Here is a 57,671-nt window from a genome sequence, read left to right on the forward strand (position 1 = left end):
CGACGTGGACTACGTCATCGAGAGCGACCAGCAAAACACGGAGCTGATGTCCGTGATTCTCAAGCCGCCGTTTCCCGGCGGAGTGGAGCTTCTGGGTCCCAGCGATCTGCACAGCACGATCGTGCTGCCCGCCGGATTGGAGCGCTCCCGCATTAAAGGGGTGCTGCCCTATACCGACTCGATCCAATCGGCGAACGACCGAATCGTGATCGAACACGATTGGCAACGAATCAATCCCGACTCCCCTCCGGCGGTCTCGATCCTCTGGCGCGCCCTGGCCTGGAGGATCGAGCGTTACACCATCGATGTCGAACCGCTGGACACCGGATCGGTCAATGTTGAGATCATCGGCGAACTGCTTGTGGGTCCGCACCCCTCAAACACGCTGCTGCTGCGTCTGCCCGAGTCACGCCGACCCGGCGATTGCTTCCGCGCCGAGGTAAACGGCCGTGCGGCGCAGATTCAGGTCAGCGCCAACGCCGGCAACGAGTTTCTGGTCCAGTTGCCTAGCACGCCGCAATCGGGCGAGCGTATGACCCTGCGCGCCTGGGGCTGCATCGAGGCCGACGAGGTCTGGGGCGTGGGGCCGCCGATGTCCGCCACGATCCCGCTGGGCGTTTTCCTCATCGAGTTGCGCGAACAGGCCGCGCAAGTACAAGTCCGCGTACGACCTGGGCCGGGGATCGATGCGTCCCAGATCAGTATCGACTCATCGGGCATTCTCGATCCGACCCTCGATCCGCAAACCGGAATCTGGTCCGCCGCAATCGAGGCCCCGCCCGCAGCTCTGGACGATCTATTACGATTGAGTTTTCCGCGCAGCCTGCTCAACGTCAGCGAGGCGCGGGTAGACCTCGACGCCGAAAATGATGGCAGCGCGATTTGGAGCGTGAGTCTGTTGGCTTCGCCCGATCGCGCTGGATCGCGGCCCACGCGGATCGATCTGCCGCGAATGCGCGGCGCCGAGAACAGTCCGGTCGACCCGGCCGATTGCATTGCCAAGGCCAACGTCGGGATCGCAAGACTCACCGCGGAGGGCGACGAGCTGCACGTCGAGCTGGGCCAACCGCTGCCCATGGACGACTCCATTGATCTCAAAGTCTCCTGCCCGGTGTTGATCGCGTTTTTACGCCATTCTCTGAGCGACGCCGCGCTGTTTTTGCCGGTGGAGCCATTCCCGCTAAGAATGCAGCTGGACAAGGGGATCACCGCCTCGATCAGCGTGCCCGCGGGCCTGACGCCCAAGGGCTTTACCCAGAACGGCCCGCGCCCGGTGGCGCGCGAGGGCGATCGTGATCGGCTGGTTCAATTCCCCGCGCTTTACGGAACACGGCTTGCGCTGTACGTGCCGCTGGACAAGGTCGGGTCGGCCCATGTGGACGCCGATTGGCGCAGAAAACAGCGCCGGACGACCCTGATCGGCTCCATCGCGGCGATCGTGGCGCTGTTTCTGCTGGGCGTATTGCTTTTCCCCGGAACGCGCGATCGCATCAAACCGCTGCTCCAGGGCTGGCCCTGGCGCACGCTGATCGTAATCACCGCGGCAGCTTTGCTCGTAGCCTGGATCGGATTGAACAACGAAACGATGCTCGGCGCGTTCGGCGCCCTGCTGCTGCTCGGCGGCTTGTTCCGGCTGGCGTTCGGACTGTACACGCGACGCCGCGCGCGCAAGGCTGCAAATCGACCAACCCCGCCCTCCGGCAATGGATCGTCACAGAAATAAACCCGGAATCTCGCGTCGCAACCTGCTGATCGGCGGGGGCGTTCTGGCCTCGGGCGCGACGTTGCTGGCCGGTGATGTGCTCTACGAACACTTTGCAATTGCGGTCGAGCAGGTGCGGCTCGAGCTGCCGCATCTGCGCAATCAAGTGCGGGTCGCACTGTTGACCGACATGCACTTCCGCGAAGCGGACCCCGAACGGGTGGCGAAGATCGTCGAATTGACCAACGGCCTAAATCCGGACCTGGTGCTGCTCGGCGGCGACTACACCGAGTCCGAGCAAGGCCGCGAACCGCTGCTGGAGCTGGTCGACGCGCTGAATCCGCCGCTGGGCTGCCTGGCCGTGATGGGCAACTGGGAGCACTGGGTGGGCTACAGCGCAAAGCAGCTGGGTACGGACCTGCGCGAGGTGGGAGCGAAGCTGCTGGTCAATCAGGCGCACGACCTGGCCGACGCCGGAATCTGGATCATCGGCACGGACGATCCCGCCTTGGGCCTGGACGACCTCAAGGGTCTGGCCCCGTTTCCCGACAACCGCTGCCGCCTGGTGCTGGCCCACGCCCCGGTTATCCTGCGTGCGCTGCGCTCGCGCGGGATGTCCGCCGAACTGGTGCTTTGCGGGCACACCCACGGCGGCCAAATTAAGCCGCCGTTGTTCAAACCGCCGTTCCTGCCGTTCGGCGCGGACGGCTATGTATCCGGGCTCTATTGCGAGAAGACCGCGACGATGTACGTCAGCCGCGGCATCGGCACGAGCATCATGCCCTTGCGCATCAATTGTCCGGCCGAGATCACTTTGCTGACGCTCTCGCCTGTCAGCGCCTAATATTTGGGTCTGCGGCTTGCTTTACAGTCGACCCGCCCCCTCGTAGAATTCGGTCAACAAACAATCCCGACACAAGGATAAGCAGCTATGTGCGGCGTACTAGGAATCGTCGGTTCCCAACCGGTTGTCGACCGCCTGATCGCAGGAGCGAGCAGGTTGCAGAACCGCGGCGAGCAATCAACGCGGGTCGTGACTTTCGACGGCAACTATTTCCACGACCACGGCGGATTGGGACCGGCCTCGCTGCTGTTCTTCCAGCGCGACAGCTCCGATTTGGTGGGCAACAGCGGTATCGCGCACACGCGCTACTCCACCAGCGGCAAGTCCAACAAGCAGATGCTGCTGCGCAACATCCAGCCGGTATTCTCCGAACGTCCGGGCATGGCCACCTGCTCCAACGGCGATCTGGTCAACCTGGTCTCGATCACCAACAAACTTAAAAAGCGCGGCTTCAGCTTCCAGACCGAGGTCGACGCCAAGGTAATCCAATACTCGCTGGTCGACCGCTTCAACAAGAACAAACTACACAACGCCGATAATCGCGAGCAGTACGTTCAGCGCCTGTTTAAAAGCGTCGAGGAAGTTCAGGAAACCCTGGTCGGGGCTTACTCCTGCCTGAGCCTGACCGATCGCGGCCTGCTGGCGTTCAAGGACGTCAACGGCATCCGTCCGCTGTGCATGGCCTGCCGCTACGATTACTCGGGAAGGCCGATCGAGTGGGCCTTTGCCTCCGAGACCTCGGTCTTCAACTATTTCGGCGACTATCACCAGATCCAGGAGATCAAGGCCGGCGAGGCGGTGTTCGTCGAGATCGATACGCTCAAGGTCCACCGCATCGAGTCCGCGCGGGCCAAGCCCGCGTTCTGCTTCTTCGAGTACGTCTACTTCTCCCGGCCTGACAGCCGCTACAACGGCCATGTGGTCGAGGTGGTGCGTCAGCGGCTGGGCGAGGTGCTGGCCCGCGAGAACAGCGAGCTGCGCGAGCGGCTGGACACGGTGGTCGGCCTACCGGGAACCGCGATCTCCACCGGCCACAGCTTCGCCCGAGCCATGGGTCTGCCGATCAAGCGCGCGATCATCAAGGTCGACAACAAGCGCTCGTTCCAGGAGACCTCGATCGAGAAACGCCGCCGGGCCATCGACGACAAGTTCATCTTCATCCGCGACTTCATCGAAGGTAGATCGCTGGCGGTCGTCGACGACAGCAACGTGCGCGGCACGACCGGGCGCAAGATCGTCGCCCGCTTGTTCGACCTGGGCGCGCGCGAGGTGCACATGTTCTACTACTCGCCGCCGATCATCGGGCCTTGCTACTACGGAATCGACACTCCGGACGAAACGCAGTTGATCGCATCAGGAAAAACCATCGAACAGGTACGAGCGGAAATGGGATGCACCAGCGTAAACTACATCAGCCGCAGCGGACTGATCGAGGGGCTCGGCCAGGCTGAGAACGAGCTGTGCCTGGCCTGCATCGCACGCAAGTATCCGACCGACGTGGCTGAGGCCCAACAGCGCCTGGAACGGCGCAAACTCGAGCGGGAGTAGCGATGCCCTACGGCAATTTTTCCGCGGCTGGTTTCCGATTTTTCCTATCGATCCTGGTGCTGCTGACGCTGCTGTGCGCAACGGGATGCGACCGCGGGGACTTTGATCCGCCGAGCGATCTGCCGCCGGCGCACAACCCGGGCGGCGACGGGCCGCATGTGGTGTTTCAGCCCGACTCCCACCCGATGCCGCTGCTGCCGTTTCCCAACGACATCCTGACCCGGCTGGACCCATCGACGCCCACCGGCCTGCGGCTGGACCTGCCGACCGTGGCCGACACCGAATTCGAGCGAATGATGCGCCGCCGCCTCAATCGCCTGGACGGGTTTGGCGCGGCCATGCCGCTGACGGTCTCGTTCGACGCGCCGCTCAATATCGAGACCATCGACCAGCGCACGGCGCTGCTGATCGACATCGACCCCGACTCGCCGGATTACGGCGCGGCCGTGCCCCTCGACCTGGGCCTCGATCAATACCCGATGGTGCTCGAAAAACCGGTGGCCCTGTTCCCCCTTGACGAGCACAACGAGATGCTCGACATGATCTTTGCCCCGGGCAACCGCCGCACCTATTACGAGGACGAAACCGACACCCTGATTCTCAAGCCGATCGTGCCGCTGCTGCCCGCCACGCGCTACGCCGTGATCCTCACCGACGGACTGCGCGACGATGTTGGCGAGCCGATCCAGCCGCCCGATGGTTTTGAATACATCTACTTCCCCCAGCAGCAGCAGCCCGCGCTGGAGGCTATCGAGCTGGCAGACGAGCGCTTCGCGATTGCGCCTAAGCACGTGGCGTTCTGCTGGGTGTTCACCACCCAAAGCATTTCCGAGGATCTGGTGATGATCCGCGACGGGCTCGACGGCGAGGGGCCGCTGGCCCGGCTGCTCGACGAGTTTCCGCAGCGGATCGAGTTCGTCGACCCGCTCAGCGTCGAGATTGACGGCGACGGCAACCAGTTCATCCTGCAATCCGAGTCTCTGCAATCGGCCTTCGACGCGCTGCTGAGCTGGTCCGAGGAGCTGCCCGGCATCCCCTTTGACTTCCCCTACGGCTACTGGTCCGACTTCCAATACATCGACTATTTCGCGGCCGGACGCTTTGTCTCGCCGTTTTTCCTGGGCAGCGCCGAGGGGATCTTCGAGATCGACCGCAACAGCGGCGAGGCCGACTACACCCAGCAGCAGGTGCCGTTCCTGATTACCGTGCCCAAGCCCTGCGAAGCCAACGGCTGGGCCCAACCGCCCTACCCGGTAGTGCTGTTCCAGCACGGCAACGAGCGCAACCGCGACGACATGGTGCTGGTGGCCAACGCCATTGCCAAGTACGGCTTTGCCACGATCAGCATGGACGCGGCCGGTCACGGCCCAGAGGGCGTGGTCGACCTGATCGACAAATACATCAACCAAGGGATCGACGACCCGGAGGGCCCGATGGGCAAGCTCTCCGGCTGGCTGATGCGCTGGTTCATCGGCAAGTTCTACCCCTCGATGGAAATCGACGGACTGAGCCTGGAGCAACTGCACACGATCCTGATCGAACGCACGCTGTTCGGCGCGATGACCTACGGCCGCGCCACTGACAGCGACGGCGACGGTGTGCGCGACTCGGGCGAGGAATTCTTCACCGCGGACGTGTTCCTCACCCGCGACATGGTGCGTCAAAGCGTGGTCGACCAGATGCTGTTCGTGCGCATCGCGCAGCAGCTCGGATCGGACTTCAACAACAACGGCCTGCTCGACCTGGACGAAGGCGATTTCAACCTCGACGGCGTGCTGGATCTGGGCGGTCCGAACAACCCGATCTACTACGTGGGCACCTCCATGGGCGGAATTCTGGGCTCGGTATTCCTCGGGGTGGAAAACCGCGTCACCGCCGGCGTGGTCAACGTGCCCGGCGGAATCCTCACCGAGCTGGTGGTGCGCTCGAACCTGGCCTCGGTGGCCACCCGCGTGTTCTACGAGATCCTCGGCCCGCGAATCGTGGGCGAGCCCAACCCGCTGGACCCGCAAGTCACCCTGCTGCGCTGGAACAAAGACCTGATCCTCGATTCGTTCGACTCCTTAGTGCTCGAGCCGGGATGGATCGTTGTGCTGAGCAACCAGGTCAACGGCCTGAGCGAGCAGTTCGAGGTCACGGCCGATCGCGCGTTCCAGGTCGGAGTGGCTTCGGACCAGGGCGATCCGCTGACGCTGCTGGTCTACGACGGACCGACGATCGTCGAGCGTCGTGAGTACCTGGCGCCGACCAAGGGCCTGAACATGAAGCGCAATACCCCCGAGATGCGCAACTTCCTCGGCCTGGCCCAGATGTGCGTGGACGCGGGCGACCCGGTCAACTACGCCCCGCTGTGGAACCTGCGGACCGTGGGAGGGAACGAGCCGAAAAACGTGCTGGTGCAAATCGCATTGGGCGATTACACCGTGCCCGTGGCCACGGGCTTGGCCGTGGCGCGCGCCGGCGGCGTGCTCAGCCTCGAGCGCAGCATCCACCTCGCGCGGCTGGGCGTGATGCTCGGCTGGGACAAGTACACGCCGTTCGACGCGCTCAACGAGCCGTTTGAATCAACTTCCGGATCAGGCCTGCGCATTCACCCGTCAGGCAACCACGCTTACCTCTATTGGCCCTCGGCCTGGGATCCGAACCAGGTGCGCTACACCTTCGCGGTCAAAGAACAGATCATGATCTATCTGCAAAGCGACGGTGAGCTGATCGAAGACAATATGGACGTGCTGCTGGCCGATTACCCGGACCTCTAGCAGCTTGGAGCTGCCGCAAGGCTCGCGCAGTATGCCGGTCTTAATACAACGATCCACCCCGCGCCCGGGCGGCTTAGGGCCGCCACAAAACTCGCAGCACCTTTGAGGTGCCACAAAACTCGCGTAGTTCGCTGGTCGCAGCGCCACGAGCCACCCCGCGTCGAAAGATCGGGGAGGTGGGGTAAAGATCGTAAAAACGATCTTTGGCACCTTAGAGGTGCAGCAAAACTCGCGTAGCTCGCTGGTCGTAACGCCACGACCCTCCCCGCGCCCGGGCGGCTTAGAGCCGCCACAAAACTCGCAAAGCACGCTGGTCGCAGCGCCACGAGCCACCCCGCGTCGAAAGATTGGGAAGGGGTAGGTAAAGATCGTAAAACCGATCTTTGTGTGTAGGGCGAGCGGCGCATTGGCTCGAAATTAACTAAAACGATTCACCATGCAACCCTTGGCATTCCCTTCGACGTTCGAGTCTTAGACGCGACAAGTGGTTTTAAAGAGCCTGGCGCAGCTTATTGACGCTACGGACAGCACGTCTTTTAGCCCAACTCCGCAAATTAATTTCGTTCCAACACCCCGCGAGCCAGGGTGGGGGAATGCAGGCGGCGCAGCGCGAGAAGGGCTGCGCCGCCGTCTCTCCTCCCCCGCGCGAGCAGTGGGCGGCTTGGAGCCGCAGCGTGGCTCGCATATTTCCCTGGTCATTTAGCGCCGATCCGCCCCGCGTCGCGGAGATCATCGTTAAGCCACGAGTTTGGTCCGCTTGCGAGTTTTGCGCCGGCTCTAAGCCGGGCGCGATGGATCGCTCTGCGCGTTCTCATCCGTGTGTGGACTGATAATCGGACTTGGCAGGTACAGGTGCCACGCCACAACCGCCAATTGATCATCGTAGTAAACAGCTTGTCTCGATGCACCAAGGGTCTTTGAGAACGCGCTGAACGATCCATCGCGCGTAAATCCCTCGACAATGCCCTGCTCGTCCTCGTTGCCTCATCGACACCCCCTTCTGGAAAGTGAAAGTACGATGTTGCAACGACCGGTTGAACTGGCCACGACAATATTTTACCACCTTCTTATCGCCACCCTGTGTTCACGTCTGAGGGCCGTTACTGCGAAGCGTTGTACGCTGCCCACGGCGGCTAGGGTTGGTTTTCTTTTTAAATCAAGGTGTTTTTCCCAGCATTGCTCACGGCACGCCTCTTGCTGTTAATCCCGGTAAGAGGGTTCGTGATTTATCGGAACCGGGCGATAACAACAACCGTGCGTCCAACCCGCCCGGCTCCAAACTGGAACCCAAGGAAATTACCCGCGGTCAAAAGGCCGGAGACTGTGGACCGGCCTTTGACCGTGGGCGTGAGTTGGCTATACTCTGCCGAGTTTCCAGTACAATCGAACCCTCAACCAAGAACGGTAAGGAAAGATGAAAAAGGAGCAATACAACGTCGCGGTTGTCGGCGCCACGGGCGCCGTAGGCGAACAGATGCTCAACGTGCTTTCACAGCGCAAATTCCCGATTCTCGAGCTGCGCCCCCTGGCCTCCTCCCGTTCGGCGGGCACGAGCATTGATTACAACGGCAAGGAATACACGGTGCTCGAGCTGACCGAGGACAGCTTTGCCGGGATTGACATCGCACTGTTCTCCGCGGGTGGATCGGTGAGCGAGCGCTTTGCCCCGGCCGCGGCGGCTGCCGGAGCCGTGGTGGTGGACAACACCTCGGCCTATCGTTACGAGCCCGACGTGCCGCTGGTGGTGCCCGAGGTCAATCCCGACGCGCTGGCCGGTTACACCGACCGCGGAATCGTGGCCAATCCCAACTGCTCGACGATCCAGATGGTGGTGGCGCTCAAGCCGCTGCACGACGAGGCGCAAATCAAGCGCGTGGTGGTCTCGACCTACCAAGCGACCTCCGGCGCCGGCCGCCTGGCGATGGAGGAGCTGGCCCAGCAGTCGATCGCGCTGTTCAACCAGCAGGAGATCGAGGTTAAAAAGTTCGCGCACCAGATCGCATTCAACTGCCTGCCGCAAATCGACGTCTTCATGGACAACGCCTATACCAAGGAAGAGATGAAGATGGTCTGGGAGACCAATAAAATCATCGGCGACGACTCGATCAAGGTCACGGCCACGGCCGTGCGCGTGCCGACCTTCGCCTGTCACGGCGAGGCGATCAACATCGAGTTCGTTCGGCCGATCAGTCCCGATCGCGCGCGCGAGCTGTTCGCCGCGGCCCCGGGCATCGTTGTGCAGGATGATCCTGCGACCAACAGCTACCCGCTGGGAATCAATTGCGTGGGACGCGACGAGACCTTTGTCGGCCGCATCCGTAGCGACGATACAGTGGAACACGGTCTGAACATCTGGGTGGTCTCCGACAACCTGCGCAAGGGCGCGGCGACCAACGCGGTACAGATCGCCGAGCTGCTGATCGAGCGTTATTTGTAGGGACCGTTCCAGTTGACCGTGTGCCGGGCTCCGGTATACGATTCGGCCGCGAACAGGAGGCGAAAATCATCGTGAAAGCCAAACCGATACTGCGGCAGGCCGCCCTGGCACTGGCGCTGGCGTTGCTGATCGCAGCCCCGGCCGCGGCTGAGCTGACCGTGACCATCGACTCGATCGTCCCCGGCTCCGAGCTGGCCGATGGCGATCTGGCGACCATCAGCTGGACCATCGAGACCGACGGCGAAAGCGGCATCTACCGCGTTGAGATCGACGGCGACGGTGCGCCCGAAAGCGGACGGCTGATTGCCGCCAGCGACGGATACGGCGAGTTCAACGGCGACTACTCGGACAGCTCGACGATCCAGACCGACGAGGATCTGGTGAACGGGGACGGCGAATACATCGTCTACGTCATCGCCGAATCCGACGAGAGCGGCGACGACGACGATGATGACGATTACGACGAGTACGCCTCGGCCAGCACCAAGCTGACCCTGCAAAACGTGCCCTACGCTCCGCTCGGGCTCTCGGCCGAGGCCGGCGACGCACGCTTGTTCCTGCGCTGGGAAGAGCACGACGACCGCGATCTGAACTACACCAACATCTACTACGGCACCAGTCCCGGCGACTTTACGGGCACCGGCGCCAACGGCGGCGACTCGCCGATCGAGGCTGCGGTCGGCAGCGAATACAACCTCGAGGGACTAGAGAACGACATCACCTACTACGTGCGCATCACCGTGGTCGACGATTTCGGAGAGGAAAGCGAACTGAGCAACGAGGTCTCGGGCAAGCCGGTAACGGTCAGCGGGATGTCCGGTCTCAGCGGCGAGAACGGCGACTGCTTCGTGGCAACCGCCGCGTTCGGCGATTACGACTCGGCCCAGGTAGTGGTGCTCAGGCAGTTCCGCGAGCGTGTGCTCAGGCCCAGCGCGGCCGGACGCGCACTGATCCGGCTTTACGCCCAGCACGGCCCCACGGCCGCCGCCTTAATCTCCGGCTCGGCCGCGTTGCGCATGGCCGCTCGTTCGCTGCTCCAACCGCTGGTGGGCCTGGCCTGGATCACGATGCGTCCGCTGCTGTTGGTAATTTTGCTTATCCTTTTAACCGCGATGCTCGCGGCGCGCAGATTTTCCTATCGGAGGATCTCATGAGAAGAGCGGCACTGGCACTGATCGTACTCGCCGCGCTGATCTCCAGCCCTGCCCTGGCGCAACAGCTCGATTACGAGCTGAGCGAATCGTCCCAACATTTCACCCTGGGACTGCGCGTCGGCGCGATGTTCATCATTGCCGACGAGTTCAAGGATATCTACGGCGAGGAGCCGCTGATGGCCTACGGCCTGTCGTTTGGCTACAAGCTGGTACACCACCTGGAGGTAATCGGCGAGGCTGGATACGCCAATGATCGCGGGACCGGCGTTGATCCCAGCGGCAATAAGACCGGCGAGGACTACCGGCTGCACTTCGCACCGGCATCCCTGGGTCTGCTCTATCGCTTCGACTTTGCTCACGAGCAGGTGGTCGTGCCCTACATCGGCGCGGGCGGCGACGGCGCGTTCTACTACGAAGAACGGATCGAGGGCGGCGACCGCACCGACGGCGGGGTCTACGGCTGGCACGGCGTGGCCGGGGTTCAGTTCCTGATGGATCCGCTGGATCGGCGCGCGGCCGACAATCTCGAGGGCGACTGGGGCATCAACGACGTCTACTTCGTAATCGAGGGGCGCTACGCGGCGCTGGACGACTTCGGCAAGAATCAGGAGCAAGGCAAAGGAAACGACCTGACGCATTGGTTCGTCTCCGGCGGACTGATGTTCCAGTTCTAATTTGACTCAACGCTACAAAGCCACACTGGAATACGACGGCCGCGGGTTCGTGGGCTGGCAGGTCCAAACCAACGGCAAGAGCATTCAGCACGAGGTCGAACGCGCCCTGGGCGTGCTCAACCGCGGGCCGGTGCGCGTCACGGCCTCGGGCCGCACCGACGCCGGGGTCCACGCCCTGGCGCAAGTGATCCACTTCGACTTCAAGACCCCGTTCGAGGCGCGCAAACTGCGTCACGGATTCAACGGGCTGGCCGACCAGCGCATCTCGATGATCGGTCTCGAGCCCGTCGACGCCGCGTTCGACGCCCAACTTTCTGCACGCTCCAAGCTCTACCGCTACACGATCCTCAACCGCTACGACCACTCGCCGTTGCTGGGAGCCATCAGCTGGCACGTGCGCGAGCAGCTCGATTCAGAGGCGATGCGCAACGCTGCCCGGCACCTGGTTGGCAAACACGACTTCAACGCGTTCAAGGCCGCTGACTCCTGCGCGCGCACCAGCGAGCGCACGGTGATCGAGATTACGCTGCAAAACCAGGGTGAGCTGCTGTTGATCGAGGTCCTGGGTGCCGGCTTTCTCAAGCACATGGTGCGCAACATCGTCGGCAGCTTGGTCATGGTCGGCACTGGCAAGCAGCAACCCGATTGGGTAAAACAGGTGCTCCAGGGGCGCGACCGCACCAAGGCCGGACCCACGGCGCCGCCCCAGGGGCTGGCTCTGGTCCGCGTAGACTACTGAAGAGGGATATGAACAGCAGAGCATTGGCAGCCTTGAGCATTCTGTTGATTTTCGCCTGCGCGTCAGTATGCGTGGCTGCGGACGATAGCAGCCGCCTGATCATCCTCGGGTTCGACGGTATGGACCCGCACCTGGTCGAGCAATACATCGATCAGGGCGACCTGCCCAACCTCAAGGTATTGGCCGACCGCGGCTCCTACCGCCGACTGGAAACCACCAATCCGGCGCAGTCGCCCGTGGCCTGGTCCTGCTTCTCCGTGGGGGCCAACCCCGGGTACACCAACATTTTCGATTTTCTCAACCGCATCCCCGGCACCTACTATCCCGAGTTCGCAATGACCAAACCCGGAACCATGGCCGTGCCCAAATCGGGCATTGCCCTGGGGATCCTCGGGCTGTTCACGCTGATCGGGCTGGCAGCCGCCGCATTGCTGCTGCGCAAACGATCCGACGGCCGCAGGCGCTGGACGCGGGCGCTGTTCGTGCTGCTGGCGTTGGCCCTGCTGCCCTCGGCGATCGGCTACGTACTGGTGCAGGCCTGGCTGCCCAACGAGCTGCCGTCCCCGGAGCGCGGCCGCCAGGGCACGCCGTTTTGGGTGCTCACGGCCCAGGCCGGAATTGACACCGTGGCGTTGCAGATGCCGGCCTCGCTTCCCGCGGAGCAGATGGGCGAGCACGGCCGAATGACCGCGGGGCTGGGCGTGCCCGACGTGCGCCAGACCAACGGCACGTTCTCGATCTATTCCACCGAGGAGTTCGACCAGACCGACACCGAGATGGGCGGCAAGCTGGTCACGGTGCGGCCTACCGACGGGCACTTCGTTGCGCCGATCTTCGGACCCAGCGACGTGGCCAGCCCGCTGCCGCAAAAGCCCGATCTCAAGGCAACCATCGAGGGTTGGATCGACGAGCCGGGCAACCGGGTGCGCGTTTCGATTCAACAACAGCAGTTCGAGCTCGAGCCCGGCCAGTGGAGCGACTGGGTCGATATCAGCTTTTGCTCCAACCCGCTGATTAAAATCCACGGCGTGGCTCGGCTGTGTTTGTTGGAGACCGCGCCGAACTTCCGCCTCTACCTCTCGCCGATCAATTTCGATCCGCGGGCCATGCCGTTCACCGTCGAATACTCGTATCCCAAAAACTTCAGCGCTCAGCTGGCCGCGGAAGTCGGCGTTTATAAGACCCTGGGCTGGGCCGTGGACACCTGGTCGCTCAATGAAAATCGTGTGGACGAGCAGCAGTTCTTCGAAGACTTGATGTTCACCTACGAGGCGCGCAAAAAGATCTTCCTCAACGAGTTTGGCAAGGACGACTGGCGGCTGATCATCTTCCCGTTCATGGTCACCGACCGCGTGGGGCACATGTGCTGGCGTTTCCTCGACCCCGAGTCCCCGGCCTACGACGCGCAGTTGGCCGTGCAGTGGGGCGACTCGATCCAGCGGGTCTACATCGAGGTCGACCGCTTCGTCGGCGAGGTGATGAGCAAGATGCGGGAGGGCGACCGCCTGCTGGTGCTCTCGGACCATGGGTTCCATCCGTTCAACAAGGCGGTCAACATCAACACCTGGCTGGTGCGCAACGGCTTCATGACACTGGTGCCGCAGGACGAGGTGCGCGACCGCAACCTCGAGGACCTCTTCGGCCAGGGCGAGTTCTGGCCCAACGTCGACTGGTCGCGCACGCGTGCCTACGCCCTGGGCCTGGGCATGTTGTTCGTCAATTTAAGCGGACGCGAGCCCCAGGGGATCGTGTCCGAGGAGCAGTACGAGGGGCTGCAAAACGAGTTGGTCGAGAAACTCGAGCTGCTGGTCGATCCGCAAACCGGCGAGCGCGTGGTGCGCAACGTCTACCGTCGCCAGGACGTCTACTCCGGGCCGTTTTACGAGGCGTCGCCGGATATGCTGGTCGGATTCATGCCCGGCTATCGCGTGAGCTGGCAAACGGCGTTGGGCGGAATTCCCCAGGATGTGCTGCAGATCAACGACCGCAAGTGGTCCGGCGACCACTGCTCGTTCGATCCGCCGATCACCCAGGGCGTGTTCTTCTCCTCGACCCCCATTGACTACGAAACTGTACACATATACGATTTTGCACCTACGGCGTTAGATTTCTTCTCTTTGGAAATTCCGCAATATATGGAGGGCAAGCCCCTCCTGTCCCACCTCAGATAGGGGTCATACGATGTCCGAGGAAACAAACACTGCAATCGACCGGGAGCTGTTCGACCGCTGGAGCGAGCTCAACGAACAAAAGGCCCAGATCGCTGATCGCATCCGCAAGATGGAGCAACGCAAGGGCGAGGTCAAAGAGCACATCTATACCAAGGTCCTAACCGACTACAGCGTGCAGCTGCGCGAGATCGATGAGCAGCTCGACCCGCTCAAAGAGCGCATCGAGCAGAAAAAGGAAGCGCTGATCGCCTCGCGCGACGAGCTGACCGACCGGCTGAACAAGCCGCAGGACGCCCTGGACGAGCTGGACTTCCGCTTCGAGCTCGGCGAGTTCGACGAGCAGGCCCTCAAGGAAAAACGCGCTGACATCGAACGCGAGATCGATCACCTCAAGCAGCAGATCGCGCGCATCGACGAGCAGCTCAAACTGTTCGACATCACGGTCGACGTCTCGGACATCGAGCTCCCTCCGGAGCCCAACCCGATCCCCCTGGACATCGACGATCCGCGGCACGAGGTGGACCAGCGCGACATCGACGCGATGTTCGACGAAATCTCCAACGCTCCGATAGAGCCCGAGCGGCAGCAGCCGGCCAAAGATATGTGGCCCGAGCCGGAACCGCAGCCCGATCCCGAGCCGGAGCCCGAGCCGATCGAGTTAAACCAAGTGGTCTCCGAGGCGGCCGAGCAGCTCAAGCAGGAACTGCCCGCCGAGCCCGCGCCCGCTGAAAAGCCCGCCTCCCCGGCCCCGGGCGGCTGGGACGATCTTGACAACGAGTTCTTCGGCAGTAAGCCCGCTGCCGTTGTCAGTGGATCGGCCTTGGTGCTGGTCGAGCCCGGTGGTCAGGAGACCGCGTTCCCCATCGAGGACGACGTGACCCTGATCGGCAGCGACATCCGCTGCGACGTACTGATCGACGAGAAGAGCATCGAACGCAAGCACGCGCGGATCTACTTTGACAAGGGCACTTGCATGATCAAGGACCTGGGCTCGCGCAACGGAACGTTCGTCAACGGCAAGAAGATCAAGAAATCGAAGCTGGCTCACATGGACGTGCTCAAGGTCGGCAACGTCAAACTAACCGTCCGACTGCACTGATCCGAATCCTGAATTGTAGCGGCCCGCGTGTTGTATAACGCGCGGGCCGTTTTCTATCAGCGACCATTGCCGCGCACCCTACGCCTGACTGGTTGTTCTCGGGTTGTATTTTGGATTAAAGAAAGTCGAAAGGCATCGGCGGAATCGAGGTCAGGACTTCCATTGCCTCGGGCACCCAGTAGTCGCCGCGATTGACCCGGATGTCGCCGCTTTTCAAACAATGGATGAACGTGCCGACCAGCCGCGGGTCCAGCTGGTTGCCCGCAAGCTTCTTTAGCTCGTCCGCCGCCTCGTGGGTCGACTTGCCCATGCGGTAGGGCCGCGTGGTGGTCATCGCGTCGAAGGTATCGGCCACCGAGATGATCCGCGCGATCAGCGGGATCTGGGTACCGGACAGTCCGTCGGGATAGCCGCGCCCGTTCCACTGCTCGTGGTGGCTGCGGACCCCGGGCAGCGAGCGTTTGAAACGGTCGATGCGGCTGAGGATCCGTTCGCCGTATACGCAGTGGGTCTTCATCACCTCGTATTCTTCCGGGGTCAGCGTGGCCCGCTTGCCTAATATTTTGTCGGCCACACCGAGCTTGCCGATGTCGTGCAGCACCGCGGCCATGGTCATATCCTCGAACGACTGCCGCGGCAGCCCGAGCTGCTTGGCGTAGATCGAGGCGTAGTAGGTCACGCGTCGGGTATGGGCCCCGGTGTAGCGGTCGCGGAAGTCGATGGTCTGGATCAGGGCGTCGATGCTCTGCTGTACGATCTGCTCCAGGCTCGAGTAGAGCCGGGCGTTCTGCACGGCGATGGCGATGGTGCTGGCCAGGGCCTGCAGCAGGTAGACGTCGGTCTGAGTGAAACTGCCCTCGTTCTTGTTGATCACCTCGATCGCGCCGAAAATGTTGCGGTGGGCGCGCAGGGGCACGGCCAGCAGGTTGCGCGTGGGGTACCCGGTCTGGCGCGATACCTTGCGCGAGTGGCGGTCGTCCTCGGTGGTGTTGTCGACGATCTCGGGGATGCCGCGTTCGACCACGATCCCGGTGATTCCCTCGCCGGGCTTAAGACGCATACCGATCACGCCGACCGGGCCGACCTCCTCGACAAACACCAGTTCGTCGGTGTTCTCGTCGCGCAGCAGAATGCTGCCGGCCTCGGCGTCGGTGAGATGCACCGCTCCCTGCAACGCGCGCTGGAGCACGATTCGCAGGTCCGTGGCCGAGCTGACTAAAATTGTAAGATCGTGCAGCAGCACGAGCTGTCCGGATTTGACGCCGTTCTTTGTCAGCCCGCTGGATTGCGCATGCTCCGCCAGCGCCTTGGTTAGAGCATCTTTGTCGTACGAATCACTGCTCATTGCACGCTCCGGCGGATTAAATCGATGAAATATACTAGCACCGTTGTGCCGTCCGACTAAGTAAAAAACCTCAACAGCGGCAGCTAAAGTTCGCGCAGCATGGCTTTCATCAGTCGCGAGCTCATCCCGCGCTCGTCGGTCATGCGTTTTAAAAGCCGGATTCCGCTGCGCGGCGTGTCATCGGCATAGCCCGGTCGCGGGACCATGCTCAATGCGCCCTGCTCGCAACCAATGGCGCAAACTCCGCAGCCAATGCAGCGATCCGCATCGACCTGTCGCACTCCCTGCTCGTCCATGCTGATCGCATCGACCCAACAACGCTGTGCGCAAATGCCGCAATCCTCGCAGCGTTCCAACTCGATCTGCGCCACCATACTCGAGGGCACCATACCGCGTTCGCGACCCATCTTCGCCAGCGCCCCGAGCGTCACGCAGCAGCAGCCGCAGCAGTTGCAGAGAATCAGGCTGTGGCTGTCGCAGTTCAGCGCGGCGTGCACCAACCCGGCCTGCGCCGCCTGGTGCAGCACCTCGCGCGCCTGGCCTGCGGAGATCTGTCGCGCAAAGCCGTTCTGGATCATCAGCACGGCAAAGGAGTTGATCGACAGGCAGGTCTCAATCGGCATCTCGCAGTTGTGCTCGGCGACGCGACAGGCGCAGTTGCCCAATGAGATTTTCCAGGCGCCCTCCACGATGCGCTCGACGTGGTCGCGGGTGAGAATCTTTTGTTGCGGGGCGATGGATTGCTGGACCGGCACCACGCGTTGGGGCAGCGTGGCCTGGCCGATCAACTCCGGCGTGAGGTGCTCGCGTTTGTAGCGCGACCACAGTTGCTGCAGCTCGCGCTTGACCTCGGGCGGATAGTTGTCGTCCTTCATAAATGTGAACTCGAAAAATCCGGGCATCAAGGGCAGCAGCGCGTACAGATTGCGACCCAGCAGCCGCGCGCGCGCGATCACCCCGCGCTCCGCCAGCTGGGCCAAACGTTGCGTAGCGTGCTCGACCTCGACTCCCGCCCGGCGGGCGATCGAGCGCGCGCCGTGGAGCACCGGCATGTGCCCCAGGCTCAGCAGCAGCTCGGCGTCTCCGGGCTCGAGGTAGATATCGAGAATGCGGTCCATCTCCTCGCAGGCAGCGAAGCGCACCGGCGCGATGCTCAGATGCTCGAGCAATCGATCGTTGCGCCCGGGGCTCATGACGCGCTCTTGATGCGCTGCGTCAACCACTCGATCCAGAGTTCGAGCCCCTGCTGCTTGCGGCAGCTCAGCTCGAAAATCTCCATCTTGGGATTGAGCGCGAGCACCGCCTCGCGGCAGGCGCTCACGTCGAAGTCGGTGTAGGGCAGCAGGTCGATTTTGTTCAGTGCCAGCACTTCGGTCTGGGTGAACATCAGCGGATACTTCAGCGGCTTGTCGTGTCCCTCGGCCACGGAGAGCACCATGCCGCGGCAGTTCTCGCCAAGTTGGAACTCGGCGGGACAGACCAGGTTGCCCACGTTCTCGACGATCAGCAGGTCAAGCTCGTCCAATTCGAGTTGGTCCACCGCACGACCGAGCATCGCGGCGTCGAGGTGGCACGCGCCGTGGGTGTTGATTTGCAGCGCTCGTCCGCCGGCGGCCTCTACGCGTTCGGCGTCGATCTTCGAGGTGACGTCGCCCTCGATCACCGCGGTGCGGATCTGCGCGGGCAGGCGCTTGAGCGTCTGGACCACCAGGCTGGTCTTGCCCGCACCGGGCGAGGACATCAGGTTGAGCACGAAGACTCCGGACCGGGCGAAGCGCGCGGCGAGCTGCTGCGCGTCCGCGACGTTCTGCTTGAGGATCGGCTCACGCAAATCGATTACTTTTACCGTCACCGCTGCTCCCTATTCAATGGCGATCGATTCCACGGTGTACTCGCGGCCGGTGACGATCGCGGATTCGCGGCTGCCGCACTGCGGGCACGGCGCGCCGATGCTCTGTCGGTCGTAGTTCCACTGCGCATCACACTGACGGCAGCGCATCAGGCCCGGCGGCCGCTCGATCTCGATTTTTGCTCCTTGGGCGATGCTCCCCTGGGCGAGCATCTCGAAGTAGCGTTCGACCCACTGGTCGACCAAGTCTGTCAACGCGCCGATCCGCAGGTTGATTTTCACCACGCGAACCGCGCTGTTGACCCGTGCGTGCTCAATCACGATTTCGAAAATGCTGCGGACCACCGGCAATTCGTGCATTGCAGGCATTATGCACATCTGTGGGCTTTGCAAGTCAATCCAGGCTTGTGGTCAGCCCGTTGCGAACAGTACAATGCCGCTCGATCACCCCATCGTACGCGACGTCATGCAAGCATCCGAACGGTTTCAGGTCAGATACCGCCTACAGGCGGCAGCCGACGACGCCCAGCGCATCGCCGAGCAGATCTGCCTGGAGCAAACCGTGGAGGTCGTGCCGCAGTTGGCCGCGGACCATGCGATTCAACAACAGATCGTCGGTCGCATCCAGCGCCTGACCACTATCGACGATTCGACCACCGACGCGCTTATCAGCTACCCCGCGCAGATCGCGGACCATAACCTGCCGCAGTTGCTCAACGTGCTGTTCGGCAACATCTCGCTGCAATCGGGGATCAGGGTTGTGGAGCTCGAGCTGCCGCAATCAATGCTCGATGCGCTTCCCGGTCCGCGTTTCGGGGTGACCGGCCTGCGCGAGCTGGTCAACGTGCACGACCGGCCGCTACTCGCCGCGGTGCTCAAGCCCATGGGGCGCAGCCCCTCCCAGCTCGCGGACTACGCCCACCAATTCGCCCTGGGCGGAATCGATCTGATTAAGGACGACCACGGCTTGGCCGACCAACGCTTCTGTCCGTTCGAGGAACGGGTCGAGCGCTGCGCCGCGGCGGTGGCGGAGGCCAACGCGCAGACCGGCGGCAACGCGCTGTACGCAGCCAACTTGATCGCGCCCTGCGACAGACTGATCCAACGCGCCCATCGCGCGAAGCAGCTCGGCGCGCGCGGTCTGGTTCTCGCACCGATGATCCTCGGACTTGATTGGCTGCGCGCCCTGGCAACGGACCGCGAACTGCGGCTGCCGCTGATCGCTCACCCCGGACTCAGCGGCTCGTTCGTCAACCCGCCGCAGCACGGCATCGCCCCGGGCGTGCTGCTGGGTACGCTGTTCCGACTGGCCGGGGCCGACGTCTCGATCTTCCCCAGCTTTGACGGCCGCTTCGGATTATCAAAGCAGACTTGCATGCAGATCGCTGCGGCCTGCTCGGCGCCCCTTGGCGACAAGCGTCCGAGCATGCCCGGCCCGGCGGGCGGAGTGCGCCTGGATAACGTCCCGGCCAAGCTCGAGGCCTACGGCCTTGATCACCTGCTGCTGGTCGGCTCGGATCTCTACGTCCGCTCGCACGACCTGACAGCCAACGCCCGCGAGCTGGTGGAGAAAATCAGCGGGCGCTGATCGGCCCGAATTCGGACTTGACTGCAAGCCCCGCTCCGCCTATATTTCTGCCTCCTGAAAGCGCCGTGGGGCTGTAGCTCAGTTGGAAGAGCGCTTGAATGGCATTCAAGAGGTCGGGAGTTCGACTCTCCTCAGCTCCACCAAATCAGGTTTTAACGGCGCGGCAGCTCCGGCCGCGCCTTTGTAGTCCAGGCTATGTGCCGGAGTGGCGGAGCTGGTAGACGCAGGGGACTCAAAATCCCCCGGGCCTTGTGCCTGTGAGGGTTCGAATCCCTCCTCCGGCACCACAATTATCTATCCTACAATTGTGCTACCGCGCGATTTTTCGCGGATTCGGGTTGCGATAGACCAGCACCGAGTCGGGCGACCCGCGCGCGGTGATACAGCGCACATGATCCCAGCTCTGATCGAGCCGATCGCCGATGTGCTCTGGCAGCTGCCCTTTGCGGCTGAGCTCGACCACGGCGATTTTGCTCTGATCCAGGTAGCGATCCATGTCGCGGAAGTTGGACGATGCGGTGCGGGTCAGCGGCGCGATGTAATACTGCGAGTAATGGTTCTCGCGATCGATCAGGAAATTGTAGGTCGGCGTGGTGCTCAACAGCAGGTCGTGCGGCTCGAGCTGGTTTTCCAGGCAGCGCGCGATTTCGAGCTGGTACTGCAACGAGTTGTCGTGGTTGTAGTAGTAGTTGAGGATGCCCGTGCGCTCGTCGTACAGCTCGCCGTATCCGTAACGCGCGCGGCGGATGATCCCGTACTGATACGAGATCATGCCCACCAACGCCAGGGCGACCAGCAGTCGCATCCACCAACCGCGTTTCGCGGTCAGCGCATAATCGACCGCCGATCCGGCCAGCAGCGCCACGATCGGCAGGGCGTAGAGCGTGTAGTGCTGAAAGAAGTCGCCGGTCCAAAGCCAAAACAGAATCACGAACAGCAGGCTCAGCGCGGCCAGCAGCAACCCGCTCTCGCGCTTGATCGCCGCGCGCAATAATCCCGCAGCCCCGAGCACTCCCCAAAACGGCAGTAGGCTCACCGCCTTCTCAAGGAACTCGCGCCACTTCACCTCGCCGCTCATGCCGTAGATCCCCTGGTTGTGGATCGGGAACCAGAAGCAGGCGTTTACCGCTTCGACCAGGATTCCGCGCCAGGTCAGCGCCAATCCGATCAGCAATAGAAAGCCGCCGAATCCGGCCAGCACCCAGCCAAAGTGCAGTGCAGCGCGCGAGAGCATGCGGACGTTGCGCAGATGGATCAGCGTCAGGTGCGCGGCGATCGCCACCAGGAAGAACACTGCCGGCTGCTTGATCATCGAGCCCACACCGATGCACGCGCCGGCGAGCATCAGCCACCACAGCCTGCGCTCCGGGTCCTTGGTCAGGGCGCGGGTGTAGACCAGCAGGCCGATCAGCACCGCGGCCATGGCCGCGTTCTCGGCCTGGCCGAAGTGCGACATGCGTAGCGGCACGTACGACAGCGCGTAGAACGCTGCGGCCCACAGCCCGCTGCGCCACGAGACCCAGGCATGGCCAAGCAGCACGATCAGCAGGATGATCAGCAGGTCGGGCAACAGCGAGGTCATGTGGATCGCGCGCGCGTTCTGGCCCAGCAGCGCGAAGCTCGCGCGGTAGATCGAGTAGATCAGCGGCGGCATGTTGTCGAAGTAGTCGGTGTAGCTCGTCGCGCCGGTCGGGTCGTTGGCCACGCGCTGGGCCGAGTAGGCGAACAGCCCGGCGTCGAAGTCGATCGACTTGCCCGCTATATCAAAACGCATTCCCACGCCGACCAGGATCAGCACGATCAGCAGCAGCGCCTCAAAGGCGGCGATCAAGCGACGCAACGCAGTCATTGATAAATAATCGGAACAAACCGGCCTGCTGTCAAAGCAGCTCGATTACACTCCGGGCCGCACGGCAGGCATCGTCCGGCTCGATGTTGGGATGGTTGGGCAGGTAGAGCACGCGGCCACGGTGGTCGGCCAGCGCTGATTGCGAGTTCAGGCAGCTCATGTAATCGGGTCGCACGTCGATCCCGCGCCGGATCAGGCCGCGCGCCAGTCGCTGCGCATCGCCAACTTTAATTGCGTAGCACAGGTAGGTATGGTCCGCGCCCGGAGGCTCGATCGGCAGCTCGACGGCGGGGCATTCGCGCAGCACCTGGTCAAGCATCGCAGCGTTGGCCCGACGCCGGGCATTGAGTTCATCGAGCCTTGATAGCTGCTCCAGCCCCAGACGCGCACCGCCGCACGGGAAGCTCCGCAACCAGGCCTGAGGCGCGGCCTCGAGCGGCCTAAGCGGGTTGGTGGTCAGGCTCGTGGCCAACCGTCCCAACCCCAGGCGCAGTGCCGGGTATGCTATTAGGCCAAAACCGGTCCGTGTGGTCAGCGCGGCCTTGGCCAGGCCGGCGACCGTCCGTTTGATCTGTGCTGTTCGCGGCTCGGCAGTGAATTGCGAGACGCGTTGCGCCAGCCGTTGGTGCAGCTGCTCATCGCGCACCGCGACCAGTCCGCCGCCGAGGCAGACCAGCGACTTGCCGTCGCCGAAGCTGAAGATCGAGATGTCGCCCCAGCGTCCGGCCCAGCCGTTGCCGGGACGCGCTCCGGCCGCATGGGCGCAGTCTTCGATCAGCGCCAGGCCGCGGCGATCGCACAACTCGCGCAGCGGCGTCAGGTCGCGCGCCAGTCCGAAAGTATGCAAATAGAGCACCGCACGGGTCGCGGGGCCGATGTGTTGCTCCAGGCGCTCCAGGTCGAGCAAAAAGGTTGTCGGATCAACCGGCGCGTACACCGGGCGATGGCCCGCCAGCTCGATCGCCTGGGGCACGGAGTGAAATTCGTACTCGGGCAGCAGCACTTCGCCGGGTTCCCATCCCGCGGCGTCGATGGCGTGATAGAACGCTGCCGTGGCCGAGGAGTACAGCGTCAGGTTGTGCAGGTCCGAGCACAGCTCGAACTGCTCGGCGAATCGTCGTTGATCGTCGCAGTCGCGCGCGCGGCTGATGGCGAGCGCGGCGAGCGCGGTTGCTTGTTCGCGTCGGTCGAGCGATACGCTGTGACGCACAATCGCCATGCTCAACTCCCCAACCCGAGAAAGCCGCGCAGCAGGCCCCAGGCGGTTCCGGGATTGCGCAGGTAGAACCCGACGTGCCTGCGCAGATGCCGCAACACGAAGCTTGGTCTGAGGAAGAACCCGCGGGCCATGCGCGATACACGAGCCGCGATCTCGTCCCCGCCTTGTCCTGGCGCGTAGTGGTGCAGGGCCGATGGCTCGGGACGTTGGTCGGCGCTCATCCGTTCGTATTCCGCGCTGCCCGGGTAGGCGGTGAAGAAGTGGATCTGCAGCAACTCGGGTTTGATGTGCCGCGCCAGCGCCAGGCTTTGTTCGAGATCCTGCTCGGTCTCGCCGGGGCAACCGACAATGAACATCGCGCACAGGCCGATGCCCAGTCGCTCGCAATCTTGTCCCAGCCGCTGGACGTCGGCGACCCACTCCTCGCCGTTGGCAGCCTTGCCCATGCTCTCAATCACGCGCGGCGAGCCGCTCTCCACGCCGACCTTGAGTAGTATCCCGCCAGCCTCGCGCATGCGCTGCATCAGCTCGTAGTCCAGCTCGTCGGCACGGGCGTGATGGATGAATCCCAAGCCCAGCGGCCGCAGCCTGCGATAGACATCGAGGGTCCATTGGCGGTTGGTGGTGAACGCGTCGTCCTCAAAGCTGAGCATGTTGGCGCCGACTCGCGCCAGGTTACGCGCCTGCGACTCGACCCGCGCCGGATCGTAACGCCGATGGTCCGCGCCGAAGCTCACCCGCGAAAACGGCGAGCAGAACGTGCAGCCTCGCGGGCAGCCGCGGCTGGCCATGATCGAGCCCCAGCGCGGCCGAATCGCACGCAGCAGCGGGTAGCGCTGAAAGTAACGCAGCACGTCGCGCGGTGCCCACAGCGGATCGGGCAGCGCGTCGAGCTTGGGCACGATGCGGATTTCGGCCTGCGGATTTTCGCGAGTGACCAGACCGGCAATCGGCTCGGTCGAGAGCGCGTCTGCGCCGATCACTTCGAGCAGCGCCTGCTCGGGCTCGCCGCGCAGCACGCCGTTTGCCGCCGACAGTTGATCGAGTGCGGCCTGGGGCGCAAAGCTGGGGTAGTGTCCGGCGAGCAATACCTTGCACCCCAGACGCGCCAGGTCGCGGGTCAGTTTGTCCAGTGCCGGTAAATCGTTCTGCTGAAACTCGAGCATCGAGAGCAGAGCCCACGCGGGCCTCGTCAGCTCGGCCATGCGCACGATGGCGCGGTTGCCGCGACGCTGCGCCATGCCGTCGACCAGCAACGGGCGATAGCCCGCCGTCGCCAACAGCGCCTCGGCCGCCTTGAGATCCATCGGCGGTACGCGGTTGGTGGCGTTGTTCAGCGGCCGCGATGCGGGTTGGGCCGGCCGTGCCAGCAGCACGGTGCGCTGGACTCCCAGCGGTGCGTCGGATGACTGGATTGTAGTGCTCATCTCATGCCTGTAGGCCGTAACAACCCATTGACGTTAAACAGCGGCGGCCGGTTCGTCAAACCGGGCAAACCACTTGCAAACAGAGGTCGTTTGGGTTAAACATACGCGCCAGTCGGGCCCTCGTAGCTCAGGGGTAGAGCACTTCCTTGGTAAGGAAGGGGTCACCGGTTCAATTCCGGTCGAGGGCTCCATATTCCTCACCATCGCTGACTATTTACAGCGGTAAAAGCAACCGCAAGGCAATGCCGTATGCCTGATCCAGGCGCGGCGCGTTGCGGCCGTTGAGCGGCACTTCCCCAAACAGCGTGATCTCCAAGGGTACGCCCAGTCGCGCCAACCGCGTACCGACCGATAGTTGCAGATACTCGCGGGTCTGTTCCGCGTACACGCCGATCATTTCGGTCAACTGCGCGAACTGCTCGCGCTCCGAGTCGATCTGTGGGGCGTCGCGCCAGTCGAAGCGATAGTCCGCAGCCAACCAGGCCCAGCCTAAATCGCAGTCCAGTCCGACCAGATAGCTCAGCGCGTGCCCCGGCGTGAGCGTATATTCGCCGTCTAGATCCGAGAAGTCGGCGAACAGCCCGCCTCCGTACTGCTCGAGGGCCGCGGCCAGCGTCGGGTCCGGCGCGCTGAAGCTCGGGTAACGACGTGCGCCGGGCAGGTAGTACGAGTAATCGACAGCCAGTGCGCCCCCGATGAAGCGCAGGGGATCGGAGAGCCGCCAGTCCATGGCCAGACCCGCGCCCGGGGCCCAACTGCCGTTGCCCGCGTCGAGCTGCGCTCCCAATCCGTAGGCCAGCGCCTCGTCCGGATCGGCCAGCCGTCCGGTCGGCGCTGTCAGCTCCAGCCGCCCAGCGAAACTTAAATAGTCCGAGCGCAACCAGTTCCAATCCAGGCCCAGCTGCATATCGCCCGGCTCCCAGTTGCGGCTGCGATAGTCCAGGGTCATGCGCGGCCAACCCAGGCCCTGGCACAGTCGCCAGTAATCATCCAACGTGCGCACGCCTAAAAGCGCTGAGCTGCCCGCGGTGAAGGTCGGATCGATCTTGATTCGTAACTGTTGAAACGACAGGCGCGTCCAGGCCAGCAGCGAATCGCTGATCGCGTAGCCCAGTCCCACGCCGTAGAACGCTCCTTGGCCCTCGGTGTCGAACTCCAGGCGCAGGAACTCGCCGCCGGAGGTCAAAGGATCGGGCACTATCAGGCTCTCGAGCAGCGGCGCCAGCTCGGAATCCGCGTCGTATTTACGATGGGCCGCGCCATAGCGCAGATCGAAATCCACGATCAGCGCCCCGGCCGGGACCAACCCGGTGGTGCGGCCCCACAATGCCTGCTGAGCTTGTCCTAAAGCTTGGACCCGTGCGACGAAACCGGCAGGCTGCGTCGCCTGGTCCTCTGCCATAGCGGCGGGCACAGCCAGCAGCATTGCGAGCAGCGCAATGAGCAGTATGCGTCTCACAGCGCGCCCCAATCGGCCAACGAGCCGATCAGGTCGTGCAGCACAAACAGCAGCGGCCGCAGGCCGTCTTGCCCGGGATCGCGTAGCAGCGCGCCGGGGTCGAGTTGCCCCGTATAATTCAGTTCCAGCAGCCCCAGCAGCATCAGCGCCGTGTCCGATCCCCACTGATCGAGAAACGCGCGCAGCAGCTCCGCGTCAACGGGCGCGCCGTGCGCGAAGTTGTTGCGCAGCGCGCCGCACAACTGGGCCAGGGCCAGGGCTGCCGGACGTTGGAGCTGACCCAGCCCCTGGATCTGCAGCGGCTCGTCATCGTTCCACGCACCGTCGGCGTTGTAGTCCACAAAGCGAATCGCGTCGGCCGACTGATCGCCCGCCTGCGTATCGACCTGCTCGATCATTGATTCCAGGTTGCCGAAGAATTGCGCGACCAGCGGCGCGACAGCCGCCAGGTCAGCGGGCTTGGCCCCCTGCCCCAATCCAAGAAATCCCTGGTGCAGCGGGTCGTCAACCAAGTAGTCCAGCAGCAGGTACAGCGCTGGAAGCTGTCGATAAAGCTCGTTGAGGTCGCGCGGCAGGTCGAGAAAGACCGACGCGGCGGCGCGCTGGTTGTAATCCAGGTCGAGCGCCGGGAGCGCGGTCAGCAGCGCATGGATCAGCTCGGCCTGAGCCGCGACGAAGTGCGCCTCGGCCCGGTCGTGGCGTCCGGCCAGGCTGACCTGCAAGAGCATATCGAACAGCTCGTAGTTGAACGAACCGAGTCGAAACTCGAACGCCGGATCCACGACGACCCGCTCCAGGCAGGCCAGCTGCTCGTCGACCACCGGCTGGTAAAAATCCTGCGACCAGTCCTGAATCCACGGAGCACTCTGCGCGAAACACTGCTCGCGGCCCGACTCGCACCCCTCGAGCGCAATGTAGCAGTCGATCTGCTTCGCGCTGTAGAGCACCGGGCACAGCAGCTCGCAACGCTCGAGATCGATCTGCACGCGCTGCAACTCGCCGCAGGACTCGAGCTTGAAACAGGCGGCTGCGCAGGTCGCGGAATCGGGCGGCAACAGCTCGGACACGCAATCGTAGAGCGCGGAGCAATTGGCGGCCTGGGCCACGCACAGCGCCTGGTCCTGATCCAGCCCCAACGGGAAGCGCTCCAGGCACTGATCGTAGGACAGCCCCTGCAATTCGAGCAGGCCGCAGCCGCCGGCGTTGCGGCAGAAGTCAATCACCGTCTGCTCGTCCGCAGCGAACGTCTCGCCGCAGTACAGCAGGTCGGCCGCGTCCACGAACAGCAGCAGGTCCGACAGCGCGATGCCCCAGTGCGCCGCGCTCGAGCTCGGACGCAGGTCCAGGGCCTGGCTAAAGGCGCAATATGCGTCCTGGTGCTCGCCGATCTCAAGGTTGGCCGAGCCCAGGGCGATCAGCTCTTGGTAGTCGGGGTCGGCTGAGCCCTCGTCCGTTTCGCAGGCCCAGAGGCACAGCGCCAGCAGCGCACACAGCGCGGCTAATGCAAACCGTGTCATTCTCACCACTGCGCGAGCACCATGCCGCTATAGCGTCCCAACCAGTAGGCGAGCTGGAAGTCGACCCCGCTGAACCTGCGGCCATCGTCAGCCCCGCGCTGGAGCAGATAGGGATTGTCGGCCCAGGCGAACTGCGCGGGAGGACGCTGGTCGATCCACAGCGCGTCCGCGGCCCAGCCGGGCATATCCGGGTCAACATCGACATTGCCGCCAAGATCGACCGCGAAGTTCTCCAGCGGTGCTGCGGGGAAGCGCGCCAATTGGCTCCAGCCCGCATACAGCGGCGCGTCAGGCCAGTAGTCGAGTCGATCGACGATCATCAGCGTTGCCAGCGGATTGCGCTCCGCGTCGCCGCGGCGAAAGCCGGTCTCGGAAGTCCAGAACGAATGGTTGAAGGTGTTGGAGTAGATCTGCCGCAGCTCGTCGTCCTGCTCCACGCTCAGCAGCAGGTAGAGATTCAGCGCGCAGTCCAACGCCTCGGAAAAGTCGGTGTCGTAGCCGCTGTAGATGTCGGTCGGGCCGGTGACGATCCGGCGGTAGTCGCGATCGTCGAGCAGCTCGAAGTAGCGCTGTTCAAACCGCTGCTCGCCGGTGACGTACCAGGCGGCGCGATGCCAGGCCAACGCGGCCAGTGCGCGGCGCGAATCCTCGTCCGGGTTGGTTCCCGAGACGTTGCCCAGACTGGTCGGCTCGCCGTCCACGTCGATAATTCGCAGATTGCCTTGCCAGATGCGGTCGAGCAGCGCGGCCATATCCAGGGCAATGCGCTCCTTGCCCGGCTGGTTCTGTACCGCGTCGTAGGCAACGGTCAGGCCGAAGATCACCGCGCTGTAGGTATCGCGCCCTGCGTCGCCGATCCAGTGATACCCCGCGTAATCGCCCTGGCCCGCGTGCCCCTCGGGCACTCCCTCGCCGCAGAGGAAATCAGCGTCGCAATCCGGGTCGGCCAGGTCGTCACAACATAAAAGCTGTATCGAGTCGCGCTCGAACCCCGAGGCCAGCAGCCCGGGCTCGCCGGTGATCTGCAGCAGCGCGTGCAGCGCGCCAAGGGTGGTGGACAGGGCGTCGATTGCGCCCTGCGAATCCTGGTCCGGGTCTTGCTGGATAATTGTCCGGCGCCAGGCCGCGGCCGCCAGGTACAGCCCGCTGAGACGTCCCGCCGCATTGTAATCAGTGTATTGTCGGTCGCCGCCCTCAACGCTGCTTAAAGATAATCCCGAGGGCGCGTGCTCTGCCCAATAGTCGGTCTCGATCTCGCACGATCGCCGATACAACGGCCCGGAGCCCTGTGAAATCACCTGCAGCACCATCGCCGATACGTCGACATCCGGATTGTGGGACGCATCCTGGGCCTTGACTAGAAACGGGTAGATCCCCTCGGCCTCGCCGGGCGTTCCATAGAGCACGCCGCTGGTATCCTCGACCTTGATCCCCTCGGGCAACGCGCCGAGCACCAATTGCCATTCGCGATACGGCTCCAGGCCGCCCTTGGCGACGATCCCGCGCTCGTAACGCTCGCCAGGATGCGCAGCACTGAGAAATTGGTCGCGTATTTTAAAATCGCTGGACAATAGATCCGGGTCCGAGGCGCAGCCGACCAACCCCAAGCCCATGGCCGCAACCAGGGTCAGAATCGCTAAAGATGCTTGTTTTCTCAATTGATAATACCCTCCGGGACTTTCGGAGCATAGACCTCTTTTGCGCTGCAAGTCAAGGCAAACCAGCCGACAGACCGACGGTCGGTCTTTTCCCTTGACAATCAGCGGTCAGGTGTGGATTATCAGTATTTCACGCTCTGGAGAAATCGATGAACCGCTCCTTCCCGGCTATCCTAATCGTCCTGGTTCTCTGTCTTGGCGCAATCCAATCCGCTGTATCCCAGGACCTGGACGTCAAGGAGATCATCCGCCGCTCAAACGATCTGCTGCGCGGCGAGAAGAGCTATTCCGAGCTGTTGATGAAGGTCGAAACTCCGCGCTGGACCCGCAACTATGTGATGCGCTGCTGGACCCAGGGCACTGAGAGGGCCTTGATCGTGATCAGTAAACCCGAGAAGGACAACGGCTCGGCGTTCCTCAAGCTGGGTCGCCAGATGTGGCAGTACGTTCCGCGCGTGGATAAGGTGATCAAAATTCCGCCCTCGGCCATGCTGCAATCGTGGATGGGCTCGGACTTCACCAACGACGATCTGGCGCGCGCCGATTCGATCGTCGTTGACTACGAGCACATGTTGCTGGGCCGCGAGCAGGTCGACGGCGCGGACTGCTATAAAATTCAATCGATCCCGCACGAGGACGCGCCGGTCGTCTGGGGCAAGGTGCTCAGCTGGATCGACGTCGATTCGTTCATCCTGCGCCGCGGCGAGTTCTACGACGAGGACGGCCCGCTGGTCAAACGCATGACCTCGGTCGACATCCGCCAAATCCAGGGCCGCTGGGTCTCGATGAAACAGGTAATGATCAACCTCGCCGATCCGGGTCACAGCACCACGCTGATTTTCAACAACATCGACTTCGACACGCCGATGCCTGCCGGCGTATTCGACCTCAACCAGATCAAGCTCCCGCGCTGACCCGATGTCCACGCTGCTCAAGATCGCCTGGCGCAACCTCGGACGCAACAAACGCCGCACCCTGCTCACGCTGAGCTCCGTGGCTTTCGCCTCGATCTTACTGACGTTCATGATGGCGCTGCAGGCCGGCTCCTACGGCGACATGATCGACAACGCCTGCCGGATGCGCACCGGACACATGCAGGTCCAGCAAGTCGAATACCTCAGCGACCCGTCCATCGAGAAGACCGTACTGGAACCCGACAAGGTGCTGGCCGTGGCCGAATCGATCGATCACGTGATCGCCGTTGCGCCGCGGGCCGAGGCCGGAGTGCTGGTCAGCCACGGCGAAAAGTCCACCGGCGGCCTAGTCACGGGCATCGATCCGTTGCGCGAGGCCCGGCTGACCACGATCAGTTCGCTGATCAAGGAAGGCGAGCTGTTCGCCGCAGGCGAGCAGGACAAGGCGGTGGTGGGCAAGGACCTTGCGCAAAACCTCGATGCAAAAATCGGCGACGAGATCGTGCTCATCGGTCAGGCGGCCGACGGCTCGATTGCAGCCGGCCGTTACACTATCTGCGGGCTGATCTCCTCGGGCATGCCCGAGCTGGATTCGGTGCAGTTGTTCATCGAGCTTGGCGGCATGCAGGACGCGTTCTGGCTCTACGCCCAGCTTCCCGACCCGAGCAGCGCCGATCCCGACGGCTACCGTCAAGTCCCGGCGGCGCACAACGTTGCGCTGCTGCTCGACGACTACAAGCAGATCGACCGGGTCAAGGCCGAGATGCTCTCGCGACTGGCGACCGAGGGGAATGAATACAGCGACGCCACGGTACGCGATTGGGGCGAGATCCTCCCCGGCCTCAAACAGGGCATCGCGCTGGACATGGGCTCGGGCGCGATCATGTACCTGATCCTGCTGATCGTCGTGGCTTTCGGCGTGATGAACACCTTTGTGATGATCGCCTTCGAGCGCGTCAAGGAGTTCGGCGTACTGATGGCGATGGGCATGCGCACCCGCTCGCTGGCAATAATGATGATGATCGAATCGACCATGCTGACCCTGCTGGGGTTGGTGCTGGGTCAGATCATCGGCGGATTGATTTCCGCCTACTTCGGCCACGTGGGCATCCCGCTGGGTGAGATGGCCGAATACGCCCAGCAGTACGGCATGACCGGATCGATGCATCCCAAGCCCACGCTGCTGGTCTTCGCCATCAGCAGCGCGTCGGTGCTGATCGTCTCGTTGCTTTCCGCCCTCTACCCGGCCTGGCGCGTCACGCGCTTTAAGCCGGTCGAAGCGCTGAGGCACGTCTGATGAACATCGGGCTGTGGGTACGGATCGGTTCGCGCAACATCATGCGCAACAAACGCCGCTCGCTGATCATGCTGATGGCGATGACCATCGGGCTGGCCGGCGTGATCTGGTTCATGGGCTTCATGAACGCCTGGCTCGATCAGATGGTCGACAACGTGATCCGCTCGGGAAACGGCCAAATGCAGATCAAGGCCCAGGGCGCGTTCGAGCGCGCCGGCAGCACTGTGGGCTTCGATCCGCAGCCGGCGCTGGACGTGCTCGAGCAACATCCCGAGCTCAAAGCGGCTCAGCGCGTGCGCGGCCGTGGCCTGCTGGTCGGCCCAAACAAGAGCTGGCCGATCCAGGTGGTGGGGATCGACCCCCCTGCCGAAAAACAGGTCTCGGATTGGCCGCAAGGCGAGCTCGAGGGCGAATACCTCAAGTACGACGACCACGGAAAAATGCTGGTCGGCCGCAAGATGGTCCGCCGTTTCGACACCCGCGTGGGCAAAAAGCTGGTGCTGTACTCGCAGAGCATGGACGCAAGCGAGGACTTCGGCTCGGGAGCTTTCCGCATTAAGGGCGTCTATCGATCCAACTCGCCGGAGCTGGACGACAGCACGGTGTTCATCGCCCTGCCCGAGGCCCAATCGCTGTTCAGTCTCGCGGGCCAGGTCTCCGAAATCGCAATCATCGGCGCGCAAGATGAGCTGCTCGCGCAGACCGTGGACGAGCTGCGTCCGGCCATCGAGGCTGCGGGGCTCGAGATCAAGTCCTGGCGCGAGCTGTCGCCGATGATCGTCCAGATGATCGAGTTTTCCGACAAAATGATGTGGATCTTCTACCTGGTGATTTTCATCGCCATGGCCTTCGGCATAATCAACGTGCTGCTGATCGCGGTGCTCGAACGCCGCCGGGAGTTCGGCGTACTGCGCGCCCTGGGCACACCGCCCCAGGGCCTGAGCTTTTCGATCATCTTCGAATCGCTGAGCCTGGCGCTGCTGGCCTGCCTGATCGGCGACGCCATCGGCGTACTATCGGTCCACTACTTCCACGTCCACGGCCTGGACCTCTCGTATTTGGCCGAGGGCATGGAGTACGTGGGGATGAGCGCGATCGTCTTTTTCCGCGTCACGGTCGTCGACGTGCTGGTCGCCGACGCGATGCTGCTGTTGATCGTGCTGCTGGCAAGCATCTATCCGGCTGTTAAAGCCCGCCGCGGCCGTCCGGCCGAGCTATTGAGGAGCTGAGCAGATGGCGATAGTCCAATGTAATAAGGTCGAGAAGAAGTACGACGGCGGAGCCGGCGCCGTGCTGGCGCTCAGGGAGATCGACCTCACGATCGAACCCGGCGAGTTCACCGCCATCGCCGGACCCTCGGGCTCGGGCAAGACCACGCTGCTCAACCTGATCGGCGCCCTGGACACGCCCACCAGCGGCACGCTGATCGTCGCGGGCCAGGAGCTCTCCGGACTCAAGGAATCGCAACTGTCCAAGCTGCGGCTGCACAGCATCGGCTTCATCTTCCAGTACTACAATTTGGTTCCCGTGCTCTCGGCTTTGGAAAACGTCGAGTTCGTGATGCTGCTCCAGGGAGTCCCGCGTGAGACGCGCCACGCCAAGTCGCGCGAGCTGCTCGAGCGCGTGGGTCTGGCCGAGCTGATCCAGCGCCGTCCCTCCGACATGTCCGGCGGACAGCAGCAGCGCGTGGCCGTGGCGCGTGCCATTGCCGCCAATCCCGAGCTGGTGTTGGCCGACGAGCCCACCGCCAATCTCGACCAGGCCACGGGCGCCTCGCTGCTCGACCTGATGGCCGAACTCAACCGCAACGAGGGCACGACCTTCATCTTCTCCAGCCACGATCCAATGGTGATGGAACGCTCCCACCGTCTGGTCACCCTGCGCGACGGCGCGATCATCGAGGACGAACGACGCGAATGATCCGCGGCCGCGCCTGCTTGGTGCTGCTGATATTGTTCGTCGTGATCAGTGCATCTCCGGCCCGAGCCGTGACCCTGGTGCGCAATTCCGATGCTCAGGTTCGGCTGTTCGGCTATGTCAAAGCCCTGGGCTCGGCCCAGGATACCTGGGACACGCTGCGTTTGGCCGGGCTGGCCGACCAACGTTACTTGTTCGACGACACCCTGCGCCTGCGCGCCGGGATTTCGGCCTTCCTCTGGAGCAAGCTGCAACTCGAGTGCGTGGCTCAGGCCCGCGCGCTCAGCGGCGACTCGATCAAGCTCGATTACGACCTGCGCCACGGCCGAACCCAGGCCGCGACCGCGGCCGCGGCCGGCGAACTCAGCGCGCTGCTGGGATTCGGTCAATCATCCTCGGGCTCGGGCCTGCTGGACATGCAGGACACGCCGGTGGACGAGCGCAAGTTCAAGCTCGAGGACCGCATCGACCGGCTAAGCGCCACGCTCTACCTGGGCCCGGTACAGATCAAGGTCGGCAGATCGACAGTCTCCTGGGGTCCGGGCCTGACCTGGAATCCGACTGACATTGCCTCGCCGTTCTCGCCCACATCGCTCGATCGCGAGGAAAAGGTCGGCGTGGACATGCTCGACGTGTCAGTGGGATTAGGCGCACGCGGTTCGCTGGAAATCTTCGCCGCGCCCGTGGAGCACGACGAGCACGACCAACAGGTCGACTGCGAGCAGTCGGCGCTGGCTGGACGCTTCGGCCTGGGCGCAAGCGACGTCGACTTCAACCTGATGGGCGGCTGGATCTACGGCCAGGGGCGCGCGGGCCTGGACTTCACCTGGACCGCGGGCGACGGCCTGGTCTACGGCGGCGGCGTGGGCAGCTTCGAGTACGACGATCTTCCCGCGTTCGCCAACGCGATGCTCGGCTACACCTACGCCTTTAATCTCGAGGTCAACCCCTCGTTGCGCGTCGAGGCGCTCTACAACGGCCTGGGCGAGATCGACCCGGACAAGTATCTCGAACTCGCGTCCCGTCCCTGGTACGTGGCGGCGGCGAACCGCGGCTACACCTTCAACCTGGGCCGCTATTTGACCGCCGCGTCGCTGAACATCCAACCGCATCCGCTGGTCTCACTTTCCGCCACCGCGATCGTCAACCTCAACGACGGCAGCGTGCTGGCCTGGCCACAACTCACGTGGTCGATCCTCTCCAGCCTCGAGCTCTCCACGGGCATGACCCTGATGCGCGGGCCGCGCAACTCCGAGTACGGCGGGTTGGAGATCGACACCAACAGCGTTTACGGCGACGTGCTGGTCAGACAGCGCGACCTGGCCTACCTCTACCTGCGTTACGATTTCTAGGCTCCCGCATGGCACGCAAGCGGGCCTTGCCCCCGGCTCAAAGACTGGTTAACTGATGAACTGTTCGGGATCGTCGACCCCGAGTACGGCAATGGAGCACGGCGGGATCTGCACTGCATTGCCCGGCCGCCAATCGATCGGCCGCGGCCTGACCGCCGATGGCTGACGAGCGCTGTTCGCGGCCAGAGGTCCGTTGCCGCCGAGCAACACCGCACCCTGCCCCAGCTCGAGCGCCTCGCCCGCGAGTTCCACGGTCAACGGAGCTTCCGGATCGCGGTTGATTAAAAACAGCGTTGTGGCGCCTTGCTCATCGCAAGTGGCCAGAGCCATTAGTTTGGGCAGGCTGCTGCGCGGTTGGTTGACGCCGATCCCCGGCGCGTCGAAGCACGGTCCATCGACTTTGGTCGGAACCAACAACGAACGGGCCGACCGTCCGTAGAGCTGAAACACGTGATAGGCCGCGGTCGGCACCACGCGTCCGGGCCAGGCGCGGACCAGCCCGAGCACGTTGATGAACTGCGCGTAAGTCGCCAGCTCGACCTGCGGCCGCGCGGCCAGCATGTGCAGCGTACCGGCCAGGGCCACGGCGTCACGCATTTTCCAGTCGGCGCGATAGCTCTGAGTGACCCACCACCACAGGCCCCACTCGTCCAGGGCGATGCGCAGCGGCACATCGCCCAGCGAGCTGCGGATGCGCGCGGTGATCGCGTCGATGCGCGCGGCGAACTCCTCGGGCGAGCCGAGTATCGCCAGCATCCGTCGACCGGTAGCCATGTTGCTGTAACGCATGTGCTGCGGCTTGTTGCACGAGGGCAGATAGGTGTGGATCGAGAGTAGGTCCAGCTTGTGCCCCGCGATTTCGAACAGCCGCACGTTCCAATCCAGCCAGTCCAAGTCGGCTCCCACGGCCACGTAGCGCCCGCCGTGATCGACCTCATCCATCGCCTCGACGAACTCCAGATAGCGCCGGGCGTAGGTCTCAGCGTCGCTGTGCCCCAGGGCCCAGAAGCCGTAGCTCTCGTTGCCGATGCCCCAGAGCTTGACCGGCACGGGCTGGGGATGACCGTGATCCGCACGGCGCGCGCCCTCCCCGCTTGCGGCGTCGCCCGTGCAGTACTCGGCCCAGGCCGCGGCCTGTTCGGGCGTGCCCGTGCCCAGGTTGACGTTGATGTACGGATCCGCGCCAACGCGCTGACACAGCGCGGCGAACTCGAGTGTTCCGAAGGTGTGCGGATCGCGTGCGCCCAGCAGCGGTCCGTAGCGCCGCCAATAACGGTTGGGCGTGGTTTTGCGCGACCCAAGCGGCCCCACGCCGCAACGCCAATCGTAGCCGTCGGCGAACAGCCCGCCGGGCCAGCGGATCAACGGTGGCCGCGTCGCAGCCAGCAGTTCGACGATCCGCTTACGGGTTCCGGCGACATCGCGCTCCTCGCCGTGCTGGGCCATCAGACCGCCGCGGTAGATCGCCTTGGCCATGTTCTCGATGAAGTGTCCCAGCAAATCGCGCCTAAACGCGCGGCCCTCGGGTCGGCCGAGCTCAACCCTCGCCGTCGAGTCGGTCATCTTTGGTCAGCGGAAGCGTGAAGTAGAACATGCTTCCCTCTCCAAGCTTGCTGGTAAATCCCAGAATCCCGCCGTGCTCTTCGACGATCAAGCGGGCGATCGCCAATCCCAGGCCCGAGCCCTCGTGGTGGTAGTCGACGCTGTCGATCTGACCGAATTTCTCGAAGACCCGCTCTTTATCGGCCTCGGGGATACCCATGCCGTTGTCCGCCACTGTTACTTTGGACATTCGTCGCGCCTTGCCGTGACGATCGACCTTGCGCTCGACGCCCAGGCTGACGCGTACCCGTCCGCCCTCGGGCGTGTACTTCAGCGCATTGGACAGCAGGTTGGTCACCACCTGCATGGTCCGGTCGTAGTCGGCGTAGACCTGGCTGAGCTCCGGTCGATCGTAGGAGATCTTGTACTTAAGACTGATGTTCTTGTTCTCTGCGGTTTTGCGGTTGTTGAGCACCGCCTTCTCAACCAGCGAGGCGAGGTTGATCTCCTTGAAGTTAAACGGCATGCGCTTGGCTTCCATGCGGCTGATGTCGAGCACGTCGTTGATCAGCCGCGTCAGACGTTCGGCCTCGTCGAAGATGATCGTCAGAAACGACTTCTGCTGGTCCCAGTTCCGGGCCACGCCGCCGGAGATCAGCGCCTCGGTGTAGGCCGAAATCGAAGTCAACGGCGTGCGCATCTCGTGCGAGACCAGACTGATGAAGTCGTCCTTGGACTTGTCCAGGCTCTTGAGCTCTTCCAGCGCTTTCTCCAGCCGGCGGGTGCGCTCCTGGACCTTGGCCTCCAGATCGAGGTTAAGCCGCATGATCTCGGTGTTGGCTCGAGCGATCGTCTCCTCGCGCCGCATCAGCTCGTCGCGCGAGCGCACCAAGTCACCGGCCATCTTCTCAAACGCCCGCGCCAGCTCGCCGATCTCATCGCGCGTCTTCAGGTTGGGATCGACCACCAGCTTCCCGCCGTGAGGGCTGGTCATCAGATCGGTCAGCCGACGAATCGGCTTGACTATCGTCCGCGCCAGTAAAATTGCGAACAGCGCTATCAGCGCGAAGGCCACCGAGATGTAAGCGGTGCCGCGACGGCGGATGTCGTTGGTCACGAAGGCCATCCGGCTTTCGATCACCTCGCGGAACTGGGTAGTGTTGTTGCGCACATTATCTTGGGCGTCGTCGAGGTACTGGCGCGGCAGCATCGCCGCCATTAAATAATCGGTGTTCGCAACCGGCGCCACTGCCAGGATGTTCGGCTTGCCCTCACAGCGGATTTCGCCGTTGGTCGGGCTTTCCAGATCAACGCGGGCGACCTCGTTGAGTCCGGTGCAGACCCCCTCGAGTTCGCTCAGTGATCTGCCCTCGAGACTTCTGTTCGGATGAAATATCACGCGACCCGAACGATCGTAAATCCAGGTGATACCCTCGCCCCAGAACGGTTGCACGGCCATGCTGCGCAGATCATTGAGGGCCTGCTTGTCGGAAGGATCGGTCAGCGGATGAGTTCTAAGCCACACGCTGAGCTCGTTGGCCTGATCCTTGGCCCAGCTGTCGACCGCCTGGCGCACGAAGGTCGACACCGAGCCGCTGGCGATGGCCGCCGTGCGCTCGGCGTAGCCCTGGGTCTCGGTCTGTACCACGGGGCTGATCAGGCTCAGCCGCTGCTGGTCGATGTACCACAGCAGCAGCAGCGGGATCGCTGCCAACACGAGCATCGAGAGCGTGATGCGCATGCTCAACGAATAGACCGCGCTGCGCGCCCGGCCGCGATGGGCAGACCCTCGACCGACTATCGGTCGATCCTCGGGCACCAGGTCCGGCCGCTCGTAATGGTCGTTGTCGGTTATTGTTCCATCCCCCAGTCCCAAGGTTGCATGATGCCGATACGGCGAAACTCGATCTCCGGCCGCAGCTCGCGAAAGCGGCTGATCAACTCCTCGGGGTCCATCCCGGGAACGCGCCGCACTTGATCGTAGGGGATCGGGCCCTCGAGCTTGAAGCCGGAGAAATCGTCAAAATGGAACGGCACTACGATCTGCGGATCGAGGCGTTCGAGTAAAATCTGCGGCAGCTCCGGCCTACGCTTCCAGCCGGGTACGCAGCAGAACACGGCGTCGGCCGAGCAGCCCTCGAGGGATCGCTCGACCAGGTCGGCGCTCCCCTGATGAAACAGCGTACGGCCGCCGGCGCTGACCATGAACGACCAGACCTCGCCGTGCTTGTAGGCGGTAAAATGCGCCGGCAGCTTGAAGCGCTCGTCGATCTCGCCGGGTATCGGCACGCGGTTGAGCACCGCCTTGCCGTGGCGGCTGACCAGCGGCCGAACGCTGAACGGCCCAAGCTCGAGGGTCTCGCCCCCTGTGATCGAGAACATGCGCTCGTCCGGCAGTCCCGCAGCCCGCAGCAGGTTTCGCAGGCTGGCCCCGCCAACCGCCTTGCAGTCGATGCGCTCGAGCAGATCGGGGATGTCCAGCGCATGGTCCAAATGCGTGTGCCCGACCAGCATCCCCTGCACGTTGGACAATCCCGCTACGAAACGCTCGATGCGCTGGATATCGGGCCGCAGCTTGCAAAGTGCGATCTGTAGTTTGCCCGGTCTGGTGATGTAAGGGTCAATCAACAGCGTGGCGCCCTCGTGTTCGATAATCAGCCCTGCCGCTCCGATCCAGGTGATGCGCAAGCTCAGTCCTCCTCTTCGCTGTCCAACGGCGGCTTTTCGCCCGCCGCCACCTTTCTTACGTACCAGCGCAGGTCGCGCAGGGCTCCGCGCACGATCTTGACCTCGCGCGAGCTGGGCTCGCTACGCCCGATCATCCTGGCGATGGCCGTCATCGTGCGCTCGGGGTTGCCGTGGGCCAGAAATCCGCTGCGCTGGAGTACATCGTGCAGATCATTGTACATCCCGCGCACCTCTCGGTGCGAGGCGAGTTTATGGACCTTGAGCAACGGCTGCTCGACCAGCGACTGGGTCAGCTCGTAGAGAGTCACCACCACCGACTGCGCCAGGTTCAGCGAACCGTAATCGGGGTTGGACGGAATCATCACCAGGTGCTGACAGAGGTTGGTCTCGTCTGTGGTCAGCCCGCGATCCTCGCGGCCGAAGACCAGCGCGACCTGCTGCTCCGATCCCAGTTTTGCCATGCGCTCGGCGAACTCGCGCAGGTTTTCAGTTGTACGGCGGCCGCGCCCTTGGCGCCGCGTGAACGCCGCGGTGACCGTGTACGACCCCAGCGCTTCACTCAGGTCGCGCGGATACTGGGCGTCGCGGATCAGGTCCAGGCCGCCCAGGGCCATCTTGCGCGCCTCGTCGCCCATCACGTCGCACACCGGCCGCAGCAGCGTCAGACTGCCGAAGCCGAAGTTGCGCATCGCCCGTGCCACAGAGCCGACGTTTCCCGCGCCAACGGGCTCGACCAGCACTACACGAAAACGGTCCAGGCTTCCGCTGTTCACGCGGCCTCCCTCAGCGCGAGGAAGTTACGCATTATCTTCTCCCCCAGACTGCAATCGGCGCGGCGCACCAGCCGCGGCTCCACGCGCTGTCGCGGATAAAACAGCTTGATCATCGCCAGCAGCTTGAGTCCCTCGAGACGCATGATCTCGGGGTGGAACTGCAGGCCCCACAGCGGCAGTTCGCGGTGGCGCATGGCGTGCACGGCACAGTGCGTGGAGCGTGCCAGCACCTCGAATTGGTCGCCGGGGTCAATGACTTGATCAAAGTGGCTAAGCATTGTCACCGGCCCGCCCTGGATCCCGCACAACGGTCCGACCGCGGCGAGCACCTCGATCGGCAGCCAACCCAGCTCGGGGCGCGGCGCCGCTCCGACCGACTTCTCGCCCAGCAGCGTACGGGCGATCAGCTGATGCCCAAAGCAGATCCCGAGCAGCGGAACCGTGTGGCGGCAGGCCAGTTCGATCATCCGCTGCTGCTGTGTGATCCACGCGGCGTCCTCGTTGATCGAGGCCTCCGAACCAGTAATGATAATTCCGCTGTAGCGTCGAGGATCGAGCTGTGGCCGGTCGTAGATTCCCGAGACCACCTGAAAAGCACAGCCGACCTTGCGTAGAATCCGCGCGACGCATTCGCCCTGGTGGAGAATCGTGGCCTGAATCGAGTTGTCGACGACCAGGATGCTCATTCAGCCGGTTTGGCTAGGGCGGCCTTGATCTCGTCGACGATCGCGTTCGCCGCGGCGGCCGGGTCCGCAGCGCGAGTGATCGGCCGTCCGACCACCATCAGGTCGGTGCCGCGCCTGATCGCCGTGGCCGGCGTGGCAACGCGTTTCTGATCGCCCTGATCAGCGCCTGTCGGACGGATGCCCGGTGTGACTATCTCGATGTCGGGACCGACCGCGCGCCGCACGTCGCGTACCTCCCAGGCCGAACAGACCACGCCGTGAGCACCTGACTCGGCGGCCAGCGTGGCGAGCAGTCCGGCCTCACGCTCGGTGGGAGTGAGCATGCCGATGCGCATCAGGTCGGTGGCCGACATCGAGGTCAGCACGGTCACCGCCAAAATCTTGGGCGAGGCGAAACCCGCCTCCTGCGCCCCTTGCGCCGCGCCCTCGGCCGCGGCCTTGACCATCTGCGCACCGCCCATGGTATGCACCGTGGTGTAGGCCACTCCCATGCGGCCGATCTCGCGCGAGGCACCGGCCACCGTATTGGGGATGTCGTGCAGCTTCAGGTCGAGGAATACCGGCAGGCCGTTTTCCAGCACCCTGCGCACCAAGTCCGGCCCCCCGGCGGTGAACGCGGCCAGGCCGACCTTGTAGCCGCCCACTGATTGACGCAGCGTCTGCGCCATCTGCAACACCTCGTCAATGATGTTGAAATCCAGCGCCACAAACAACCTGTCGCGCGGCTCCATTACAGCTTCTCCTCTGCCACGGCCTGAGCCACGAGCTGTGCGGCCTGGTCCAGCGGCACCTCGGTAAATTCTTTCTCGTGGCGACGCTTGAGCTCTACCACTCCGCGCGCCAGCCCTTTGGATCCGACCGTGATCCGGAACGGGATGCCCAGCAGGTCCGCGTCCTTGAATTTGACGCCCGGGCGCTCGTCGCGCTCGTCGTAGAGCACGTCGACGCCCAATTGCTCCAGCTCGCGCTCGAGCCGCTCGCACGCCTCGGCGATTGCGGGATCTTTGGCCTTGATCGCGAGCACCAGCGCCTCGTAGGGCGCCAACGGCACGGGCCAGATGATTCCGTTGTCGTCGTGGTTCTGCTCGATGGCCGCGGCCGCGGTGCGCCCCACGCCAATGCCGTAGCAGCCCATCACGAAGTGCTGCTCCGCGCCCTCGGCGTCGAGGAACGCGGCGTTCATCGACCGCGAGTACTTGTCGCCGAGCTTGAAGATGTGCCCGACCTCGATGCCGCGCATCACGCTCATCGTCCCCTCGCAACGCGGGCAGCGATCGCCGGCCTGGGCCACGCGTAGGTCGAAAAAATCATCGGGCTCAAAGTCGCGGCCAATCAGTACGCCGCTGACGTGCATATCCTGTTCGTTGCCGCCGACCACCGCCGGGCCCATGCCGCGCAACGCGTTGTCCGCCACGATTCGTACCTTGGTCGCCATGTTCAGCGGTCCGGCAAAACCCACGGGCGCACCGCTGACCTGCTCGATGGTCGCGTTGTCCGCCAGCTCGACCCACTCGCAATCCAGGGCAAGCTTGAGCTTGGCCGCAGCCAGATCGTGATCGCCGCGCACCAAGGCGACCAACGGGCCATCCGGGGTCTGCATAATCAGCGTTTTAATCAACTGCCGCGGCTCCACCTCGAGGAACGCGGTCACCTCCTCGATCGTGCGTTGGCCCGGGGTCGGCACGCGCTTGAGTTGCGGCTGCTCTCCCGAGTAGTGGACCGTATCGCCTTCAAGGCCGATCTCGGCCTTCTCGGTATTGGCCGCGTAGTCGCAACTCCCACATGACGCAATGTCGTCCTCGCCGGTGCGCGCCAGCACCATGAACTCGTGAGAGAAACGTCCGCCGATTGTCCCGGTGTCAGCTTCCACCGCGCGGAACTTTAGACCGCAGCGCTCGAAGATCCGGTTGTAGGCCTGGTGCATCCGCAGGTAGCTCTGCTCCGCGCCGTGCTCGTCAGCGTCGAAGCTGTAGGCGTCCTTCATCGAGAACTCGCGACCGCGCATCAGGCCGAAGCGCGGGCGGATCTCGTCGCGGAACTTGGTCTGAATCTGGTACAGGTTCAACGGCAGTTGGCGATAGGAGCGCACTGTGCCGCGGATCAGCTCGGTGATCAGTTCCTCGGCCGTGGGGCCCAGGCAGAACTCGCGGCCGTGCCGGTCGCGCACGCGCAGCAACTCCGGGCCGTACTGTTCCCAGCGTCCGCTTTGTTGCCACAGCTCCGCGGGCTGAACTATTGGCATCAGCAGCTCGATGCAGCCCACCGCGTCGAGTTCCTCGCGGATGATCTTCTCGACCTTGCGCACCACGCGCAGTCCCAGGGGCAGCAGGTCGTAGATCCCCGCCGCCACCTTGCGAATCATTCCCGCGCGCAACATCAGCCGATGGCTGATGACCTCGGCCTCGGCCGGGTCCTCTTTGAGCGTCGGAATCAGTGCCTTGGAATAACGCATCTACCCTCCGAAGTCCCTGCTGTCGATTACTTCGTTGATCCGCCGGGCGATCTGCGCCGGATCGTCGGACTCGATCCGGCCGATCAAACGGCCCGAGACGTAAAGCTGCCAGCTATCGGCGCTACGCGCCACAACGCCCAGATCAGCCTCACGGCACTCGCCCGGCCCGTTGACCGTGCAGCCCATTACCGCCACTTCCAGCGGCTCCGTTCGGTCGCCAAGCTCAAGCTCGAGCCGTTCTGCGACCGCGGCCACATCCGCCGCGGCCCTGGCGCATGTTGGACAGGAAACTACTGATATTCCTCGTGATCTTAGCCCGACAGCCCTGAGAATTTCCCATCCGGCTCGTACTTCGGGCAGCGGATCTCCGCTTAAAGAAACACGGATCGTATCCCCGATACCCTCCAAAAGCAAGACGCCGATGCCCACTGCGCTGCGGATCGCGCCGCTGAAACGGGTGCCTGCCTCGGTGACCCCGACGTGCAGCGGATAGTCGCAATTTTGTGCGGCCAAACGGTAGGCGGCGATGGTCAATCCGACGTTGGAGGCCTTGAGGCTAAGCTTGATCGCGGTGACCCCGTGCTCCTCAAATGCCCGCGCCTGACCAAGCGCCGACTCGAGCATCGCCGCGGGCGTCACGCCGCCGTGTTTCTCGACCAACGAGCGCTCCATGCTGCCCGCGTTGATCCCGATGCGCACCGGCACGTTGGCGACGCACAGCGCCCGCGCCAACTGCGCCACGTGACGCTCGCCGCCCAGGGTCCCGGGATTGACGCGCAGGCCCTGGACCCCGGCGTCGAGGGCGGCCAGGGCCAGGTTGTGGTCGAAATGGATGTCGGCCACCAGCGGCAGCGGGCTGTGTTTGCAAATCGTGCAAAGAGCGCGCGCCGCCTCGTTGTCGGGAACCGAGCAACGCACGATCTCGCAGCCGACCGCTGCTAGGCGCTCGATCTGCGCCAGGGTCGCGTCCGCGTCCGCAGTGGAGGTGTTGGTCATCGACTGCACGCTGACCGCAGCGCCGCCGCCGACCTCCACCGCTCCGACCTTCAGTCGGCGCGTGCGCTCGCGGGGAAGCTTAATCTCCATGCTCGTCGCCCCCCCCGGCGCGCTCCGCGGAAAGCTCGATCCCGTAGCCCTTGATCTTGCGGTGCAGGTGCGTGCGCTCCACACCGATGGCCGCCGCGGTGTGCGTAACGTTGAAATTATTTTCGCTGAGTTTGCGCAGCAAATACTCGCGCTCGAACATCGCCCGCGCCTCTCGCAATCCCTGAGCCTCCATCGCTCCCAGGCCGCCCACGGCGTTGACGCCGCTCAGCGCCTCTTGCACGTTGCGCGCCTCGATCTGTTCGCCGCGGGTCATAATCAGCAGCCGCTCGACGATGTTCTTCAGCTCACGCACGTTTCCCGGCCAGGAATGCGCTCGCAACGCGGTCACGGCTTCGGACTTGAAGCTCTTGAGCGGCAGGGCCGATCGCGCGGCGAACTCGGTGGAGAAGGCCTCGACGAACAGCTCGACGTCTTCCAGCCGTTCGCGCAACGGCGGCACGTGGATCGGCACCACATTCAGCCGATAGTACAGATCCTCGCGGAACTGCCTGCGAGCCATCAGCTGCTGCAGGTCCTTGTTGGTCGCGGCGATGATCCGCACGTCGACGCTGATCGGCTCGACGCCGCCCACGCGCTCGAACACCTGCTCCTGCAAAATGCGCAACACCTTGGCCTGAGTTTTGAGGCTCATGTCGGCGATCTCGTCGAGAAACAGCGTGCCGTTGTCGGCCATATCGAACTTGCCCTTGCGGCGCGCCGTGGCGCCGGTGAACGACCCCTTCTCGTGGCCGAACAGCTCGCTCTCGATCAGCTCCTCGGGAATCGCCGCGCAGTTGACCTCGACGAACGGTCCGCTGCTGCGACGCGAGCTGATGTGGATCTGGCGCGCCACCAGCTCCTTGCCCGTGCCGTTCTCGCCGGTGATCAGCACGTAGCCCTCGGTGGGCGCGACCAGCTCGATCTGTTCGCTGACCGCCTCGATTTTGGCGCTGCGGCCGACCAGCTCGTAGCGCTGCTCAAAGCGCTCGCGAAGCAGCATGTTCTCCATTTTCAGCCGCTGCATCTCGATCACGTGCTCGATGGTCAGCACGATCTCGGGCAGCGAGATCGGCTTCTCCACGAAGTCGTAGGCCCCGAGTTTGGTGGCCTTTACCGCGGTCTCGATGTTGCCGTGGCCGCTGATCATGATCACCTCGATCTCGGGCCGTTCGCGCTTGAGCTGCTCGAGCACCGACATGCCGTCGCGGCCGGGCATCCAGATGTCGAGCAGCACCACGTCCGGTGCGCTCTCCGCCGCGATCTTCAGCGCCTGCTCGCCGTCGGCCGCGACGACCACGTCGAAACCCTCGTCGCGCAGCACGCCGGCCAGGGTCTCCCTGATCCGTTGCTCGTCGTCGACCACCAACACGCGTTTACTCATCGCCCTACGCCCTTCCCGTCTGCTTGCCCAGCGGCAGCTCGATCAGCACGATCGTGCCCCGCGGCTCGTTGCTTCGTACGCGGATGTAGCCGTTGTGATCGGCGACGATCCGCTTGACGATCGCCAGCCCCAGGCCGGTGCCGTCGGGCTTGGTCGAGGCGTAGGGCTCGAACAGCCTGCCCGCCATCTGCGGCAAAATTCCCGCGCCGTCGTCCGCGACCGCGATGCGCACGGAGCCGCCGTCCTCAAGCATCGAGGTACTGATCTCAATTTTTCCCTCGCCGCGGATGCTGTCCACGGCGTTGTCCAGCAGGTTGATCAGCGCGCGCCGCAACTGGTCGGGATCGACCGGGACCAACGGCAAACGCGGATCGTGCTCCTGTTGGAACTCGATGCGCTTGTGCGCCTGCTGGTGCAGCACCAGGGTCTCGGCGATCAGCTCGCGTAAATCGGTCAGCTGCGGCTTGGCATCGGCCATGCGCGCGAACATCGAGAACTCGTTGACCATGTTCTTCAGATCGCCCACCTGGTCGATGATCATCTTCGTACACTCGTCGAACACCGCGTCGTCCGCGCTGAAGCGCTCCAGGTAGCGCTTGCGCAGCCGTTGGGCCGAGAGCTGGATCGGGGTCAGCGGATTCTTGATCTCGTGGGCGATACGCCGCGCAACCTCCTGCCAGGCGGCCATACGCTGGGCGCGCAGCAGCTCGGACAGATCTTCGAACACCACAACCGTGCCTCCGGCGCGGCCCACGCTGCCCTCGGCTCCAAGATTGGTCACACTGACCAGCAGGTGCTTGAGCTCACCGTGAACCGCGATCTCGGTCTGGCGGCTGAGCGTCTGCTGCCCGCTGCGTCCCAGATCGCGCAGCATGATGCGAATCACGTCCACGTGCTCGGCCTGGATCACTTCGACGTAACGCCGGCCGACGATCTGCGCGCCCTCGAGCTTGAGCAGCGCGCGCGCCGCCTCGTTGGCCAAGCTGATCCGGCCGCTACGGTCCAGTCCGATCACGCCTGCGCCCACGCTGCGCAGGATCGTCTCCATATAATGCCGACGTTGCTCCAAATCGAAGTTGGTGCTCTCGATCTGGGCCTTGCTCAGCTTGAGGTCAGAGGCCATGCGGTTGAAGCTGTTGACTAACTGCGCCAGCTCGTCGTCCGGCGGCAGCTCAACGTGCACGTCGAGGTTGCCCGCGGCCACTTGATCCGTGGCCTCGGCCAGGCGCTGGATCGGCACCACCAGGCCGCGGCTGAGGTAGATCCCGAACCAACTGGCCGAGAACAGAATCAGCAGGCTGATGCTGGTCAGGATCACCAGGTAGCCCAAGCGGATCGGTTGGCTGAGCAGACGGAACTGGTCGTAGTTCGACACGGCCTGCGCCACCTGCTGCATCCCGGCGTACACGTCCTGCGGCAGGTGCACGGTAAGCACGATCACTCCCACGGGACCGGCCTGCGAACCGGTTTCGTAGACCAACGATACGCCGCGCACCAGCTGGCCGCCCTTGTACGAACCGCTGAGCGCGGACGAGGGCTGTCCCAACTCGAGGTAGTGCGGCATGTTCTCGCTGTAGATCTGCTGCGACAGATCGAGCCCTTTAAAGCGCTGAACCTTTCCAGTACGCGCGTTGTAGACCTCCACCGCGTCCACGTCGAGGTTCTGGAAGGCATTGAACACGAACTCGAGCAGGTCGTTCTCGCACCCATCGTCTAGCAGCCCGGCCGACTCGACCTGGCGCGCCAGGCCCGAGCTGGCTACCTGCACCCCGCGCTCGTAGACCCGGTACTGTTGCTGCGCCAGCTGCAGGCTACCGTGCAACGCGCGGGTGATCGTCGGCGAGAGGTAGCGATCGAGGCTCGCCGCGGTGAGGGTCCAGGCCACGTAGAACAGCAGCACCGTGGGGATCAAGGCAAAGCCGACGAAGGCCACCATCAGCTTGGTGCGCAGCTTGCTCCCCAACACGCCCGTGCGGCGCTCCATCACCAGCTTGGTCACGTTGCGCAGGATCAGGAACAGCAGCAGGATGATCAGGATGATGTTCAAATCGAGCAGCGCGAAGAAGACCATCGTCGGCCCGTAACCGCCGACCTGGGGCAGCCGCACCGTGACCGTCTGCATCACGAACACCACCACCACGGCTACGGCCAGGGCGATCATCAGCACCACGTCGCGGCGTCTGCGGCGTCGCGCCGAATCGTCGAGCAGCCGCTCGTCGTACTCGCGGCTCATCGATCGCTCCACAGGCTCTGGTCGATGTAGACGCGGGTCCACTCGGTCTCCAGATCCCAGAACGTGACAAAGAACAGCAGAGAATCCAGAAACGGCGGCAGCTCCACGCTGCGTAGCTCGGCCTTGACCTCGACGTAGTAGCGCTGGTCAGGCTCGAGCACCGAGTGGATCACCAGCGGTATGTCGCGAATCGTGGACATCAGATCGTGCGCAGCCTGGAAATCCTTGGTTACCGCGGCCTGCCCCTGGCTTGAGGGGTCGACCGTGTACTCCTGGCGCAATGTGTCGTAAGAGATCGTGCGCCGCACCTCAATGGTGGCGATCCGCTCGTCGGTCCAGCCCGAACGCTCGCGCGCCATGTGCACCTGGAAGGTAAAAGTCGTGGGCAGACCCGAGAGAATCCCCTCGTCGACCTTCTGGGTGAACGCTCCCTCCACCTCAAAATCGACCATCAGAAACAGGCCTTCGGAATGGACCTCGACCAATTTGACCCGCGGCTGTTCATGGGCCCAGGCAGCGGACGTGGCACACAACACACAGATTGCCAGCAGCAGCGCCAGCGGGCGCACCCCACGCGGCCCGCGACAGGTTTTACTCGTTAATACGTGTGGTAAGCCGACATAGTGCATGCGATTGTGGCGGCTATCCTACTGTGGGACGCAGGCTAGTTCAAGGGAAACTGTTGTAAAAATGCAGCACCGAGTCCGTCCCAAATGAGCGCTGGATCATCTATTGCGCGGGCCAGCCTTGCATACACAGCGGCTTTTCCAGGTGGCTTTCCTCGAGCAACTCCTGGTTGTTCATGATCTCGAGCGTGGGGCCGTCGGCGGCCACGCGTCCCTGATTGAGCACGATGCAGCGCTGGCACAAATCGAGCACCATGTCCAAATCGTGAGAAGCAATGATCTTGGTATGCTCAAATGTCTTGAGCATCTCGATCAGTTGCCGTCGGCTTTTCGGATCGAGGTTCGAGGTCGGCTCGTCCATCACCAAAATATTGGGCGACATCGAAAGCACGGTGGCGATCGAAACGGCACGCTTCTCGCCGCCGGAGAGTTTGTAGGGCGGACGGTCCCGCAGATGCTCGGCTCCGACGATCCGTAGAGCGCGCACCACGCGCGACTCGACATCGTCCGGCGGCAGGCCCATGTTCAGCGGGCCGAAGGCCACGTCGTCGAACACCGTGGGCATGAAAAGCTGGTCGTCGGGGTCTTGAAACACCATGCCCACAGTTCTGCGGATCAGGCCCAAGGTGCCCTTGGACAGCATGGTGTCGCCGATCTGCAGCGTGCCCGCGTTGGGGATCAGGCAGCCGTTCAGATGCTGAAGCAGGGTCGATTTGCCCGCGCCGTTGGCCCCGACGATCGCCACCGACTCGCCGTGGGTAATGCGAAAGGACACTCCCCGAACGGCCTGGGTGCCGTCGGGGTAGCTGTAGTGGATCTGCTTGGCCTCGACGATGTGGTGGCTCATGTGAATATACCTGTGACCGATTCGCCGATCAGGCGTGAGAGGTTGAAAAAGCGCAGCCCGACGAACAGCGCCGACCAGCCCAGCACGAACGCCGCGTCGCGAGGGCCGAAGGCAAGGGGCTTGAACGCCGGGATCTCGCCGGAAAATCCCCGGCAGCTCATCGCCAGATGAATCCGCTGCGCCCGGTCCAGGGTACGCAACAGCAGATGGCCCACCATTGACCCGAAAGTGCGGATGTTGGTGCCCTTGCCGTTGAAGGTCCGCAGGGCGCGTGCGCGCACCATGCGCAGTGATTCGTCCACGAGCACGAACAGGTAACGATAGAAGAACATCAGCTGCGTGACGAAGATCTGCGGCACCCCGAGTCGTCCCATTGCCGTGCAGACCGAGTTGAACCCGGTCACGGCCACCAGGGTCAGTGCGGCGCTGACTGTTAACACGAACCGAACAATGATCGAGGCAAAGGAAATCCAGCCCGCGGAGATCTCCAACGGGCCCAGCGTCATCATGATCTGGCGATCGATCAGCGGATTGAAGATGCCGATCAGCACGGCAAAGGGCGCCACCACCGCGATCTTGCGCGCCAGGAACGATGTCGGGATGTTGCCCCACAGGCACAGCGCGGCCGGGTAGATCAGAAAAGGGATCAGCGCCGAGACCTCGTAGCGCCCGAAAGAGACGACCGCAACGATGAAGACCATCGTGGTCAACAGCTTGGCCCGTCCGTCCAGACGATGGATCGGCGTATCCTGCGCAGAGAGCCGGTCTACGGCCCCGAGGTCGAATGTCTCAATATTGATCTTCGGCATTTACAATCACATGTTGCGGATCAACGAAGCGGCTTGCGCGCCGCGACGTGGCTCGTCAGGGTTTGCGCACAGTAATCTGGGCGGTCGCGGTCTTACGCCGTTTGAGCACAAAGGCGATCAGCGTCGCCAACAGCAGGGTCAGTACGCTGCCGATCAGGCCTGAAACGCTGGTCCCCGCCTGCACCGCGGGCCACGCTTCCTCCGCCTCGTGCTGCGCCTCGTCTTGCTCTGCGGTCTTGAATCCGTAGTCCGGCAGGAATGCGGTCCTCTCCTGTAACCCGGCGAGCTTATCGTACACTTCGGCCCCCGGAGTCTCCAACTCCTCGTGCCCCGAGGTTTTGAACATCGACCATTCCAGGCCGTCGGGATGGCCGGAGGCGAACCAGGAGAAGATCGCGCCGATCACAATCGTGGCCACCGCCAAACCAGCGAGCACGTTGCGGGTTGAAAACGATCCATACGGTTTGGATCCGGCCGCCGCCTGGATGATCTCGGGCCGCGCCTGCCAGACGAAGAGCACCACCGCGGCCGTGGCCAGGCCCTCGACAATGCCGATGCCCAGGTGGATCGGCTGCATCAGCAGCACAAAGGTGCCAAACGGCAGCGATGAGATGCCCGAGAAAAGTGTTTCCAATACCACGGCGAATGCGCCGAGTTGCAGCCCGACGATCGCGGCGATCAGCGAGCCGGTGATAATCTTCCCCCGCGATGGCTGCAAGCCGGCGATGGTCTTGAAAATCAGCGGGTAGGCGATAAAGCAGGGGAAAAAGCCCAGATTGAAAATGTTGCATCCCAGGGCCAGCAGTCCGCCGTCGGCAAAGAACAGGGCCTGAACCGTAAGCACCGAGGCCATGGCTAAAAACGCCGCGTAGGGCCCCAGCAAAATGGCCATGATCAGCCCGCCCCCCAGATGGCCGCTGGATCCGGTGGCCGGGATAGTAAAATTAATCATCTGGGCGGCAAAAATGAAAGCCGCGGCCACGCCCATCAGCGGGACCTTGCTCTGGTCCATCTCCTGCTTGACCTTCTTGGAGCTGTAGCCGATCAGGACCGCGGTCGCAGTCCACATGACTCCGCCGACCGTCGGTGAGATCAGGGCGTCAGCCATGTGCATGATTCAACCCTCGCCTAAAAAGTCTCAATCGACATCCGACATTGGACTTGAGATGAATTGTTCGAATGCCTCGGTAGTACGTTTTTCAATTTTGTACTACTGTCGCGGGCGCCCGTCAACCCGGGATTAGACTTGCTTGTGCTTCCAGCGGCCGAGGCTGAACAGGAAGGCGATGCACAGCGCTTTAACAATTGTGGTCAGGCTGATCGCCCACCAGATCCCGTCGGCCCCCAGCCCGATGTGCATCAGCGCCAATGCAATCGGGAAGCGCGCCAGAGTCAGCGGAATCTGCACGGCTGTGGGCGGCAAAGTGTTGCCCGCACCGTTGAATCCTCCGGCGAGCACCAACTCCAAGGCCATGAACGGTTGGGAAATTGCCAGAATCACCAGATAGGAACTGCTGATCCGCACCACCTCCGGATCGTTGACAAAGATGCGCACGATAAGCCCGGGGATCAATAGAAAGGCCAAACCGAACAGCGTGTTGTATCCCGCGGCGATCCCCGCGGCGCTCCAGACGGCGCGCGCAGCCCGTTGCGGCTGCCCTGCCCCGAGGTTTTGGCCGACCATCGTGGACGCGGCGATGCTGAATCCCATTGCTCCGAAGAAAGTCAGTTGCTCTACGGTATGGCCGATTCCCAGTCCGGCCACGGCAGCGGTGCCGACCCTCGAGGTCAGCGTGGTCAGTGCGATGTAGACCGCAGCGAACAGCAGGTTCGAGAGGCACTGCGGCAGGCCGATGCGCAAAGCCTGAAACCAGATCCGCGGCGCGATCGGCGTGAGGTCCGAGAGGCGTAGATGTAGGTTCTTGTGTCCCCGAAGCAGCAAGTACAGGCCGCCCGCGACCCAGATCCCACGGCTGCACAGCGTTGCCCAGGCTGCACCGGCCACTCCCATTGCCGGAAAACCCCAATAGCCGTAGATCAGCAATGGGTCGAGCACGCTGTTGACCACCAGGCTGAAAGCCACGAACTTGATCGGAGTCACGGTATCGCCGCTGGCCTGGTACACGCTGTTGAGCACAAAGCTCAAAAACAGCAGCGGCTGGCCCCAGAGCAACACGCGCACGTAGGACGCGCCGTCGGCGGTTACCGCGGCTGTGGTTCCCATCAGGTGGAACAGTCCCTCGACCTGGGGCAGCAACACCCCGGCCGAGATTACCGACAGCAGCAACGCCAGCACCAGGCCCTGGCCCGCCGCGTGGCGCGCCCGGCCTTGATCCTCGGCGCCCAGCGCCCGCGAGACCATGGTGCTGGTGCCGATCGTCGCCAGGTTGGTCAGCGCGAACGTGCCCCAAATGATAAACATACCGGCGCTGACTCCGGCAAAGGCCGCCGGTCCGTCGGGCAAATGACCGACCCAATAGCGATCAATGAAGTTATATGCCGCTTGGAGGTAATACGCGCCGATTGTCGGCAGGGCCAAACGCAGAATCGGAGGCAGTAACGGACCCTGGATCAGTCGTTGCCTAGTCTCTTCGGCTCTTTGCCGGGCCCCTAATTGCAGAATTTCGTGGCGCATTGGAGGCGGATATTAGCACATGCGCCGGAATCGTATCTACTTGACGATACGGAAATATTCCATTGCCTTACGCAGCAGAAACTTGACGCTCGACCAATTGCGGAACGTGCGCCACAGTCCGAAAAACGTGCGCGGCCGCAGATAGAAACGCAGCAGCGCCCGCTGGCGAATGCGGTCGAGCTGTTGCGCGCTGAGCCCCTCGACGAACGAATAGTTGATGGTCTCGAAGTGAATATTGCGGATGTCGAATTCCCCAAGACGACCCGCGGCCTTAAGATCGTCGTAGATCTGCGAGCCGGGCAGCGGCGAGAAGCAGTTGAAGTGCGCGCGGTCCAGCGGCAGGCTCAGCGCCAGCTTGACCGTCTGCTCGATCTCCTGACGCGTCTCGCCGGGGAAGCCGATGATGAAAAACGAGATCGCGCGGAACCCGTGGCGCTTGATCATCTCGATCTTCTGCGGCACCTGGTCCAGCCGCACCTTCTTTTTCATCATGTCCAGCACGCGCTGGGACCCGGACTCGATGGCCACCATCAACTCGTAGCCGCCCATCTGCTTAAGCGCGTCGAGCATCTCGTCGTCCAGGGTATGCAGATGCAGTCCGCAGGCGAACGAGACGCTGACGTCCAGCGCGCTGCGTTTGAACTCCTCGGCAATGGCCAAAATGTGCTGGCGGTCGGCGTTGACGTTGTCGTCAATGATCTTGATCTCGTTGATCCCGTAGCGCTGGTGCAGGATCGTCATCTCCTCGAGCACCAGCTTGGGGTCGCGCAGCCGCAGCTTGCTGCCGCAGAGACTCTTGGCGCAGCAGAACGTGCATTTGTAGGGGCAGCCGCGCGATGTAAGCATGGTCATCGCGGGCATGCGCTGGGTGAATCCGCCGCCGAAAACCTCGGTCTGATAGCCGTCGATGCGCATCACGTCCCAGGCCGGGAAGCCATAGGCGTCGATGTTCTCGGGAAAGTCTGGAGTGTTCTGCCTAAACCCACCGTTTTCGCGCCAAACCAATCCGGGAACATCGGCCAGATCAACAGCTCCGTCACCGGCGACGTGGCGCGCCAGCAGCGGCATGGCCCGCTCGCCCTCGCCCGCGATCACGTAGTCGATGCCACGCAGATGCTCGAAGGTCTCCAGCGGCATGGTCGAGGGGTGCGGGCCTCCGGCCACGATCGGCACGTCATGGCCCAGCACGTTGCGCGCGCGGTCGATCATCTGCTGGTTTTGTTCCATCTCTCGCGAGTAGACCTGGATTCCCACCAGGTCGGGCCGCGACTGTTCGAGCCGGGCCTCAAAGTCCTTGGATTGGAGATACTTGTTTCCCAGGTCGAGCAGCTCGACCTCGATCTCAGCGCGCAACAACGCAGTGGCGATGTAGCCCATGCCCAACGGTGGGACCGATGAGCAGACCGAGTTCTTCGGGAACGGGCGCAACAGACTGACCTTCATTCGTGAAACATCCTCTTAATCAACCGGCCAATACTAGCATTAATAGTCCGGGCTATTCCGCGATCAGCCGTAGGTACTTATCGCGCCAGGGCATGAACTGATCCAGTGGCGGGTAGTTGCGCACGTGACGGGCCAGGCGCGAGGCGCGCGACAGGGCCTTGATATAGACCAAGGCCGGTGCGGGACGCAGCAACAGGCGCGCCACGGGTTTGATCCATTGGCTCGGCGGCTTGCGCACCTCGTAGTCCAAAAACGTCTGGCGCAAACTCTCGGCGTCGCTCAGACCCACTTCAAACGCCGCGTTGAGTTGCTCGTCGGTCATGCTCAGCAGCGAGTTGCCCATTGAGCGCAGCATGGCGAACTTGGCGCCCTGATCGCTGAAGTATTGCTCGTTGATCGGCCACAGCGCCGCGCGCGTGCATCCGGCCTTGAGCGCCTGCGGCAGCAGCCGTTCGGCGATTATGGTCAGCGCCATGCCCGAGGCGATCCCCTCGCCGCTGAACGGCTTGTTGGTCGCGGCCGCGTCGCCGATCACAAGTACGCCGTGATCGACCAGGCTCGCCGGGCTGTGCGCATAGGGCGCCAATCCGGCCACACCGCGATCAAGGGTCAGGCCCTCGCGCGGCTGCTGCTCGATCCAGCGGGCGTGGTCCTGCCTAAGTTGCGGCAGGGTCTGGGGCCCGCCCATGCCGAAAATCGTGTAGGTCGGGTACTTGGCGATCCAGGCGTTGAGCCCGCCGAATGAGTGCAGCTCGGGCGCGCTGGTTCCCTCCTTGCGTTTCCAGTATTCCATGTAGACGTTGAAGCACGCGTCGTCACCCTCAAAGGTCAGCAGCGGTATGTGCCGTCTGATCACGCGCCGCATGCCGCTGGCGTCGACCACCAACGGCGCGCGCAGCTCGAAAGTCGAATCCCCGTCCGCGACTTGCAGGCCGACCACCACGTTGTTCTCGACAATCGGTCCCTCGACGCGCATGCCGTAACGCAGGTCCGCTCCCGCCGCCTCGGCCAGCGAGCGCAACGAGCCGATGAACCAATCCAGGTCCATGGCCCAGGTCTCGACCCCCTCGACCTTGGCCCGCAACCGGGTATCCGGCGCGTAGACCGTCATGCCCGGCATCGTACACGTTACCTGCGATGGCGGCGGCAGGGGCACGTCCGTGCGCTGGAACGCCGCGTGCTCGAAGTGGAACACGCCCACATCCGAGGCCGGCTGATCTTGCCCGCGGGCCTCGAAGCCGACCACGCGCATCCCGGCTTTGGCGAAACGCCAGGCCGCGTGCGCTCCCACCGGACCCAATCCGACAATTAAGACGTCTGCATTCATGACTGGACAGGCTAGGTCAACTTTTTCCGCACGACAAGGCCCGCTGCCGCGTCCCGGGATTTTCTGCTAAGCTGCGACCGGACCCAAATCAAGGATGAATCTCGTTGGAACAGGATCTGTTAGTCGGCTTGGGGAGCATCCTGGTGCTGGGTATCAGCGCGGGCTGGATCGCCTGGCGGCTGCATTTGCCCTCGATCCTGCTGCTGCTGCTGGTGGGCTTAGTGGCCGGGCCGATCAGCGGCTTTTTACATCCCGACGAACTGCTGGGCGATCTGCTGTTCCCGGTGGTCTCGCTCTCGGTCGCGGTGATCCTCTTCGAGGGCGGCCTGAGCCTCAATCTGCGCGCGCTCAAGGAGAACGGCGTCACGATCTGGAACATGATCCTGGTCGGCGCGCTGGTGACCTGGGTCGTGGCCGCGATCGGCGCATACTTTTTACTCGGCTTCGACCTCGGGCTGTCGCTGCTGATCGGCGCGATCCTGATCGTCACCGGCCCGACGGTGATCATTCCGATGCTGCTCTACATCCGGCCGCGTGGCCGGGTCGGTCCCATCGCCAAGTGGGAGGGGATCGTCAACGACCCGATCGGCGCGATCATCGCCGTGCTGGTGTTCGAGACGCTGATGATCGGTCTGGGCCAGGGCGCGGCGCGCTCGGCGATTTTGGGGCTGATCAACGCCCTGCTCTTCGGCTCGCTGTGCGGCGCGGGCGGCGCGCTGCTGATCGTGGTGCTGCTCAAACGCTTCTGGCTGCCCGACCTGCTGCAGGAACCGGTGACGCTGATGGTCTGCATCGGCGCATTCATGGCCTCCAACGGGCTACAGGAGGAGTCGGGTCTGCTGGCGGTGACGATCATGGGCGTGGTGCTGGCCAACCAGCGCTGGGTCTCGGTGCAGCACATCATCGAATTTAAAGAGCGGCTGCGCGTGCTGCTGATCTCCGGACTGTTCGTGTTGCTCGCCGCGCGGCTGAAGATGAGCGACCTGGCGCAGATCGATTTGGGCAGCGTGCTCTTTTTACTGCTGTTGATCGTCGTGGCCCGGCCGCTGGCCGTGGCGCTCTCGACCGTGGGCTCGGGGCTTGATCGTAGCGAACGCACCTTCCTGGCCTGGATGGCCCCGCGCGGGATCGTGGCCGCGGCGGTCTCGTCGGTGTTCGCGCTACGCCTGGCCGAGCACGGCTACCCCGGTGCCGAACGGCTGATGCCCGAGGTGTTCTTCGTGATCATCGGCACGGTGGTGATTTACGGCCTGAGCTCGGCGCCCCTGGCGCGCAGGCTCGGGCTGGCCGACTCCACGCCCCAGGGTCTGCTGATCGTCAGCGGCCACGCCTGGGCGCGCGAGATTGGGCTGGTGGTCAAACGCCAGGGCTTTGACGTAATGCTGGTCGACACCAACTGGTCCAACGTCTCGGCCGCGCGGATGGCCGGGCTCGACGCCTACCACGCCAACATCGTCTCGGGCCAGGTCGATGACTTCATCGCCCTGCACAGCATCGGCCGTTTGCTTGCGCTGACCCCCAACGACGAGGCCAACTCCCTGGCCGCCCTGCGTTTCGCCGAGGTGCTCGGCCGCTCGTCGGTCTATCAGCTCGCGCCCAAGGGCGCGGCCAAGCTCAAACGCTCGGCAGCGCAATTGACACACCTGCGCGGCAGGCTGCTGTTCGGTCTGTCCCACAACTTCGAGCAGATCTCACAGCTCTGCGCGTCCGGCGGCCAGATCAAGTCCGTAAATCTGACCAAGAAGTTCGACTATCGCTCGTTCAAGGAACTCTACGGCGACCAGGCCATACCGCTGTTCCTGATCACTGAAGATAAAAAGCTGTTGCCGTTTAGCGTGGATCAGGAGCTGCGGCCCGAGCCGGGCCAGAAGCTGATCGCCATGGTGCGCGAGCCGGAAAACAGCGGCAAAATTAAGACCACCGCCTGCAGCTGAGTCGTCCGCGTTTCAGGCTCTGGGCCTGGTGACCGAGATCAACTTCGTGTTGGCCGCCAAGTTCTCGGCCAGCCTGTTTACCGCGCTCTCCGCCGCGCTGGTGTTGCTGATCCTGCGCAGAAGCGGACACCGGCCGGGAGTCGCGCTCTTCGCCGCCGTGGTCTACGGCCTGGCAACGTCGAGCTGGTCGATCTCCAGCCAGTCGCTGTGGCAGCACGGCTTTGCTCAGTTCTGGTTGGCCCTGGGACTGTGGTGGTTCCTCGCGAACTAACGCAGCGCCAAGAGATCCGTGCTGCTCGGCCTTTGCCAGCTGGTACGGCGGATGGTGCTACGGCCCACGCTACCTATGCGATGGGCTGCCGATCCTGGCGCTGTTTATCGCCGTCGCCGCTGATCGGCTGTCGCAGGCCGGCACGGTCTGCAAGGCGCTGGTCGGCGTGCTGTTGGTCTACTCGATCTTCGTGCAAGGCGTGGGAGCGTTGTGCTACCCGCGGGGCGACTGGAACGACGCGCCGGTTGATGTGGACCGCGCTCCCGCCCGTGTCTGGGACGTCTCCGATTTGCAGATCGTGCGCGAGGCCGAGGCCGGGCTTGATCCCAAGCCGTTGATGGTCCTGCGACGGTTCTTCTGAGTTACAGCTCGATGCCGATGGCGCGCAGCTCTTTTTCCAGGGCGCAGATCATCCGCTGG

Annotated in this window: 47 protein-coding genes and 3 tRNA genes (1 of these 50 running past the window's edge); 22 read left to right on the top strand and 28 right to left on the bottom strand. The window is 63.5% G+C overall.

What is annotated here, in order from left to right; genetic code table 11:
• From P9M14_15420 to P9M14_15465, 10 genes are all read left to right on the top strand, one after another.
• The coding region (locus P9M14_15420) for a hypothetical protein (protein MDP8257136.1) at positions 1 to 1,723 on the top strand (1,723 nt) is incomplete at its 5' end.
• Complete coding sequence (locus tag P9M14_15425; GenBank protein ID MDP8257137.1) at positions 1,704 to 2,546, top strand: metallophosphoesterase; 843 nt, start codon at positions 1,704 to 1,706, stop codon at positions 2,544 to 2,546. The genes P9M14_15420 and P9M14_15425, both read left to right, overlap by 20 nt.
• Before the next feature lie 87 nt (positions 2,547 to 2,633).
• Positions 2,634 to 4,094: an amidophosphoribosyltransferase gene (locus P9M14_15430; GenBank protein MDP8257138.1), complete on the top strand. Its 1,461-nt coding sequence runs from the start codon at positions 2,634 to 2,636 to the stop codon at positions 4,092 to 4,094.
• A gap of 2 nt (positions 4,095 to 4,096) precedes the next feature.
• Positions 4,097 to 6,853 carry a hypothetical protein gene (locus P9M14_15435; protein MDP8257139.1) on the top strand — a complete coding sequence of 919 codons (2,757 nt, stop codon included), beginning with the start codon at positions 4,097 to 4,099 and terminating at the stop codon, positions 6,851 to 6,853.
• A 1,414-nt stretch (positions 6,854 to 8,267) separates the two neighbouring features.
• Positions 8,268 to 9,290 (top strand): aspartate-semialdehyde dehydrogenase, encoded by a 1,023-nt coding sequence (locus P9M14_15440; GenBank protein MDP8257140.1) that lies wholly within the window; start codon positions 8,268 to 8,270, stop codon positions 9,288 to 9,290.
• A gap of 71 nt (positions 9,291 to 9,361) precedes the next feature.
• Positions 9,362 to 10,444, top strand: a complete 1,083-nt coding sequence (locus tag P9M14_15445) for a fibronectin type III domain-containing protein (GenBank protein ID MDP8257141.1) — start codon at positions 9,362 to 9,364, stop codon at positions 10,442 to 10,444.
• Positions 10,441 to 11,118 (top strand): MXAN_2562 family outer membrane beta-barrel protein, encoded by a 678-nt coding sequence (locus P9M14_15450; GenBank protein ID MDP8257142.1) that lies wholly within the window; start codon positions 10,441 to 10,443, stop codon positions 11,116 to 11,118. Before P9M14_15445 ends, P9M14_15450 begins: the two co-directional genes overlap by 4 nt.
• 1 nt (position 11,119) lies before the next feature.
• Positions 11,120 to 11,857, top strand: coding sequence for a tRNA pseudouridine(38-40) synthase TruA (gene truA / locus P9M14_15455; GenBank protein MDP8257143.1), 738 nt, complete (start codon positions 11,120 to 11,122; stop codon positions 11,855 to 11,857).
• Between the two features lie 8 nt (positions 11,858 to 11,865).
• Positions 11,866 to 14,028, top strand: a complete 2,163-nt coding sequence (locus tag P9M14_15460; GenBank protein MDP8257144.1) for an alkaline phosphatase family protein — start codon at positions 11,866 to 11,868, stop codon at positions 14,026 to 14,028.
• 10 nt (positions 14,029 to 14,038) lie between these two features.
• Positions 14,039 to 15,127, top strand: coding sequence for an FHA domain-containing protein (locus P9M14_15465; GenBank protein ID MDP8257145.1), 1,089 nt, complete (start codon positions 14,039 to 14,041; stop codon positions 15,125 to 15,127).
• 115 nt (positions 15,128 to 15,242) lie between these two features.
• Here the strand turns inward: P9M14_15465 and P9M14_15470 are convergent, their stop codons facing one another.
• From P9M14_15470 to hypA, 4 genes are all read right to left on the bottom strand, one after another.
• Positions 15,243 to 16,472 carry a GAF domain-containing protein gene (locus tag P9M14_15470; protein ID MDP8257146.1) on the bottom strand — a complete coding sequence of 410 codons (1,230 nt, stop codon included), beginning with the start codon at positions 16,470 to 16,472 and terminating at the stop codon, positions 15,243 to 15,245.
• Positions 16,473 to 16,555: 83 nt separating this feature from the next.
• Positions 16,556 to 17,665 (bottom strand): 4Fe-4S binding protein, encoded by a 1,110-nt coding sequence (locus P9M14_15475; GenBank protein ID MDP8257147.1) that lies wholly within the window; start codon positions 17,663 to 17,665, stop codon positions 16,556 to 16,558.
• Complete coding sequence (gene hypB / locus P9M14_15480) at positions 17,662 to 18,324, bottom strand: hydrogenase nickel incorporation protein HypB (protein MDP8257148.1); 663 nt, start codon at positions 18,322 to 18,324, stop codon at positions 17,662 to 17,664. Before hypB ends, P9M14_15475 begins: the two co-directional genes overlap by 4 nt.
• Before the next feature lie 9 nt (positions 18,325 to 18,333).
• Positions 18,334 to 18,681, bottom strand: a complete 348-nt coding sequence (gene hypA, locus P9M14_15485; protein ID MDP8257149.1) for a hydrogenase maturation nickel metallochaperone HypA — start codon at positions 18,679 to 18,681, stop codon at positions 18,334 to 18,336.
• A gap of 73 nt (positions 18,682 to 18,754) precedes the next feature.
• Between hypA and P9M14_15490 the strand changes: the two genes are divergently transcribed.
• The 3 genes from P9M14_15490 to P9M14_15500 all read left to right on the top strand — a co-directional run bounded on the left by P9M14_15490 (position 18,755) and on the right by P9M14_15500 (position 20,196).
• Positions 18,755 to 19,909, top strand: a complete 1,155-nt coding sequence (locus P9M14_15490; GenBank protein MDP8257150.1) for a RuBisCO large subunit C-terminal-like domain-containing protein — start codon at positions 18,755 to 18,757, stop codon at positions 19,907 to 19,909.
• A gap of 67 nt (positions 19,910 to 19,976) precedes the next feature.
• A tRNA-Ala gene (locus P9M14_15495) sits at positions 19,977 to 20,052 on the top strand.
• Between the two features lie 56 nt (positions 20,053 to 20,108).
• Positions 20,109 to 20,196 (top strand) — tRNA-Leu (locus P9M14_15500).
• A gap of 23 nt (positions 20,197 to 20,219) precedes the next feature.
• Here P9M14_15500 and P9M14_15505 read toward each other — a convergent pair.
• Genes P9M14_15505 through P9M14_15515 form a run of 3 tightly spaced genes read right to left on the bottom strand, consistent with a single transcriptional unit; the run spans position 20,220 to position 24,404 of the window.
• A complete protein-coding gene (locus P9M14_15505) occupies positions 20,220 to 21,758 on the bottom strand; it encodes a glycosyltransferase family 39 protein (GenBank protein MDP8257151.1) in 1,539 nt (512 codons plus the stop codon).
• 31 nt (positions 21,759 to 21,789) lie between these two features.
• The gene (locus tag P9M14_15510) at positions 21,790 to 22,977 is read right to left on the bottom strand and encodes a DegT/DnrJ/EryC1/StrS aminotransferase family protein (GenBank protein ID MDP8257152.1); all 1,188 of its coding nucleotides are present in this window, start codon (positions 22,975 to 22,977) and stop codon (positions 21,790 to 21,792) included.
• A 2-nt stretch (positions 22,978 to 22,979) separates the two neighbouring features.
• Positions 22,980 to 24,404 carry a radical SAM protein gene (locus P9M14_15515; protein MDP8257153.1) on the bottom strand — a complete coding sequence of 475 codons (1,425 nt, stop codon included), beginning with the start codon at positions 24,402 to 24,404 and terminating at the stop codon, positions 22,980 to 22,982.
• 116 nt (positions 24,405 to 24,520) lie between these two features.
• On the opposite strand from P9M14_15515, the gene P9M14_15520 reads away from it, so the two are divergent.
• Positions 24,521 to 24,595 (top strand) — tRNA-Thr (locus P9M14_15520).
• Positions 24,596 to 24,618: 23 nt separating this feature from the next.
• Here the strand turns inward: P9M14_15520 and P9M14_15525 are convergent.
• From P9M14_15525 to P9M14_15535, 3 genes are read right to left on the bottom strand one after another with little or no spacing between them, the layout of a single operon-like run.
• The gene (locus P9M14_15525; GenBank protein MDP8257154.1) at positions 24,619 to 25,863 is read right to left on the bottom strand and encodes a hypothetical protein; all 1,245 of its coding nucleotides are present in this window, start codon (positions 25,861 to 25,863) and stop codon (positions 24,619 to 24,621) included.
• Complete coding sequence (locus P9M14_15530; protein MDP8257155.1) at positions 25,860 to 27,380, bottom strand: hypothetical protein; 1,521 nt, start codon at positions 27,378 to 27,380, stop codon at positions 25,860 to 25,862. Before P9M14_15530 ends, P9M14_15525 begins: the two co-directional genes overlap by 4 nt.
• Before the next feature lie 2 nt (positions 27,381 to 27,382).
• Positions 27,383 to 29,038 carry an Ig domain-containing protein gene (locus P9M14_15535; GenBank protein ID MDP8257156.1) on the bottom strand — a complete coding sequence of 552 codons (1,656 nt, stop codon included), beginning with the start codon at positions 29,036 to 29,038 and terminating at the stop codon, positions 27,383 to 27,385.
• Positions 29,039 to 29,187: 149 nt separating this feature from the next.
• Between P9M14_15535 and P9M14_15540 the strand changes: the two genes are divergently transcribed.
• From P9M14_15540 to P9M14_15560, 5 genes are read left to right on the top strand one after another with little or no spacing between them, the layout of a single operon-like run.
• The gene (locus P9M14_15540) at positions 29,188 to 29,952 is read left to right on the top strand and encodes an outer membrane lipoprotein-sorting protein (protein ID MDP8257157.1); all 765 of its coding nucleotides are present in this window, start codon (positions 29,188 to 29,190) and stop codon (positions 29,950 to 29,952) included.
• 4 nt (positions 29,953 to 29,956) lie between these two features.
• Positions 29,957 to 31,249, top strand: coding sequence for an ABC transporter permease (locus P9M14_15545; GenBank protein MDP8257158.1), 1,293 nt, complete (start codon positions 29,957 to 29,959; stop codon positions 31,247 to 31,249).
• On the top strand, positions 31,249 to 32,478 hold the full coding sequence (locus tag P9M14_15550; GenBank protein ID MDP8257159.1) for an ABC transporter permease: 1,230 nt from the start codon (positions 31,249 to 31,251) through the stop codon (positions 32,476 to 32,478). The genes P9M14_15545 and P9M14_15550 overlap by 1 nt, the downstream gene beginning before the upstream one ends.
• Positions 32,479 to 32,482: 4 nt before the next feature.
• Positions 32,483 to 33,169 carry an ABC transporter ATP-binding protein gene (locus P9M14_15555; GenBank protein MDP8257160.1) on the top strand — a complete coding sequence of 229 codons (687 nt, stop codon included), beginning with the start codon at positions 32,483 to 32,485 and terminating at the stop codon, positions 33,167 to 33,169.
• Positions 33,166 to 34,518 (top strand): hypothetical protein, encoded by a 1,353-nt coding sequence (locus P9M14_15560; GenBank protein MDP8257161.1) that lies wholly within the window; start codon positions 33,166 to 33,168, stop codon positions 34,516 to 34,518. The genes P9M14_15555 and P9M14_15560 overlap by 4 nt, the downstream gene beginning before the upstream one ends.
• 48 nt (positions 34,519 to 34,566) lie before the next feature.
• Here the strand turns inward: P9M14_15560 and P9M14_15565 are convergent, their stop codons facing one another.
• From P9M14_15565 to P9M14_15645, 17 genes are all read right to left on the bottom strand, one after another.
• Positions 34,567 to 36,081, bottom strand: coding sequence for an alpha-L-arabinofuranosidase C-terminal domain-containing protein (locus P9M14_15565; GenBank protein MDP8257162.1), 1,515 nt, complete (start codon positions 36,079 to 36,081; stop codon positions 34,567 to 34,569).
• A complete protein-coding gene (locus tag P9M14_15570) occupies positions 36,056 to 37,936 on the bottom strand; it encodes an ATP-binding protein (GenBank protein MDP8257163.1) in 1,881 nt (626 codons plus the stop codon). The genes P9M14_15565 and P9M14_15570 overlap by 26 nt, the downstream gene beginning before the upstream one ends.
• On the bottom strand, positions 37,912 to 38,748 hold the full coding sequence (locus P9M14_15575; GenBank protein MDP8257164.1) for an MBL fold metallo-hydrolase: 837 nt from the start codon (positions 38,746 to 38,748) through the stop codon (positions 37,912 to 37,914). The genes P9M14_15570 and P9M14_15575 overlap by 25 nt, the downstream gene beginning before the upstream one ends.
• Positions 38,749 to 38,750: 2 nt before the next feature.
• Positions 38,751 to 39,521 (bottom strand): TrmJ/YjtD family RNA methyltransferase, encoded by a 771-nt coding sequence (locus P9M14_15580; protein ID MDP8257165.1) that lies wholly within the window; start codon positions 39,519 to 39,521, stop codon positions 38,751 to 38,753.
• A complete protein-coding gene (locus tag P9M14_15585; protein MDP8257166.1) occupies positions 39,518 to 40,207 on the bottom strand; it encodes a type 1 glutamine amidotransferase in 690 nt (229 codons plus the stop codon). Before P9M14_15585 ends, P9M14_15580 begins: the two co-directional genes overlap by 4 nt.
• On the bottom strand, positions 40,204 to 40,938 hold the full coding sequence (gene pyrF, locus P9M14_15590) for an orotidine-5'-phosphate decarboxylase (GenBank protein MDP8257167.1): 735 nt from the start codon (positions 40,936 to 40,938) through the stop codon (positions 40,204 to 40,206). Before pyrF ends, P9M14_15585 begins: the two co-directional genes overlap by 4 nt.
• Entirely contained in the window at positions 40,938 to 42,659 is a 1,722-nt protein-coding gene (locus P9M14_15595; GenBank protein ID MDP8257168.1) for a proline--tRNA ligase, read from the bottom strand. The genes pyrF and P9M14_15595 overlap by 1 nt, the downstream gene beginning before the upstream one ends.
• On the bottom strand, positions 42,660 to 43,745 hold the full coding sequence (gene ispG / locus P9M14_15600) for a flavodoxin-dependent (E)-4-hydroxy-3-methylbut-2-enyl-diphosphate synthase (GenBank protein MDP8257169.1): 1,086 nt from the start codon (positions 43,743 to 43,745) through the stop codon (positions 42,660 to 42,662).
• Positions 43,735 to 45,126 (bottom strand): sigma-54 dependent transcriptional regulator, encoded by a 1,392-nt coding sequence (locus P9M14_15605; GenBank protein ID MDP8257170.1) that lies wholly within the window; start codon positions 45,124 to 45,126, stop codon positions 43,735 to 43,737. The genes ispG and P9M14_15605 overlap by 11 nt, the downstream gene beginning before the upstream one ends.
• 4 nt (positions 45,127 to 45,130) lie before the next feature.
• The gene (locus P9M14_15610; GenBank protein ID MDP8257171.1) at positions 45,131 to 47,359 is read right to left on the bottom strand and encodes an ATP-binding protein; all 2,229 of its coding nucleotides are present in this window, start codon (positions 47,357 to 47,359) and stop codon (positions 45,131 to 45,133) included.
• The gene (locus P9M14_15615) at positions 47,356 to 47,928 is read right to left on the bottom strand and encodes a DUF4390 domain-containing protein (protein MDP8257172.1); all 573 of its coding nucleotides are present in this window, start codon (positions 47,926 to 47,928) and stop codon (positions 47,356 to 47,358) included. The genes P9M14_15610 and P9M14_15615 overlap by 4 nt, the downstream gene beginning before the upstream one ends.
• 160 nt (positions 47,929 to 48,088) lie before the next feature.
• Positions 48,089 to 48,832, bottom strand: coding sequence for an ABC transporter ATP-binding protein (locus tag P9M14_15620; protein ID MDP8257173.1), 744 nt, complete (start codon positions 48,830 to 48,832; stop codon positions 48,089 to 48,091).
• The gene (gene cbiQ, locus P9M14_15625; GenBank protein ID MDP8257174.1) at positions 48,829 to 49,641 is read right to left on the bottom strand and encodes a cobalt ECF transporter T component CbiQ; all 813 of its coding nucleotides are present in this window, start codon (positions 49,639 to 49,641) and stop codon (positions 48,829 to 48,831) included. The genes P9M14_15620 and cbiQ overlap by 4 nt, the downstream gene beginning before the upstream one ends.
• Positions 49,642 to 49,696: 55 nt before the next feature.
• Positions 49,697 to 50,755: an energy-coupling factor ABC transporter permease gene (locus P9M14_15630; GenBank protein ID MDP8257175.1), complete on the bottom strand. Its 1,059-nt coding sequence runs from the start codon at positions 50,753 to 50,755 to the stop codon at positions 49,697 to 49,699.
• Between the two features lie 126 nt (positions 50,756 to 50,881).
• Positions 50,882 to 52,180: an MATE family efflux transporter gene (locus tag P9M14_15635; GenBank protein ID MDP8257176.1), complete on the bottom strand. Its 1,299-nt coding sequence runs from the start codon at positions 52,178 to 52,180 to the stop codon at positions 50,882 to 50,884.
• Between the two features lie 132 nt (positions 52,181 to 52,312).
• Positions 52,313 to 53,719, bottom strand: coding sequence for a radical SAM protein (locus P9M14_15640; GenBank protein ID MDP8257177.1), 1,407 nt, complete (start codon positions 53,717 to 53,719; stop codon positions 52,313 to 52,315).
• Between the two features lie 52 nt (positions 53,720 to 53,771).
• Positions 53,772 to 55,010: a hypothetical protein gene (locus P9M14_15645; protein MDP8257178.1), complete on the bottom strand. Its 1,239-nt coding sequence runs from the start codon at positions 55,008 to 55,010 to the stop codon at positions 53,772 to 53,774.
• Positions 55,011 to 55,150: 140 nt separating this feature from the next.
• On the opposite strand from P9M14_15645, the gene P9M14_15650 reads away from it, so the two are divergent.
• The 3 genes from P9M14_15650 to P9M14_15660 are packed head-to-tail and all read left to right on the top strand — an operon-like array spanning position 55,151 to position 57,612.
• Positions 55,151 to 56,980 (top strand): sodium:proton antiporter, encoded by a 1,830-nt coding sequence (locus P9M14_15650; protein ID MDP8257179.1) that lies wholly within the window; start codon positions 55,151 to 55,153, stop codon positions 56,978 to 56,980.
• A gap of 28 nt (positions 56,981 to 57,008) precedes the next feature.
• Positions 57,009 to 57,251, top strand: a complete 243-nt coding sequence (locus P9M14_15655) for a hypothetical protein (GenBank protein MDP8257180.1) — start codon at positions 57,009 to 57,011, stop codon at positions 57,249 to 57,251.
• Positions 57,202 to 57,612, top strand: coding sequence for a hypothetical protein (locus P9M14_15660; GenBank protein ID MDP8257181.1), 411 nt, complete (start codon positions 57,202 to 57,204; stop codon positions 57,610 to 57,612). The genes P9M14_15655 and P9M14_15660 overlap by 50 nt, the downstream gene beginning before the upstream one ends.
• A 1-nt stretch (position 57,613) precedes the next feature.
• On the opposite strand, the gene P9M14_15665 is transcribed toward P9M14_15660, so the two are convergent.
• A protein-coding gene (locus P9M14_15665; GenBank protein ID MDP8257182.1) for a helix-turn-helix domain-containing protein crosses the window boundary here: on the bottom strand, positions 57,614 to 57,671 show its 3' portion. It continues 590 nt past the right edge of the window; the window shows 58 of its 648 coding nt (coding positions 591-648); its start codon lies off the right edge, out of view; the stop codon is at positions 57,614 to 57,616.

It is taken from the genome of Candidatus Alcyoniella australis, assembly GCA_030765605.1.
GTDB classification, from domain to species: Bacteria; Lernaellota; Lernaellaia; order JAVCCG01; family Alcyoniellaceae; genus Alcyoniella; species Alcyoniella australis.

What these genes read in the sequence shown, in the direction of transcription:
- P9M14_15475 (MDP8257147.1), bottom strand. Translation starts at nt 17,665, where the DNA reads ATGAGCCCCGGGCGCAACGATCGATTGCTCGAGCATCTGAGCATCGCG.
- P9M14_15440 (MDP8257140.1), top strand. Translation starts at nt 8,268, where the DNA reads ATGAAAAAGGAGCAATACAACGTCGCGGTTGTCGGCGCCACGGGCGCC.
- P9M14_15430 (MDP8257138.1), top strand. Translation starts at nt 2,634, where the DNA reads ATGTGCGGCGTACTAGGAATCGTCGGTTCCCAACCGGTTGTCGACCGC.
- P9M14_15550 (MDP8257159.1), top strand. Translation starts at nt 31,249, where the DNA reads ATGAACATCGGGCTGTGGGTACGGATCGGTTCGCGCAACATCATGCGC.
- ispG (MDP8257169.1), bottom strand. Translation starts at nt 43,745, where the DNA reads ATGGAGATTAAGCTTCCCCGCGAGCGCACGCGCCGACTGAAGGTCGGA.
- P9M14_15465 (MDP8257145.1), top strand. Translation starts at nt 14,039, where the DNA reads ATGTCCGAGGAAACAAACACTGCAATCGACCGGGAGCTGTTCGACCGC.
- P9M14_15505 (MDP8257151.1), bottom strand. Translation starts at nt 21,758, where the DNA reads ATGACTGCGTTGCGTCGCTTGATCGCCGCCTTTGAGGCGCTGCTGCTG.
- P9M14_15540 (MDP8257157.1), top strand. Translation starts at nt 29,188, where the DNA reads ATGAACCGCTCCTTCCCGGCTATCCTAATCGTCCTGGTTCTCTGTCTT.
- P9M14_15530 (MDP8257155.1), bottom strand. Translation starts at nt 27,380, where the DNA reads ATGACACGGTTTGCATTAGCCGCGCTGTGTGCGCTGCTGGCGCTGTGC.
- cbiQ (MDP8257174.1), bottom strand. Translation starts at nt 49,641, where the DNA reads ATGCCGAAGATCAATATTGAGACATTCGACCTCGGGGCCGTAGACCGG.
- P9M14_15560 (MDP8257161.1), top strand. Translation starts at nt 33,166, where the DNA reads ATGATCCGCGGCCGCGCCTGCTTGGTGCTGCTGATATTGTTCGTCGTG.
- hypA (MDP8257149.1), bottom strand. Translation starts at nt 18,681, where the DNA reads ATGCACGAATTGCCGGTGGTCCGCAGCATTTTCGAAATCGTGATTGAG.
- P9M14_15620 (MDP8257173.1), bottom strand. Translation starts at nt 48,832, where the DNA reads ATGAGCCACCACATCGTCGAGGCCAAGCAGATCCACTACAGCTACCCC.
- P9M14_15460 (MDP8257144.1), top strand. Translation starts at nt 11,866, where the DNA reads ATGAACAGCAGAGCATTGGCAGCCTTGAGCATTCTGTTGATTTTCGCC.
- P9M14_15605 (MDP8257170.1), bottom strand. Translation starts at nt 45,126, where the DNA reads ATGAGTAAACGCGTGTTGGTGGTCGACGACGAGCAACGGATCAGGGAG.
- P9M14_15450 (MDP8257142.1), top strand. Translation starts at nt 10,441, where the DNA reads ATGAGAAGAGCGGCACTGGCACTGATCGTACTCGCCGCGCTGATCTCC.
- P9M14_15470 (MDP8257146.1), bottom strand. Translation starts at nt 16,472, where the DNA reads ATGAGCAGTGATTCGTACGACAAAGATGCTCTAACCAAGGCGCTGGCG.
- P9M14_15555 (MDP8257160.1), top strand. Translation starts at nt 32,483, where the DNA reads ATGGCGATAGTCCAATGTAATAAGGTCGAGAAGAAGTACGACGGCGGA.
- P9M14_15545 (MDP8257158.1), top strand. Translation starts at nt 29,957, where the DNA reads ATGTCCACGCTGCTCAAGATCGCCTGGCGCAACCTCGGACGCAACAAA.
- P9M14_15510 (MDP8257152.1), bottom strand. Translation starts at nt 22,977, where the DNA reads ATGGCGATTGTGCGTCACAGCGTATCGCTCGACCGACGCGAACAAGCA.
- P9M14_15515 (MDP8257153.1), bottom strand. Translation starts at nt 24,404, where the DNA reads ATGAGCACTACAATCCAGTCATCCGACGCACCGCTGGGAGTCCAGCGC.
- P9M14_15565 (MDP8257162.1), bottom strand. Translation starts at nt 36,081, where the DNA reads ATGACCGACTCGACGGCGAGGGTTGAGCTCGGCCGACCCGAGGGCCGC.
- P9M14_15640 (MDP8257177.1), bottom strand. Translation starts at nt 53,719, where the DNA reads ATGAAGGTCAGTCTGTTGCGCCCGTTCCCGAAGAACTCGGTCTGCTCA.
- P9M14_15630 (MDP8257175.1), bottom strand. Translation starts at nt 50,755, where the DNA reads ATGCACATGGCTGACGCCCTGATCTCACCGACGGTCGGCGGAGTCATG.
- P9M14_15610 (MDP8257171.1), bottom strand. Translation starts at nt 47,359, where the DNA reads ATGAGCCGCGAGTACGACGAGCGGCTGCTCGACGATTCGGCGCGACGC.
- P9M14_15585 (MDP8257166.1), bottom strand. Translation starts at nt 40,207, where the DNA reads ATGAGCATCCTGGTCGTCGACAACTCGATTCAGGCCACGATTCTCCAC.
- P9M14_15595 (MDP8257168.1), bottom strand. Translation starts at nt 42,659, where the DNA reads ATGCGTTATTCCAAGGCACTGATTCCGACGCTCAAAGAGGACCCGGCC.
- pyrF (MDP8257167.1), bottom strand. Translation starts at nt 40,938, where the DNA reads ATGGAGCCGCGCGACAGGTTGTTTGTGGCGCTGGATTTCAACATCATT.
- P9M14_15435 (MDP8257139.1), top strand. Translation starts at nt 4,097, where the DNA reads ATGCCCTACGGCAATTTTTCCGCGGCTGGTTTCCGATTTTTCCTATCG.
- P9M14_15425 (MDP8257137.1), top strand. Translation starts at nt 1,704, where the DNA reads ATGGATCGTCACAGAAATAAACCCGGAATCTCGCGTCGCAACCTGCTG.
- P9M14_15490 (MDP8257150.1), top strand. Translation starts at nt 18,755, where the DNA reads ATGCCGCTCGATCACCCCATCGTACGCGACGTCATGCAAGCATCCGAA.